Origin of the sequence: Robiginitalea sp. SC105, assembly GCF_014243345.1 — a bacterium.
In the GTDB taxonomy this organism is placed as follows: domain Bacteria; phylum Bacteroidota; class Bacteroidia; order Flavobacteriales; family Flavobacteriaceae; genus Robiginitalea.
In genome coordinates this window covers 400,104-456,121 of sequence record NZ_JACLZF010000002.1, presented here as the reverse complement: position 1 = coordinate 456,121, position 56,018 = coordinate 400,104, and the positions used below count along the sequence as shown (strand labels likewise).

Sequence of the window (56,018 nt, the reverse complement as noted above, 5' to 3'; positions counted from 1 at the left end):
GTTGCTGCTTCTCAAATATTTCCTCAAAAACTAGGGCAGACCCCTGCAGGATTGATAAAAATAACGCCCGGACCGATCAAATACCGGAATTGCTGCGTATCATATAAGAAAAAACGTACTTTTGCGTTATACTTTTTAGTAGCATCCGACCAATGACCGTTTTTCTTGTTATTTTCTCAGTTTTGCTGGTAATCAATGCCTTGCTGTTGATCTTCAGTTCTTCTGTGGCTGTCTGGAACCGGAACCGTTCAACATCCGGGCAGCGCCTTGCAGCCCCCTTCAAGATTTATCCGCTCAAATCTGCGGACGGCGAACTCCGCAAGGCCGTTTAATCCGAAGATTTAGTAGCTTTAGGCCCTGGACAGGGCCTGACATCCCTCTCCCGTATCTTAACTGATCGGGTTTTTTTATGAAACACTTGCTCCTGGTATTTTTGGGTGGTGGCCTTGGAAGCGGCCTCAGGTTCCTCATGGGCAGGTACCTGAATCCGATGATTTCGGGATTTTACCTGGGCACCTTCCTGGCCAATATTCTCGGCTGCCTCCTAATCGGCATCGTCCTGGGTGCTTCCCTGCGCAACCAGTTTGTCAACCCGGTCCAGAGTGCTTTACTCGCCTCGGGCTTCTGCGGGGGGTTCACCACCTTTTCTTCTTTCAGCCTGGAACAGTTCGGCATGCTCCGGGACGGAAACTTCCTCCCTTTTATTTTCTATACCCTGGGCAGCCTGCTGGCAGGGTTGCTGGCCGTTGCCCTGGGATTCTGGATTTCCCGCTGGTTCTGAATTTCCCCTGGTTCCGAATTTCCCGCTGGTTCTGAATTTCTCCCTGTTTCCAAATTTTACTCTGGTTCTGATCCCCGTCATTTACAATTGTAACTTTTCTTTCGGTTTTTGACTGAAAACCAACAATTTCCTGGTGTATAAGGTAGAATCAACCCGAAAAAGCGCCATTTCCTGTTTTTACCGTCCCTTTTATCGACGATATACCAAAAAAATCTTGTTTAAAAAGACACACCCTAAATTTTAGGGGGGTCATTTTATGATAAACATAAAAATACCCGCTAACACCCCTTTCAAACAAAGGGTGTGTCCATTTTAATATATATTTGGCCCGATCAACAAAAACATATACCCATGAAAAAAGTGGAAGCAATTATTCGAAAATCCAAATTTGATGAGGTCAAAAAAGCCCTCCATCAGATTGAGGTGAATTTCTTCAGTTATTGGGATGTTACCGGTGTTGGCAATGAAAAGCAGGGCCATGTTTACCGGGGCATTTCGTACAGCACGTCAGATATCCAGCGCAGGTATCTGGTCATCGTGGTGTCGGACGATTTCCTGGAGCGTACAGTAAATACGCTCCTCGATACGGCGTACACCGGAAATGTCGGAGACGGTAAAATTTTCGTCTCGGACGTGGTGGAAGCCTACCGGATCAGAACCAAGGAAAGCGGCCACGCCGGCATCAACTAATCTAACTAACTCAACGAAATTTATTATGGATACTGGATTATTTACAGCAAACAACATCTGGATGATGGTGTGCACCGCCCTGGTGTTCTTCATGCATACCGGATTTGCCTTTCTCGAGATTGGCCTGACACGGCAGAAAAATACCATCAACATTCTGTTCAAGAACATTTTTATTATAACCGTTGGGCTGCTGATGTATTATATCGGCGGGTTCAACCTGATGTACCCGGGGGAATTTAACGGGTACCTCGGCTTCGCGGGCTTTGGCCTGGGGACTGACGCGGCCGGCCTGACGCCGGAATACGCAGACGGTGGCTATACCTACTGGACGGATTTCCTCTTCCAGGGGATGTTTGCCGCTACGGCAGCTACCATTGTATCAGGGGCTGTCGCTGAACGCGTCAAGATAGGCCCCTTTATGGTCTTTACCATTATTTACGTAGGCCTGGTCTACCCGATTGTCGGTTCCTGGCAATGGGGAGGCGGCTTCCTGTCCACCCTGGGTGGGGACGATGCGGGCTTTTATGACTTTGCCGGTTCTACCCTGGTCCACTCTGTTGGCGGCTGGGGAGCGCTGATCGCCATCTGGTTGCTGGGCTCCCGGATTGGCAAATTCGGTGAGGACGGGAAACCCAAGGCAATCCCGGGACACAATATCCCCCTGGCAACAGCCGGGGTGCTGATCCTGTGGCTTGGATGGTTTGGTTTTAACGGGGGTTCCGTACTCTCCGGGGACCCGGCACTGACCTCCCTGGTGCTGGTGACCACATCCCTGGCAGCCGCCGCCGGCGGGGTAAGCGCCTTCGTGGTATCGACCCTGGCATATAAGAATTACGACCTGACCATGTTCCTGAACGGAATCCTCGGGGGGCTTGTGGGAATCACCGCTGGCGCAGACCTGATGTCACCCAATGAGGCGGTGGTAATCGGCCTGATTGCGGGAGCCATTATCGTAGGGGGCGTGGCCTTTATCGACCGGATCCGCCTCGACGACCCGGTAGGTGCCGTCACCGTCCACCTCATTTGTGGTATCTGGGGGACCCTCGCCGTCGGAATCTTCGGCGACAAAGCAGGGGTTGACCAGTTCCTGTACCAGCTGACTGGTGTTGGTGCCGCAGGGATCTTCTGTATCATTTCTGCAGCCATCATCATCCTGGCCCTCAAGAAAACCGTGGGGATCCGCGTATCGAAAGAGGAAGAACTGGAAGGTCTCGATATCCACGAACACGGAATGGATGCCTATTCCGATTTCCGACTCAATCAACACTAATACCTGAAAATGAAAACGGAGCGTTTGGCAGAACGCTCCGTTTATAACCCATTTCCATTGCAATTGTAAACGAACAATTTAAATCGCTCCCGACCGGGGAGTCCAATCTCTAACAATATGAAACAGATTAAAAATTCAAGATACATAAAATTCCTGCTTTTTGCAGCCGTCCTGATGACCGCTTCCCAACTGAGCGCCCAGGATGATGAGGCCACCAGCTGGACTGACGGGTTCACCCTCAGCGGTTCCGTGGATGCCTATTACCGGGCCAACCTCACTGGCCTGAACAAAGTCATGCTTGATGAGTCCGGCGATGTGTTCGCCTTCCCGTCCGCCCCCGGGAGTTCCTTTGCGAACGATACGGGCTTTGCCATCGGTATGGCCAATGCCATCCTTTCCTATGAACACGGAGATGTCGGTGCGGTAGCCGACCTGGTTTTCGGCCCTCGCGGGGAGGATGCAGTATTTAATTCGTTCGGGTCCCCGGCCATCGTCAACCAGTTGTACGTGTACTGGAATGTTTCCGAGACCGTCACCCTGACCTTTGGTAACTTCAACACCTTTTTGGGCTATGAAGTGATCTCACCGGTTGCCAATTTCAATTACAGCACCTCCTACATGTTTTCCTACGGGCCGTTCAGCCATACGGGTTTGAAAGCGGACTTTGCACTGAGCGATGACCTGTCCCTGATGCTGGCCGTCCTGAACCCGACCGACTGGACGGAGTTCGACCCATTCGGCTCACCTTCGTTCGGCGCACAGCTCGGCTATAAGGGACAATACCTGAACCTGTTGTACGGGAAGCAGGGATTCACCGAATTCTACAACACGGGAACCGGGGAGTTTGTCGACACGGACCTCAAAGCGCTTTTCCAGATCGACTATACCGGCGGGTTTGACGTGACTGAAGAATTCTTCCTGGGTATCAATGCCACGTACCAGGATACGGATGGTACCGGGTTCTACGGCGTGGCCCTGTACCCGCAGTACAAGACCTCGGAGAATTTTACCGTCGGCCTGAGGGGAGAGTATTTTTCAGAAATGGAAAACTACGGCGCCATCGGGGCCGTTGCCCCGGACGCCAACGTACTGGCCCTGACCCTGACCGGAAGCGCCACGATTGGCGACCACCTGATTGTCAAGCCGGAGATCCGCTTTGACAAAGCATCGGAAGACAGTGTGTATTTTGTGGATAGCGACCTGGAGATCGGCGATAGCCTGGCTTCCTTTGTCCTGGCAGCCATCTACTCCTTCTAAAGACTTTTTACGCCGCCCATTTGTTTAGTTTGGTTAATGATGAGGACCCCTGGCCTACCCGCCGGGGGTTCTCTATTTGCGATAGGCCTTCACCCCGGCCCGGACCGGGATGTCAAGGTTGTTTACCGATGGCACGAGGGGGCATGAATACTTGGGGTTATACGCGCAATACGGATTGTAGGCAGTATTGAAATCGAGGAGAATGGAATCGCCCCGGGGGATCCTGAGATCCATATAGCGACCTCCTTCATAGGTTTCCTCCCCATTGGTGGCGTCGGTGAAAGGGAGGAAGAGGTAATCTTCGAACCCTTCCTCCATAAGTAGTTCCGGGCTCTGGTAAACTTCAAGGGTATACGTGTTGCCCATCAGTTCGAATTGCAGGTTGCCGTATTTGCGTTCCGTGCTCATCCGCTCCGTTGTGGTGGGCATTTCAAACGGCAGGGCCTCCGGGGTCCGGACCAACCGGGCCATTACCTGATAAGCGGTGTCCGGTTCAAAAAAAGCGAGGCCGGCGAAACTCTGAATAAGGTTCCTGGGCAGCGGGCTCTGCTCCGGGTCGCGGAATTCCGTGTTGAGTTCGTCCTGGAATTTCAGGATAGCGCCCAGTCCGCCGGGGGGTACCTCAGAAACCTCCGCGGCCGCGGTTTCCGGTTCTTCGTGGTAGCGTTTTCCATCCCTGCAGGAAGACAATCCGCCGGTGATCAGGAAACCGGCAAGCGCGATGCCAGGGAGGGCCTTGATGGGATTGACCATAGAAATATCAGTTGTGTATGGTAGTTAGTTTAAAATTAACCTTTTCAACCCGCAGGAGGCTGTCCCGGCCGATACAAAACTGAAAAACACCATCAAAAAGCCAGTTGCCGGGATCATTCGGGGATCTCATACCTGGCGCTGTCCAGGTATTTCTCCACCAGCGCATTGAATTCCGGGCCAATGCGGAGCAGGGCGGTGTGCTCCAGCGAATAGAGCCTGTCCTTGTCGGAATAACCGGTTTTCAGCAATTCCTCCAGGTAAAACAGGGCCGTCCCAAAGTCGCTGTACTTGGAGGCCAGGGAGATCACTGTCAGATAGTTTTCCGGGGCTTCCGGTTTAATAATCGTTTTCAGCATATGCAGGAATACCAGGGCATCCTCGTCGGGTTTGTCAGATGAACGGGCCGTAAGGATATAGTCATCCGCAAGTGCCTCAAGATACCCCTCAAGACGGAGGCCCATTAGTTTTTCTTCCGGATTTTGGCTCTTCTTGAACCCCTCGATGGTTTCCATCTGAAACTTCCACCAACCCAGGTTTTCGAGATTGAAGGTAAGCACATCGTCCTCCAGATAATAGGAATAATCCTCGCGCAGGATATCTTCCTTTAACTCAAACTTGGCCGCTTCCCTTTTGTGGGCCCTGTATGTTGCGGACCTGCGCAGGTCCCGACGGGCCTCCTCAAGTTGCTCCATATCCGTGAGCCCACCCAGGAGGTCGATGGCCAGTTCGAGCTCGTTGTAGGCCTCCAGCACCTCGCCCCGACGCCACAACAGGTCGGAATGGTCCAGAAAAGCCTTCCGGGTGCGCTCGATCAGCAAGGTGTCCCTGGGTATCTTCGCAGATTTCATGGCCTGGATGGTGAGGGTTGCAATACTTAGATCCAGGAGGGTTTCATCAGGCAGCCCGCCATTGCCATTGTAATAAAAGATATGATTGACGAGCTTCTTGTTGTTGAACAGCTCCCGTGCCCACCGCATATTCTGATAATAAAAATTTGACCTGCTCAACAGGGCCACATAGTGATAGGGTGCGCGGGAACTGACCAGGTCCATATTCGGGGGGCCGGTAGCCACTGAAAGCACACCCGATATGGCCTTGACCATATTGGGCATCAATCCCGCAAACTGCCCCCCGTCCCCGATTCCGGCGGCGTAGAGCCTGTCCATGTCCAGCGGGAGGATGGTGCCCAGGAAATCCAGGCTTTTGGCAAATTTCAGGACCCCGCCGGTGAGTTGCGTGCTGTCCACCAGGCTCGTGGTGGTTGCCACAATATATCCATTGGCTTCAGCTGCACCCAGGAAAAAGCGGAGGGCCCGGGTAGCATCGCCTGTAAAATCACAGACAAAAAGTACGGGCCATTTCCGGCCGGGATCAAAATCCTTGGGCAGGTAAAAACTGAGGTCCCTGCCAATACTATCCGACAAAGGGAGGTTTTCGTTGATCAACCCTTTTTTCAGGTGAATGACCTGTGCGTGCGCCTGGAAGGCAAACAGAAGTGCAAGAACCGGGAAAAAAAATATTTTCATACTGCTACTCCATCAAAAATCCCGCCAAATCGGTAGCGGATCCCGCCGGAAGGAGCCAAATGCCGCTGGGTATTTTAAAGATAAACAAATATCCGATTCCTCAACTAGGGCGGGGGCAAGTCCGTTATCCGGCGGATCGGGGCATTGGAAATCACCTCCGAAAGGATGATATGCGTTCGCGTTTCTCCGTATTGGATCAACTGGTCAATGAACCGCTCCAGGTGGAACTGGTCGCGGAAGACCACCTCCATGATAATATTTTCATTTCCGGTGATCCGGTAACAATTGATCACTTCGTCCAGGCTGCGTACCCGTTCCAGAAAGGGTTTGAGTTTCCCCATAAAGGCCCGGAGTGTTATGATGGCCTTCAGCTGGTAACCTACCCGGGTGTGGGAGACCCCGGTCCAGTACCCTTCGATCACGCCAAGGTCTTCCAGGCGCTTGACCCGCTCCGCGACGGCGGGCGGGGTGAGCCCGATGGACCGGCCCAGGGCGGACAGGGAAATACGCGCGTTTTGCTGCAATGCGGAGAGGATACTCCAATGCAACTTATCTAGCTTAATATTCAAGGCTAATTAATTTAAATACCTTATTAATTAAGGAAATATACATCTTTTCCTTTAATTCTTTAATTAAATCGAGTGGATATCGGGAGTATCTTTAACAAAAACTGAAAGAGAAAATGTCCTACGAGCGGATAAAAAATTTACCCGTCTACCGCCAGGCCCTGTCCCTCCGGACCATGAGCCGGGAAATTGCCTCCTATGTCACCCAGAACAAGGACTTGCTGACCCTGGGGCATTCCAACAGCCTGAGGGACCACATTGCGGATTCGCTGCTCACGGATGCCATCCTCATCCCCCAGCACATCGCCCGGGCCGAGAACTCCCCTTCCCTGGCCATCCGCCAGAGAAGCATCCATTTTATCAATGTGATGACCCGCAACCTCTACAGCTATTGCCGTGGGTTGGAAAAAGACGGGGTACGGGAACGGGAATACCTGGACCTGATGCGACGGGAAGTAAAGCATTTCCGGCAGTCGTTCAAAAAATGGCGCAAGGGGATTTCCTGAGCGGGCCTCCTTACATATTCCTGCGATACTGACCCCCAACCTCGAATAGGGCCCTGGTGATTTCGCCCAGGGAGCAGTATTTGCAAACCTCCATTAATTCCGAAAAAAGATTTTCGTTGCGCACCGCGGCCTCCTTGAGGCGGGCCAGCCCTTTTGCGGCCATATCCCGGTGCTGTTTATGGACGCGTTCCAGGGTTTCGATCTGCGCCTTCTTCTCCGCATCGGTGGCCCGGATGACCTCCCTGGGAAGGATGGTGGGCGACCCCTTGGAACTCAGGAAGGTGTTGACCCCGATTATCGGGTACTCCCCATTGTGCTTCAGCGTTTCATAGTGCAGGCTTTCCTCCTGGATGCGCGAGCGCTGATACATGGTTTCCATGGCCCCCAGTACGCCTCCCCGCTCCGTAATGCGGTCGAACTCCATCAACACAGCTTCCTCCACCAGGTCGGTGAGTTCCTCGATGATAAAGCTACCCTGCAGGGGATTCTCGTTCTTTGCCAGTCCCAATTCCTTGTTGATGATCAGCTGGATGGCCATGGCCCTGCGGACGGATTCTTCCGTTGGGGTGGTAATGGCCTCGTCATACGCGTTGGTGTGCAGGGAATTGCAATTGTCGTAAATGGCATAAAGGGCCTGCAGGGTGGTGCGGATGTCGTTGAAGTCGATTTCCTGGGCATGCAGGCTCCGTCCGGAGGTCTGGATATGGTATTTGAGCATCTGTGCCCTTGGGCCTGCCCCGTATTTTTCGCGCATGGCCTTGGCCCAGATCCTGCGGGCCACCCGTCCGATCACCGCGTATTCCGGGTCAATCCCGTTGGAGAAAAAGAAGGACAGGTTGGGGCCGAATGCATCGATGTCCATCCCCCGGCTCAGGTAATATTCCACATAGGTAAAGCCGTTGGCCAGGGTAAAGGCCAGTTGGGTAATCGGATTGGCACCCGCCTCCGCGATGTGGTAGCCGGAAATGGATACCGAATAGAAGTTCCGGACGCCATTCGTTATAAAGTATTCCTGCACATCCCCCATTAGCCGCAAGGCAAACTCGGTTGAAAAAATACAGGTATTCTGGGCCTGGTCTTCCTTGAGGATGTCCGCCTGGACCGTACCCCTGACGGAACGAAGTGTCTCCGACCGGATCCTGTTGTACACCTCAGCAGGCAGCACATCGGCTCCCGTCAGGCCCAGCAGGCGGAGCCCCAGGCCATTATTGCCTTCGGGCAACTCCCCCCGGTAGGTGGGTTGCGCCACCCCTTTTTCCTTAAAATAGGCCGCGATCCTTGCCCCGGTTTCCTGTTCCAGGCCATTTTCGGCAATGTACTTCTCGCAATTCTGGTCAATGGCCGCATTCAGGAAGAACGCAAGCAACATGGGGGCCGGGCCATTGATGGTCATGCTCACCGAGGTCATCGGGTCGCTCAGGTCGAAACCGCTGTAGAGTTTCTTGGCGTCGTCCAGGCAGCAGACCGAGACACCTGCATTGCCTATTTTCCCGTAGATATCCGGCCGGTGCCCCGGGTCGTTCCCGTAGAGGGTCACCGAATCAAAGGCCGTGGACAACCGTTTGGCAGGCATGTCCATACTGACGTAGTGGAAGCGGCGGTTGGTCCGTTCCGGGCCGCCTTCCCCGGCAAACATCCGGGTGGGGTCCTCCCCTTGCCGCTTAAAGGGGTACAGCCCGGCCGTATAGGGAAATGACCCCGGAACATTTTCCCGGAGCAACCAGCGCAACAGGTCCCCCCAACTGCGGTAGGAAGGCAGGGCAACTTTTGGTATCTGCTGGTGGGAAAGGGATTCCGTGTGAGTCTCCATACGGACTTCCTTCCCCCGGACCTTAAACCGGAATTCCGGTTCCCGGTAGCGCGCCCTCAGGTCAGGCCAATGCAGCAATAAGTCCCAGTAATGGGGGTTCAGGTCTTTCCGGATCCCTTCAAAGGCCTCCTGCAGCCCCTGCAACAACTCCCGTTGATCCCCGGTTCCCTTTTTCGAAGCGGATTCCCCTTTCTCGCGGTCCGGGACCTGCAGACCATCCGGTCCCAGCAGCGGCCGCTCCCCGTTTTCCAATAGGACCCCCGCCAGGGTACATACAGACACATACAGGCCGTAGAGTTTTTCGGCCACGACAGCCTGCTCGGAAACCATGGATTCGTACCCCCGGTTGGCCTCCGCAATCTCGGACAGGTAGCGCGTCCGGGCCGGCGGGATGATAAAGATCTTTTCGGGTTCTTCCTGTACTGGCGCATGGGTACCTGCCGCCCACGCGGCACCGGCATTCCCAAGCCGCTGCATGACGGCGGCATACAGGCGGTTCATCCCCGGGTCATTGAACTGGGAGGCAATGGTGCCGTATACCGGGAGGTCCGATTCCCCCGGTTCCCAGATGCCGTGGTTGCGCTTGTACTGTTTTTTGACATCCCTGAGCGCATCCTGGGCCCCGCGCTTGTCGAATTTGTTGATGGCCACCAGGTCCGCAAAGTCGAGCATGTCGATTTTCTCCAGCTGGGTGGCTGCCCCGAATTCCGGGGTCATCACGTAGAGGGACACGTCGGAATGCTCCAGGATCTCGGTGTCGGACTGGCCAATCCCCGAAGTTTCCAGGATCACCAGGTCAAACCCCGCCGCGCGCAATACATCCACCCCTTCCCGCACATGCCTGGACAATGCCAGGTTCGACTGACGGGTGGCGAGGGACCGCATATAGACATTCGGGTGGTGGATGGCATTCATCCGGATCCGGTCGCCGAGCAGGGCACCCCCTGTTTTTCGCTTCGAAGGGTCCACCGACAGGATCCCGATGGTGCGTTCCGGGTACTCGGCCAGGAACCTGCGCACGAGTTCATCCACCAGGCTGCTCTTGCCCGAACCGCCGGTCCCGGTGATCCCCAGGACGGGCGCGGGCTTGTCCGGCTTTGGCATTTTCTCCTGGAGCGACTCAAAGGCTTCGGGCCGGTTTTCCGCCAGGCTGATGAGCCGTGCAATGGTCTGGGGGTCCCGCGAGGCCAGCGCTTTCTCCAGCGGCTGTCCTTCGGGGAGCGGCAGCTCCGCCACCGAATAGTCCGCGGCCTCCACCAAATCGTTGATCATCCCCTGCAGGCCCATCTCGCGGCCGTCGTCCGGCGAATAGATCCGCGTAATGCCGTAGTCCATCAACTCCCGGATTTCCTCCGGCAGGATCACGCCCCCTCCCCCGCCGAATATCCGGATGTGGCCCGCACCCTTTTCCTGTAACAGGTCGTGCATATAACGGAAATACTCGTTGTGCCCTCCCTGGTAGGAGGTCATTGCAATGGCATTGGCATCTTCCTGTATCGCGCAGTCCACTACCTCGGCAACGCTGCGGTCATGCCCCAGGTGGATCACCTCCACGCCCGTGGCCTGGATAATCCTGCGCATGATATTGATCGCCGCGTCATGCCCGTCAAACAACGAGGCTGCGGTAACGATCCGGATTTTATGTGCGGGTTTATAGGGTTTTGAGGCTTCCATATAATTTTTGGTGCTTTTCCAACATAAATTGCCGAATTGCCAGCCAAAGGTGCTTTGGACTTCGGATTTTACAAAAATAAGAAGGGAATTCCCAACTCTCTTAACAATCTTTTATTTTTACCCAAATTCCATCTGCATGACGGCAACCGTCCTCATCCATTGCCCGGATCAACCGGGGATCATCCACAGTGTGACCGGCTTTCTCCAGCAACGCGGGGGCAATGTGGTCTACCTGGACCAGCATGTGGAGATGGAGGCCGGGGTCTTTTTCATGCGGCTGCAGGCCGAATTTACCGGGAACACCTGGCAGGAGGAGGCTTTCCGCAGGGAGTTCAGCGCAGGACCCGCGGCAACCTACCGGATGAAGTGGAACCTCTATATGGAAGACCGGAGCAAAATGGCGGTCTTCGTGTCCAAATACAACCACTGCCTCTACGACCTGCTCAGCCGCTATGAAGCCGGGGAACTCAATGCCACCATCCCTTTTATCCTGAGCAACCACCCGGACTGCGAACCAATCGCCCGCCAGTTCGGCATCCCTTTCCACCATATCCCCGTCCATGCCGGGAAAAAGGCGGAAGCAGAGGCAAAACAGCTGGAATTGCTCAGGGAGCACCAGGTGGACTGCATTGTCCTGGCCCGGTATATGCAGATCGTCGGGGAAGACCTTATCGAGGCCTACCCAAATCGGATCATCAACATCCACCATTCCTTCCTGCCGGCCTTTGCGGGGGCCCGGCCGTATCACGCCGCCTTCAGGAGGGGGGTTAAAATCATCGGGGCAACCAGTCATTACGTGACCGAAGAACTGGATGAGGGACCCATCATCGCCCAGGACGTGACCCCTGTCTCCCATATGCATACCGTTTCCGATTTCATCGCCAAGGGGCGGGACCTGGAAAAAATCGTCCTGGCCCGGGCCGTACAACTCCACCTTCACCGCAAAACCCTTGTTTACAACAACAAGACGGTCATTTTTGCCTGAAAGCCCTGCCGGCACAAATCCCGCGATACCGCTGCATCCCCAAAATACAATGGCAGAATGTTCGTTATACCCATACGACCAATTCCAGATTCCATGCACAGAAGGCTCTTTTCCATCCTGATCTGCCTGACGATAGTTTCCTGCGGGGAACTCCAGCAGGTCATTGACCAATTCCCCGAGGGGGGCGGGGTAACCGAGGCCGAAATCGCACAGGGACTCCGGCAGGCGCTTAACCAGGGGATTGAAAAACAGGTGGCGAAGCTGGCTGCCGAGAACGGCTTTTATGGTGATGAGCAGGTCCGCATCCTCCTGCCGGAGCAATTGCAGAAAGTGGATCGCACCCTGAGGAACATCGGGTTGGACCAGCTGGCCGACGAGGGACTGCTGCTGCTGAACCGGGCTGCCGAGGATGCCGTAGGCCGGGCTACCCCCATATTTGTCGACGCGGTCTCCGGGATCACCTTCGCCCATGCGCGGGACATCCTGCTGGGAAATGATAATGCCGCAACAAGCTACCTGAAGGGCCGGACGGAAATCCCGTTGTACGATGCCTTCAGGCCGGTGATTAAAGGTTCTTTTGAGCGCGTGGGTGCCGACCGCGTCTGGGGAGAACTCATTAGCCGGTACAACCGTATCCCCCTGGTGCAGCCGGTCAACCCGGACCTGGCAGACTATGTGACCCGGGAAGCGCTGCAGGGGGTTTATGAAGTGATTGCCCGGGAAGAACTCGAGATCCGAACCCGGATATCCTCCCGCTCCACCCTGCTGATGAAAAAAGTGTTTGCCCTGCAGGACGGTTTCAGTTCCGGACCATAGCTTTGTTTCCCGACAAATTCAGCCCATGTCCCCCGTTTATATGCTGAAGGAAAAAATTTTAACGAACTGTATACTAAATCCTTGGAAGCCCCCGTTAAAATATTAAGAAGCATGAGTAATCAATTCCCTTCAACCGGCCTCAACCGGGCATGGGCATCTGAAAAAAGCTTATTGCGACCGCATTATTTGAGTTAGTATTTTTGAGTTAGTTAGTTTAGGAAACCCCGGAGTCAGATAGCTCCGGGGTTTTTTAATGCTGATTGGGGCCGGTTATTCCCCGGCCGGTTACTGCTTCCTCCGGTACACCCCGTCAAACAGCGTCTGCACCGTTTTCCCATCCTGCAACACCTCCCAATGCTGCCGGACCGTCCCGTCCTCCCGGGGCGTCCAGGTGATCCGGTGGACGCGCTCGTTGCCAGCGGTATCCCGGAAAGGTTCAGAGGACATCACCATCCGGCCCCCTTCGGGCCCGCCGCTTAGTTTCAGTGCCGAACCGGTATTATCCACCCACAATTGTTCCCACACCCCCATCCTGGCATTGTAAAAATTCAGGCTGGTCCCCGTATTCGCACCCCCGGCACCTACCCAGTGTTCCTGCAGCACACAACCCCCTTGGATCCGTTCAATGCGGTTGGTGCCTGCCGGCGAACCGGTTGGTCCGGTTACCTCCCAATCCCCGATCCAGAAATCAAAGGCGCGATGCAGGTCGGTACAGCAATTGCAGTTGTCGGTGGCAGCCTGGGTATCCTGGGCGCGAACCCACTGGAGCGTGAAGAAGGTTAGCAGGAAAGTCGAAAACAGGATGGCGGGGCGATTCAAGGCAGTGTGATTCATGACAGGTGTTTGATACCCAAGATAACCATCCTGCTTCTGAAATCGGTTAACCCCGACCGGCAATCCCCCCACCCTGTATCCGGCGGGCACCATTCAGGGCGCCGGCCGTCACCTTGCCGGGTGCCGGATTGCCAATTTTCACGGACGGAGGCCCGGAATGTGAAATTATCCGCATCCTTGTGTTAAAAAATAGACAAATGACCTGATTAATAGTTAAATACCCGCCATCTCCGAAATCCGAAACGGGCTTTTCAACGTATATTTGAAAGAAACTGATGGCTATGGAAAAGCAACATTGTAAAGTAGGGGCCATAACCCCACTGACGGAAGGGCAACAGGCCGTTCGCCTGCTGGAATACCAGTATGGGAATTTCATCCGCAAGGCGGGCGAGGTGGCGCAGTCCGATGCGAACCTGCGGGAATTCTTTGAGTTGAAAGCACGGAAAATCCAGCGCCTTCTCCAGAGCCTGGTCTGATCAGGTTCCCGAAAGGATGTCGGACATCTCTTTTTGGATGGCTGCTGCCGCCTCGGCAGCGCGGTCTGCAAAGTCGGCACCCCTGCCCGCATAGATAATCCCGCGGGACGAATTGACCAGCAACCCCACGCCGTCGGTCATCCCATATCTGCAAACTTCCCTCAGGCTTCCCCCCTGCGCCCCGATCCCGGGTATCAATAAAAAGCTTTCCGGGACTATTTTCCTTATCTCCGCCAGGTATTCCGCCTTGGTGGCCCCCACGACATACATTAAGCGTTCTGCCCCGGCGTATTCCCGGCTTTTGGCCAGTACCGTCTCGAAAAGGGGCCCGGACCCGGACGCACCCGTCTGAAAGTCGAAAGCCCCGGGGTTGGAAGTTAGCGCGAGCAGGATGACGAATTTGCCATCGAAGGCCAGGAACGGCTCCACCGAATCCCGGCCCATATAGGGCGCCACGGTCAGCGCATCAAAATCCATGGTATCGAAAAAGGCCCTGGCATAACGGGTGGAGGTGTTTCCGATATCCCCCCTTTTTGCATCGGCAATGGTAAAGTGGTCCGGGCAGGTTTCGTTGAGGTAGGCGATGGTGCGTTCCAGGGACTTCCAGCCTGCAGCACCATAGGCCTCATAAAAGGCGGTATTGGGCTTATAGGCGACGCACAGGTGGCGCGTGGCATCGATAATCGCCTTGTTGAAGGCAAAAATGGGGTCTTCCTCCTCCAGGAGGTGGGCCGGGACCTTCTCCAGGTCGGTATCCAGGCCAACACACAGGAAGGAACGCTTCTTTCGGATCTGCTGTTCGAGTTGTTCGCTAGTCATCGGCCTATAGGATCTCGGAAGCTTCCCGGAGCTTCTCGGTATTTTCCACCAGCATCAGTTCGTCAATGATTTTCTGGATATCCCCGTTGATGATGTTCTGCAGGTCGTAAAGCGTCAGGCCGATGCGGTGATCCGTCACCCGGCCCTGGGGATAGTTGTAGGTGCGGATCTTGGCGGACCGGTCCCCGCTGCTCACCTGGGAGTTCCGCTTGGCCGCGTCTTCCTCCTGCCTCTTGGCGAGTTCCATGTCGTACAGGCGCGAACGCAATACCTTGAACGCCTTGTCCTTGTTCTTATGCTGGGATTTCTCGTCCTGGCACTGGGCCACGATCCCGGTGGGCACGTGGGTCAGGCGGACTGCGGAATAAGTGGTGTTCACCGACTGCCCTCCGGGCCCGGAGGAGCAGAAATAATCGATGCGGACATCCTTGGGGTCGATCTGCACATCAAAATCCTCGGCTTCCGGCAGGACCATGACCGTGGCGGCGCTGGTGTGGACCCGCCCCTGGGTTTCCGTTTGGGGCACGCGCTGTACGCGGTGCACCCCCGCCTCGAATTTCAGGGTGCCGTACACGTCCTCCCCGCTTACTTCAAAGTGGATTTCCTTAAAGCCCCCGCTGGTCCCCTCGCTCAGGTCGATAACATTCGTCTTCCAACCTCGGGATTCGCAATATTTGGTATACATGCGGAACAGGTCCCCGGCAAAAATGCTCGCCTCGTCTCCTCCGGTACCAGCCCGGATTTCCATCACCACGTCCTTGGCGTCTTCCGGGTCCCTGGGGATAAGCATCAGCTTGATCTCCTCCTCCAGTGGGGGGACGGCCTGCCGGGCCTCCTCCAGCTGGAGCTTGGCCATTTCGGTCATCTCCGGGTCGCTGCCGTCGGCCAGGATTTCCTCGGCCTCGGCGATCCGGTTCTGCAACTGGACGTAGCGCTCCCGCAGGTCCATCATATCCCGCAGGTCCTTGTATTCCTTGTTGAGCTGGACGTACCGCTTCTGGTCGGCGATGATATCGGGCTGGATGATCAGGTCCGAGACCTCGTCAAAGCGCTGTTTGACAATGTTGAGCTTATCGAGCATATCAGTGATGAAATTCCCTGCGAAGTTACGATTTTTAAGCGGATCCACAGCCCGTGCCAGGCCTGATCCTGCGCCGGACCCCGCCCTTATTCCCGGTCCAGTTCCAGGCCGCTGGTCCAATACATGATGCCGTCGGAATCCACGATGATGGCCTCCGTATCGCCCAGGTATTCGATGAGCCGGATCCCCCTTTCGGGGCCGAGCACACAGAGGGCGGTAGCCAGTGCATCGCTGAGTTCCGCCGTCCGGGCCAGGACAGTGACCTCCTGTATGCCGGGAACCGGGAAACCGGTGGCGGGATCCAGGATATGCCCGTAGGACGTTTCACCCCTGCGGACAAACTGGGAATTCGCACGGACGATGGAAACCGAGGATTCGATCAGGGGGATCCATTTGAGTACCTGACCAATATTGAGGGGGTCCGAGATGCCGAGCAGCCATTTGTCGCCGGTTACGCGGGTCCCCCAGGCCGTGATATCCCCCCCGGCATTGATAGTCCCTCCCGGGACCTGTTTGTCGAGCATCCGGTCCTTGGCCCGGTCCACGGCATAACCCCGGCCAATCCCGCCGAGGCTGATCCGCATCCCCTTTTTGGGGAGGAAGGCGGTCTGCGCCTCCCGGTCCAGGACCAGCTGGCGATACCCGACCAGCGGCAAAACCGCTGCCACATCTTCCCGGTCCGGAATCTGCGCCATGGAGCCATCGATCCGCCATAGCGTGTCCAGGGCAGCGTAGGTAATATCGAAAGCGCCCGAGGTCAATTCTGAAATCTGCACCGCCCGCGACAACAGGGAAAACAGTTCCCTGCTGATCGGAACCGGCCGGATACCGGCCTGGGCATTGATGGCCGAGGTTTCGGAATCGGGGTCCCAGGAAGATATGCGCTTTTCAACCGCACGTATCTCGGCGAGGGCTTCCTCGATATGGATAAATCCGATCTCCTCATTTTCGGCAGTTACTGTAACGGTTACCTGGGTGCCCATCAGGCGTTCCACGCGGCGCACTGTGACCAAAGATTCCTGTTGTCCCCGTACACAGGGGGATGCCAGCAAGCACAGCAACAGGACGAGGATTTTCACATAATTGCAGTAAGGGGGACCGCAAGGGTCCCGGTGTTTGCCCCGGAGGGTCCCCGGGGAGGTTTCCAATGGCCGGCAGCCCCTATTCAAAAATCCGGAGCAGGTCTCCGTTGAGCTCCGTCTGGAAGATTTTGAGGGGGTTGGTGGTAATGTTGTTGATCGGGGTACCGTCCTGGGCAAACTGGGAGCCGTGGGTACTGCACTGGAAGATACCCCCCTGGCTCGCTACAAAACTCACTTCCGGCGTCTGCTGGTGGCTGCAAACCCGGCTGGCGGCGACAAATACCCCCGACAGGTTCCTGGCGATCACCACAAAATCGCGGACGATAAAATCCCCGTTGTTGGCCAGGGCATCCCCGTCCGGGCCGCTCAGGTCAATGGTAAAGTCCACCCCGGTGGGTATGGGCTCGGTTTGCAGATCAGGACCCTTTGTACAACCCTGGACGCAGGGGAAGACCACCGCAAAGGCAGCTCCGGCACCGAGGGTGCGTAAAAACTCTTTTCTTTCCATGCAATTTGATATTAGGCGAATGCCCCTTTAACCAGAACGGCGAGATCCGGGAAATCGTATGCCTAATATTCAAAGAGCCCCTTCTCGCTGCGGATGGTCAGTTTCCGTCCGCTGTGGCGGGTCACCCGCCCGACGATCCTGCCTTCGATGCCAAAGGAGGCGGCGATGTCAATCAGGTCCTGGGCATGTGACTCCTCCAGGTAAAATTCCAGCCGGTGGCCGCAGTTGAAAACCTGGTACATTTCCTTCCAGTCCGTGCCGGATTCCCGCTGGATAAGGTCGAAGAGGGGCGGGACCGGGAAAAGGTTGTCCTTGACCACATGGAGGTCGTCCACAAAGTGCAGTATTTTCGTCTGGGCGCCCCCGCTGCAGTGGACCATGCCGTGGATTTGCTCCGGGCCGTATTTTTTGAGGATTCGGGCCACTACGGGCGCATACGTACGCGTCGGGGACAAAACCAGTTTCCCGGCATCCAGGGGGACGCCGTCCACGGCATCCTGCAACCCGACGCTGCCACTGTAAACCAGGGATTCCGGCACCTCCGGGTCATAGCTTTCGGGGAAGTCGGATGCGAGCTGGTGGTGGAACACGTCATGGCGGGCCGAGGTGAGGCCGTTGCTGCCCATGCCCCCGTTATAGGAGGTTTCGTAACTGGCCTGCCCAAAGGATGCCAGTCCCACGATAACGTCCCCCGGGCGGATGTGGGCATTGTCGATGACCCGGTCCCGGCGGATGCGGGCAGTGACCGTGGAATCTACGATAATGGTGCGCACCAGGTCCCCGACATCGGCTGTTTCCCCCCCGGTACTGTGGATATGGACATCCCATTTTGCCAGGTCGGCAATCAGCTCTTCCGTACCCTGGATAATGGCGGCAATCACCTCTCCGGGGATTTTGTTCTTGTTCCGGCCAATGGTCGAACTCAAAAGGATGGAGTCCGTGATCCCGACACAGAGCAGGTCGTCCAGGTTCATGACCAGGGCATCCTGTGCAATCCCCTTCCAGACAGAGAGGTCCCCGGTGCGTTTCCAGTACATATAGGCCAGGGAGGATTTGGTCCCTGCCCCGTCGGCGTGCATCACGGTGCAGTATGCCGGATCGCCCCCCAGGTAATCCGGCACCACCTTGCAAAAGGCCTTCGGAAACAATCCCTTGTCTACCCCGGCTATCGCTTTGTGGACGTCGTCCTTGGTGGCTGATACCCCGCGCTGGCTGTAGCGCTCCGATGCATTGGACCCCATGATGTGGTTTTTGGTTGGCACAAAAATACGAGAATCCGGCGGAACCGGACATGCAGGCGGCGGTAGCCTGCCGAAAACCCGGCTATTTTATAAACAGCAGGTCCCTGTACTTGGCCAGGGGCCATTCCTTGTCAGAAACCAGGCGTTCCAAGCGGTCGCAATGGTCCCGGATCTGGTCAAAAAACGGAAGGACGGATTCGCAGTAGGCTTTGGCCTTTTTATCGATTTCCCGCAGCCCGTTTGCGCGCTTGCGGGCCTCGTTCATCGCATCCGTCTTTTTGCGGACCGCCTGCAGGTGTTCCGCCAGTTGCTCCAGGATGCCGAGCTGGGCTTCCCCCATGGTTTTGTGGGCCGCCCCATAGACATCTTTCAGGCCCGCGATGTTCTGCAACAGGCTGTTCTGGTAGGAAATGGTGGCCGGGATGATCTTGTTGTAGACCAGTTCGCTCAGCACCCTTCCCTCTATCTGGGTCTGCAGGATATAGGTTTCCAGTTCCACTTCCTTCCGGGCGCGAATTTCCTTTTCGGTCATGACCCCGGTAGCGCTGAAGAGCTCCAGCGTCTCGGGGGCAGTGAGGATGTTCAGGGCCGCGGGCGTGGTGCGGTTGTTGCTCAGTTTGCGGCGCTCGGCCTCCTGCTGCCACTGGTCGCTGTAGCCGTCCCCGTCAAACCGGATGCGGCGGCTGCTCTTGATATATTCCCTCAGGACGTTGAAAATCGCCTCGTCCTTCTTGAGTTTCTTTTTGGCGATCAGCTTGTCCACTTCCGTCTTGAATTCACGGAGTTGATGGGCCACAATGGTGTTGAGCACCGTCATGGGCTTGGCGCAATTCATCTTTGCCCCTACCCCCCGCATCTCGAACTTGTTTCCGGTAAAAGCGAAGGGGGACGTCCGGTTGCGGTCCGTGTTGTCCAACAGGATTTCAGGGATTTTGCCGACCACGTTCAATTTTAATTCGGTTTTCTCCTCGGGGGAAAGCTTCCCTTTGGAAACCCCTTCGAGTTCGTCCAGCACATCGGTGAGCTGTTTGCCGACGAATATCGAAATAATGGCAGGCGGGGCCTCATTGGCGCCCAGGCGGTGGTCGTTGCTGGCCGAGGCAATCGAAGCCCGGAGCAATTCCTCGTACCGGTCCACGGCCTTGATAGTATTGACAAAAAAGGTCAGGAACTGCAGGTTTTTCATTGGGGTGGACCCGGGGCTCAGCAGGTTGGTGCCCGTATCCGTGCTGAGGGACCAGTTGTTGTGTTTCCCGGACCCGTTGATCCCGGCGAACGGCTTCTCGTGGAACAGGACACGCAGGCCGTGGCGCACCGCCACCTTGTCCATGATGTCCATCAGCAGGAGGTTATGGTCCACGGCCAGGTTGGCCTCTTCAAAAACCGGTGCCAGTTCGTACTGGTTGGGTGCCACCTCGTTGTGACGGGTTTTTACCGGGATCCCCAACAGCATGCATTCGGATTCCAGGTCCCGCATAAAGCGGAAGGCCCGTGCCGGGATAACGCCGAAATAATGGTCGTCCAGTTGCTGGCCCTTGGCGGCGGCCTGCCCCACCAGGGTGCGGCCCGTCAGGAGCAGGTCCGGCCGGGTCCGGGCGAGTTCCGCATCGATCAGGAAATATTCCTGTTCCCATCCCAGGGTGGCATTCACCTTGGTGACGTTTTTGTCAAAATAGCGGGCCACCCCGGTGGCTGCCTGGTCCACGGCATGCAGGGCCCGCAGGAGCGGGGCCTTGTTGTCCAGGGCCTCCCCGGTATAGGAGACAAAAATCGTGGGGATACAAAGCGTGTTGCCATAAATAAAAGCCGGGGAGGTCGGGTCCCAGGCGGTATACCCCCGGGCTTCGAACGTATTGCGGATCCCGCCGCTGGGGAAACTGGACGCATCCGGTTCCTGCTGGACCAGCTGCCCGCCGCCGAATTTTTCGATGGCCCGGCCGTCCGGGAGCAGGTCAAAAAAGGCATCGTGCTTTTCCGCAGTGGCACCGGTCAGGGGCTGGAACCAATGGGTATAGTGGGTCGCTCCCGCGGAGATCGCCCAGGCCTTCATGGCCTCCGCCACCTGGTCTGCGATTTTGCGGTCGATCTTGGATCCGGTGAAGATGGCGCCCTTCACGCTGGCAAAGGCGTCCCGAGTCAGGTACTGCAGCATCCGGTCTTCGTTAAAGACGTGGCGGGCGAAGGATTCGGAACGTCGGATAGTATTGTTTGGATGCTGGAAACCAGTTTGTTGTGAATCCGTATGTGATTGGTTCATAGGTGTTTGAATTCTGAATGGCCGTTAAAATTACACATTTCGTATAATTTTCCGGATAAATTATTTTTTTTTCAATATCCCCCCGTAAAATGGGGGGTGTTAATAATTATGGCCCTATTATTAATAAAATACCCCCCTCAAATTGCACATGAGCAATGAATTATTATATTTTTGACGGTCAAAAAAATTATCATTAAAACCATTTTGAACCATGAGCAAAGCAAAATTAGAGTATATCTGGCTTGACGGATACACCCCCACAGCCAACCTCAGAAGTAAGACAAAGATTGAGCCTGACTTCAGCGGAAAGCTGGAGGACTGTCCGCTTTGGAATTTTGATGGAAGTTCAACACAACAGGCCGAAGGCGGTTCTTCGGACTGCCTGCTGAAACCGGTCGCCATCTACCCCGACCCGGCACGCAAAAACGGTTATCTTGTCATGTCTGAAGTCATGAATCCGGACGGTACGCCTCATCCTTCCAACTTCCGTGCAACGATCGATTCCGATGCCGACGACGATTTCTGGTTCGGCTTCGAACAGGAGTACTTTATCATGGATACCCATACCGACCTGCCGCTCGGGTTTCCTCCCGGCGGATACCCCGGACCCCAGGGGCTTTACTACTGCTCCGTGGGCGGGAAAAACACCCACGGCCGCGAACTGGTGGAGCGCCACGCGGACTATTGCCTGGAAGCCGGACTGAACTTCGAGGGGATCAACCAGGAAGTTGCCTGCGGACAATGGGAATTCCAGATTTTTGCCAAGGGCGCCAAAAACGCCGGGGACCAGATCTGGGTAGCGCGCTACCTGCTGGATCGCCTGACAGAAGATTACGGCTGGTACATTGAATACCACCCGAAACCGGTCAAAGGGGACTGGAACGGAAGCGGCATGCACGCCAACTTCTCAAATACGCTGCTGCGTACGGCAGGCTCCAAGGAGATCTATGAAAAAGTGTGCGAGGCGTTCCGCCCGGTTACCAAGGAACACATAGCAGTGTACGGAGCCTACAACGATGAGCGCCTTACCGGAAAGCACGAAACCGCATCCATCCATGACTTCAGCTATGGCGTATCGGATCGCGGGGCATCTATCCGCATCCCGATCATGACCGTGGAGAAAGGTTGGAAAGGCTGGCTGGAAGACCGTCGCCCGGCATCCAACGGTGACCCCTATAAGATTGCCGCCCGTATCATCAAGACTGTTGAAGGCGTCAAAATCTGACAACAGCAATCAATAAATAAGTATGTTCAACAATCCCGGCCAATGGCCGGGATTGTTTGTTTAATGGAGGCTGAACCAGAGATAGGCCCCGTAAACGGCCAGCAGGACCAGCCCGTCCTTCCAGCCCAGGCGGAGCCCCTTCGGGAAAAATACCAGCGGCAGGATCAGGAAGCTGATGCCCAGCATCCAGAAAATATCTCGGGTGAGCAGGTACTGGTCCATTACGCGGATGGGGGCAAGAATAGCCGTCAGGCCCAGGACGGCGAGGAGGTTGAAGATGTTGGACCCGATCAGGTTCCCGACCGACAGCGACTTTTCCTTTTTGACCATGGCTATCACCGAGGCGGCCAGCTCCGGGATACTGGTTCCGATGGCGACCACCGTGATGGCGATAACCCGTTCACTGACGCCCAGGTCCGAGGCCAGGCTGGTAGCTCCCCATACCAGGAACTCGGCGCCACCCCACAGCGCCGCCCCGCCCCCCAGCAGGAAAAAAGCCAGTTTATAGGCCGGCATTTCCGGGGCCTGCACCGGGAGTTCCTCCACGACGGCCTGTTTCTGAAACCGGAGCAGGTAGATGAGGAAAAGGAACAAAACGACTACCATGATGATCCCCTCCGTCTGGCTGAGCACGTCGTCTGTGCGCAGGAATACATAAAAAAGCAGGGAGGCCACCATCATGACCGGCCAGTCCGTAACATAAAAGCTACGCTTCACATCGATATGGCCAATCAGCAGGGTGATCGCAAGCACCAGCCCGAGGTTTGCGGTGTTGGACCCCACCACATTGCCCAGGGCCAGGTCCGGGTGGCCCTCAAGGGCCGCCCGGACACTCACGATGAGTTCCGGTGCGGAGGTGGCAAAGGAGACCACCGTCATCCCGATGATGATCCTGGGGATGGCAAGCCTCAGGGAGAGCTCCACTGCCCCCCTCAGGAGCCAGCTTCCACCCGCAATCAGTAAGGTAAGCCCAAGAAGGACCTGCAAGGCATCGCCCAATAAATCCATAGCGGCAAATATACTATTACTTCGCAGCAGAATACCGCGAATCGAAAAATCTAACGGGGCGATGTTTGGTTTATTTTAACTATTTTTTTAGTTGCGTAACTATTTTTTTAGTTATGTTTGCGTATCAATCATCAAAAAACGAACAGTCTTTAAACTTCAATCAATCCTTCCCCGTCGCTGATCCACCCCATCTGCACGGAAGGACAAACCCAAAAAACATGCAACATCTCACGAACAAGGAAGAAGAGGTCATGCAGCTCCTGTGGAAGCTGGAAAAGGCCTTTGTAAAAGAACTGCTCGATGCCTTCCCGGGTCCTAGGAAACCACATTACAACACCCTCTCCACCATGGTCCGGAACCTGGAGGAAAAGGGGTATGTGGCACACGAAGCCTTCGGGAACACCCACCGGTACTATCCGGTGGTCAGCAGGGAAGCGTACCGGCGCAAGTTTATCGGGGAAACGGTGGCCGGTTACTTTGACCACAATTACAAGAGCCTGGTCTCCTACTTTGCCCGTGAAGAAAAAATATCCGCCGACGAGTTGCGGGAGATCATCGATCTGATCGAAAAAAAGAAATCATAAATGGAAGCATTCGGTATCTACATCCTCAAGGCTTCGGCCATCCTCGCCCTCTTCCTGGGGGCCTACCACCTGTTGCTCAAAAGGGAAACCCTCTTTGCAGTCAACCGCCTGTTCCTGGCCAGCGGCCTGGTGGCCGCACTGGTCCTGCCCCTGGTCCGCCTGACGCGCACCGTGCAGGTTTCCATGGTACAAACCGCCCCCGGGGTGCCCGTCTCGATCCTGTCACCGGGGGAGACGGCAACCGGCTTCCCCTGGGAAACCCTGCTGCTGGCAGCCTATGCCCTGGGCGTGCTGGTCAGCCTCGTACTGGTTATCCGCCAGCTGTGGCGGCTGCTGGGACTGATCCGCCATGCCGACCCGGTGAGGCGGGATGGGTTCTGCTATATCCCCACCCCCCATACCCGGGCCCCGTTTTCCTTTTTCCGGTACATCTTCTATAATCCGGCCCAGCACGGGCAGGAGGAACTGGAGCTGATCCTGGAACACGAAAGGGCGCACGGGCAGGAGTTACACACCCTGGACATCCTCCTGGGCCGCCTGGTGGCGGCCGTGCTCTGGATCAACCCGCTCAGCCGCTGGTACCAGCGGAGCATGGAACAAAACCTGGAATACCTGGCCGATGCCCGTGCCGTCCAGCGGATCCACAACCTGAAAGACTATCAATACACGCTGCTCAAGGTATCCGGGAACACCCCGGTTGCCGGGCTGGTAAACGCTTTTTACAGTTCACTCATCAAAAAACGAATCCATATGTTACACCAGAATCAATCAAAAACGATCCACATCCTGAAACACCTGCTGATCCTTCCCGTCCTGGGCCTTTTCCTCATGGCCTTCAACACCGAAACGCGCTATATGTTTGAAGAAAGCCCGGCCGACCTGATCTTCCCGGCCGACGATAAAACCGTGGAGCTGACCATTGACAAGGACACTTCCGACGAAGAACTGGCGAAGATCAAATCGGACCTGGCCGGGGACGCCATCGATTTCTCCTACACCGTGGTCCGCAACGACAAGCGGGAAATCATCGATTTGGAAATCAGTATGAGCGGGACCAACAGCGAGGGCAAATCCTTCAGCGGCTCCTTCCATACCGAAACCGACAGCCCGATCGAACCGGTTCTGATCCGCTTCGACGACACCAACAACAGCGTCTCCTTCGGGAATGCCAAATCCCTGCATTCCGGAGGGGCCTATAGCTATACCATTAAGAAAATGGGGGCCGGCGAGCGCGACGCCAACAGGACCCAAACCGTTGAAATCCGGCGGGTAGGCGACGAAGACAACCATATTTTCTGGAAATCCGACGGCGATGCAGAGGCCCAGACCATTGAAGTCAAAGAAATCAATGGCAAGCAGGTCGTCATTGTGGACGGGGAGGTAACGGAAGAAGTCGAGGTCGGGAAATTACACGAATCCGGCGATGGCAAACACAAAGTGAAAATCCATACCCTGAGAAAGTCCGATGCCGGGGATAACATCGTGATCATCCGGGACTCGGACGACGATGCCGATATCGAGGTGATCAGCGGGGAAGATGGCGAAGGCTTCTTCTTCATCGACTCCGGCGATGGGGAAGAACCCCTCTACTACATCGACGGGAAAAAGGCTTCCGCCAAGGAAGTAAAGAAGCTGGACCCGAAGAAAATCGACAAGATGGAAGTCCTCAAAGGCGACAAAGCGACTAAGGAATACGGAAAGAAAGCCAAAGACGGCGTGGTGAAGATCACCACGAAGGACTAAGGCCCCAAAGCACTCCCTAACCAACTCTTCTTTTTGGAACCGGCCCGGGTTTCGGGCCGGTTTTTTTCAAAGCAAAAAGACGGTTTGGTAAAAATCTGCCGGAAATACGCCCATTTTTGCCTTGAAATCCGGAATTCGGGCCAAACAGCCCCTACAAATGTTACATTTGATCCCTTATCGCAAATTTAGTATTTCAATATGAAACTTTTATCAAGAGATATAGATTACATATTGACTACAGATCCCTTTAATTGATTTCGATATCGCATTCAATTTCATTAATTTCCGTCCATTCTTTTGGCGGATTGCCACCGGGGCTGCTATATTCACGCCTCAAACAAATCACAGACCCTTTAAAACAACAAAATACAGGACCATGATTGCATTAGCCAAATACCTTCTCTTTATTATGATCTCCCTAATATCGATCTTTATCTGAGCGGCTGCATCATAGACCGGCATAACGCAGGCTGCCCCGACCGGGCAGCCTTTTTTGTTGCGGTAATTCCTATATTAGGGGTATGCAAAAAGCCTTCTTCCGCCTCCTGGCCCGGCTCAATAAGTGGCTCCTGCCCTCCATGGGCAAAAAGCACCTGGACCTGGCCAAAGCCTCCAAATGGCAGCTGGCCCTGATCGGCTGGCGGTATTACGTCACCATCCGGGCGCTGGACTGAAGCGCTTCGCCCCCCATTTCAATACGTGATCAGGCTTTTCATGGGAAATCCGTTGAGCCGTTCCCGGCCCCGGAGGAAACCGAGTTCTATGAGGAAATTACACTGAACCACCTCCCCGCCCAGGTCGGTTACCAGGTCGCAGATGGCCCGAGCGGTACCCCCTGTGGCCAGCACATCGTCGTGCACCAGGATACGGTCGCCCGGGGATATGCTTTCCGCATGCAGTTCCAGGGCATCCGTCCCGTATTCCAGGTCGTATTCCTTCCGCCGGATCCGGTGCGGCAGCTTCCCGGGCTTGCGCGCAGGGATAAAACCGGCCCCGAGCCGCTGCGCCAGCAGGGGCGCAAAGAAGAATCCCCGGCTCTCGATCCCCACCACCTTGTCTACCTGCAGCCCATCGGCAAACGCCAGCAGGGCAGCCGCCGTTTCCCGGAACGCCTCCGGGTTTTCCAGCAAGGGGGTAATGTCCCTGAATACCACCCCCGGCTTCGGGAAATCGGGGATGTCCCGGATGTAGTCCTTAAAATTCATGTATTTAGGGGTTCGGTTATTTTGCGCTAAATGTAAAAAGAAATATATTTGCATCCCTTTTTACGGGAAATCCCAAGGCCACGTGGCGCAACTGAATAGCGCATCTGATTACGGCTCAGAAGGTTCCAGGTTTGAATCCTGGCGTGGTCACTTAATAATCAAAGGCTTAGCTGATATATTTCAGTTGAGCCTTTTTTCATTTGCCCATTATTTGCCCGATTTGAAGTGAAATATTGGGTTTGCTTCATAGGTTTAATTCTTAGCGGGGCTACAGATGAGCACGGATAAGGCTCCTAGTTTGGGGCCTTTTTATTCTCTACGGACAATCAACGGACAGGGTGAAAGAGCAGGAATTGAACCCAATGTTAATCTTAGTTCTATTTTTGAACATTTAACTCATTTTCTAATCGCCTAACTAAATCAACAACACTATTTTCTGTCTCTTGATGAATCTCTCTTAGAAGATCACTATGCCCTTTAAGACCTGCCCACAAAGTGAGCAATTCCGTGTCCTGTTTTAGACCCTCAAAGTCCTTGATGTTTAATACTAATCCCGAGTTGGCAAATAGGCTAAGGTGATCGCGACTATTGTCTAAAGATGTGGGTATGTCCTGATGTTCAACGGCTGTGTAACCCAGATATTTTCGTGTTAATGGGGTCAAAATATTTTGATTGAAATCTATTCCCTCATTTTCCCATGTAAACAAATATTTGTAACCATACTCGTATAAGTTGGTAATAGCCAGTTTCAATGAGTCATTTGTAATTGATTCTATACCCTCCGACTTAATCATCTCATATCCACTTATATTTGGATTAAAATGCGGATAAACTTTAGTATAGTGCAAGAAAAATGCCAGTGAGTCCTGATAAACAATATCATTCGCGGCACATTCTAAAAGTACCTCACAAGCTATTTTTCTATTCTTTAAATGAATAAGGTTCTTTTCAAAATCGTCAAGGTCATTTGTGAGATTTTCATAAACAACCCCCAATAATTCTAATTCTATTTGTCTCAATTTTCTCTCTTCATTCCAATTATCAACCTGCAACGCAATCAATATCCCAACCACCACCAGCAGAATTTCCCCAACCGCATACAGCAGGTACTTGCTGAATTTGTTATCATTCAGGAGGCGTTGGCGGAGCTGGCGGAAAAAGCGGAGCATAGTTGAGGCTGGTTACCTCATCAAATTACGAAAATTGTTGTTCCCGGGCTTTCTTGATTGAGAACCAGGGACAGGATTCCGATTACGGTTTGCCTATTTAGGCTATATCTGAACACACTCGGGCCTCAGCAATGTATTGATGGAGATTGGCGCCTTTTGGTCGATACGGGAGCCGAATCTAAACAGTAAAACCTTATAAACATCATTTTAAACACCCTTTACACATCTTTTCTTACCATTTACGAAGTTATGTATCAAATATTGAAATAGGTTACTTATATTAAATTGCCCCTCCCCTTTCTTACTCTTTATTATATGTGGCCTGAACCTTTCCGGCTGTCAACTAACAGGCATGAAAACACATTGAAAGACTGTTACTTAAATAATCAGTTATGAGTAAGCACTCCTGGGTTCTATTGATCGTATTGTTTGTTTTGCCTTTTGTCTATTCAGGTTGCTCAAGTGATTCTTCAGCGGATACTGATTCCACAATAACAGAACCACCACCCCCTCCGCCCCCGCCACCAACCGGAGGTATAGATCCGGTAACTGATATCGATGGAAACGTATACCCCACCGTGAAGATCGGCGATCAGATTTGGATGGCAAAAGACCTTGAGGCAAACAGATTCCGGGATGGAACTGATATTCCAGTATTGAGTGGAGATGATTGGAGTAATGCGACAACGCCTGCCCGCAACTCGAATTTATACAATGGATATGCCATTGTGAAAGGGGACCTTTGTCCCGATGGATGGCACTTGCCCACTACTGCTGAGTGGATCACTCTAGTTGAAACTGTCGGGGGAGAAGAAGTTGCGGGGGGGAAACTGAAAGCAACCGGAACTACGGTATGGACTGAACCGAATGCAGGGGCAACAGACGAATATGGATTTAAAGCCCTTCCCGGAGGTATTATCTATATAGATGGCTCCTTCAGAAATCAAGGTTCAATCGGATACTGGTGGACTGCATTTGAAGGAGATCCAGACCAGGAATTAGACGGTCGAGTTCAGGGATTGGGTGGTGTATCTATGACCTATGATAGTGAAGAAATGCAGGTGATTGACGACCCGGAAGGTGAAGGTGTATTGATAAAACTTGGTCAGGCCTGTCGTTGTGTGAAGGATTAGGATTCATTTTCTCGATAAGAGCGGAACATCTATTCATTTTAACGTGCACGCTCCAACCTTTTTAGCCATTATCTCTTTGGGTGGACCTCAGCTACCTTAACATGGAGATCGTCTCTAATTGGACGATACGTATCCCCTCTCGATCGATTTATGAACTTGCTTTTTTGTTACCTACTAAGGGAGAGGTAGAAAATGACAAACCTTAACCGTCACCTTACAAGTGTTTGTGATTACTGGATCATCATTCTAACTGAATGGTAATTTCCGTAACAGTATTCCTAGGAGTGAAAAATTCTCCGGCATCCTGAGTTTTAATTAGTTTGTCGTCCCAATCCAAATAGAGTATTTCCAACTGTATTGAAAGGTCACCAATTCCTCCTCGAGTTACGATAGTGTCATTATCTACAATAATGTCGTTGTAAACGATGGGACCATATGTATCTGTAATATTCCCGCTATCGGTAGGAACACGTTTCTCAAAACAATACTGCTTATTATGTTCTTCATAACATCCTTGTAAAATAATACGATTTGTATTAGGGTTTTCGGTATTAGCAAGTAGTATTATTGCCATACCTGCTACCGGAAGTAGCTCAATTTCCGTTTCCCTGCCTTCGTAGATTTCATAATAACTGTGAGAAGTAAAAGCAAAATTGAGCGGTTCGTGCGGCGAATAATTGATTGATTGACCAAGCATATGGCTATCAGTAATATTGTTTTCCTTTTTCCTTATGAATCGATAATAACCACTAATCCAAGTGCCAATATACCAGCCATCTTCATATAAATGAGTCTGCAGAGAAACCGAACCATTGTTATCTGTATATAGTTTAAAATGCGGTTCTAGAGGATGATATCCAAGACCAGAACCAAAGGGTAGTGTCTCTAATCCATTAAGTAAAACCAAAGCCCCTTCTATTGGCTCTCCGGTAACAAAATCCGTGACTTTAAACTCCCGGTAATTCAAGTCATCTTCCTTTGAACATCCTTGCATAATTAGGGCTGATGCTACAAAAAAAAGTATCTGAAGTTTTAAATTAGAGTTCATCTGTCCAGGATTCTTCTTGATTCAAGAATCAATGTAGCACTTACCCAGGATCAGGTGTCCGAAAACTTGCTTTCCTCAAAATACCGGACACCTAAAAGAAGTCCCCTGCCTATCTTTCTCTTATCTAAAATAAGCAGCATGAAACCAATATCGATGAACCTCAGAATTTGTGCCCTCCTGATGACCGCCCTGATCCTGTTCCAAAGTTGTGTGGTATATCACAAAACCCCCGTGTCATTTGACGATGCTGTCCAGGCTAACACTAAAAGCAAAGTCGTTACTTCCGATGGAGAGACAGCGGTATACAATCATATCCTATTGGAGGACAGCCAGTATTTTGGCGTAAACAGAAAAAACGGAGTGCATCTAAAAACACGTATTGAAAACGATCGGAACCTGGAGGTTTACCTAAAGAATAAATCTAAATCCAACTGGGCAACCCTGGGTTTGATAGTTGCCCCCCCTGCTGTTGGCTTTTTGCTTTTTGGTATATTGATCCCTACCGGAACCTTTCTCGCCGGTGGTGGGTATTGAGGCTATATCGGATTGGGTGTTTTTCGTCTATCGAGCATCATGGCTTGCCCATTCAGGCATATTTTAAGTCGGAGTGGACCTCAGCTACTTTTCAGGAAAGATCGCTGCTAAATGGCCTATACGTAACTGCCAAAAAGGCCGTGGCATAGTTTCTGGCCTCTGCCGACAGTGGATCGGCCGCAACTAACAATGACCCAAGTTATTGGTCGACTCTAATTCATTTTCCGTCATCCAAAATCATCCATCTGTCTATCATTATTAAAGAGTGCTGATTTCCTGCCGAAATTCACAGTAAAATCCTGAGATGAAAACCAAGTACTTATTACTTGTCCCGGTCCTGGGCCTTTTCTTGGGGTGTAGCTCTGACAACGACGCCATATCCGACATCCCGGACCCGCAGGGCAAGCCACAGACGGAAACTCCAGACGACACAGAGGGCGACATCCCAAACCCAATTTATCTGGACGCCAACGGCATTACAATCAAAGCTCACGAATGGGCCAAGGTGGGCCAGAAGGGCAAGCTGAATGGTAAGCTATATACTATCGTGGATAATGCGGCATTTCGTGATTTCTTTTCAGTTGGAGTCCGCACGGATCCCTATTTACTCTGTACAACGCGGGCAACGGATATGAGTGCTTTGGATAATACGGACTTAAGCCCGTTCCTGATCTGGAACGGTTTAACGGTCGATTTCGAGTATCAGGGTGACTTTGGCTCCTGGGATGTGAGCAATGTGACGGACATGAGTTACCTATTTGCAGGGACATCATTCAATGAACCGCTGGATGCCTGGGACGTCAGCAAGGTAACGGATATGAGCTTTATGTTCTACTTTGCCAGTTTCAATCGGGACATCAGTCATTGGGACGTGGGCCAGGTTGCCAATATGTCTGGAATGTTTGCCGGGTCTTCATTCAACCAACCGATCGAAATGTGGGATGTGGGCCAGGTTACCGATATGTCCCAAATGTTTGCCTATTCCAATTTCAACCAACCACTCGGCTATTGGAACATAAGCATGGTTAAAACCATGGCTTCCATGTTTCAGGGCTCATGTGATTCCGGGTATATGGATTGTGAATGGGGGTCGGGGGCAACGCCATTTAACCAGGACATCTCGGCCTGGGATGTATCCACCGTACGGGATATGAGTTTAATGTTCGCCTATTCCAATTTCAACCAGGACCTGGGTGGTTGGGATGTATCCACCGTGAGAGATATGAGTTTTATGTTCGCCAACTCCAAATTTAACCAGGACTTAAGTGGCTGGGATTTAACCGGCGTCTTTAATTGCAGTGGATTTGCAGACAGGACCTGGTATTGGATCCTGCCAAAGCCCGTGCTTGTGAATTGCGATTTGAACTAGTTCCCGGGTATAGCCCATCCAATTACTTGTGCTGCTATAAAATTTACTTGAAAATCAACTTATTAATGAATGGATTATGAAAAGCTTTCAGAAAATAGTCCGGCATATCCTGATTTTATCCCTGTTGAGCGCCTGCTCCAGTGACAATGATGCCCTATCCGATATCCCAGTGCCGCAGGGCGGGCCGATAACAGAAAACCCGGACAATACCGGGGAACCTGGCGACCCGGACAGCGATTCACCAAACCCAATTTATCTGGATGCCAACGGCGTAACCATTAAAGCCCATGAATGGGCTGAGGTGGGCCAGCAGGGTATCATCGATGGCAAAACCTATACGATTGTAGGTAACGGAGCCATCCAGGAAATGCTGGGCTGGGGCGGAATCCCGGAGGGGATTTGTACATCACGGGTAACGGATATGAGCCGCTTATTTACAAATATGGACTTCAACGAGGACATAAGTTCCTGGGATGTCAGCAATGTGACTGACATGAGCTCCATGTTTGCGCGGTCCACCTTCAACCAACCCCTGTATCATTGGGATGTAAGCAGCGTCATAAAAATGCCGTCTATGTTTGCGCGGACTTCGTTTAACCAACCCCTGGATTCCTGGGATATTGGTAATGTTTTGTATACAAGTTATATGTTCTATAAATCCGACTTCAACCAGGATATCAGGTCCTGGGACGTCAGTAGTGTTACGGATATGTCGCTGATGTTTGCCGGATCCCAATTCAACCAGGACCTGAGCAATTGGGATCTGTCGGGTGTTTTGATTTGCAAAAGTTTTGCGGACGATACCCCGCAGTGGACCTTGCCAAAACCGGAGTTTGCCCATTGTGATATAAATTGATTCCGCGACGCCCCCCAGGTCCGGGGCAATGGAAGTTGTTAATCGATTTGAGCCCTTTTTTTGATTTGGGGGATTAGGGACCTCAACCCTGCCTGTGCCCAGAATCCTATGGCACATTTTCCCATATTTACCACTTCCAAACCCGGAACAAGCCTTGCAAATGATGTAACCCATAGGAACAGGAACAGGAATGTAATATCCGGATCACGGTCTGTCCATATAGCCATTATCTATCTTAGAGAGGACCTCAGCCACCTTTTAGGGGAGATCGTTGCTAAGTGGTCGGTACGGTTACATAATTACAGCCCTTCCCGTTACTTTAAATTCAATGAGTTTTAAATTAGGCATCCTTCCAATAACCCCTCGCCAACAGAAAATTTTATACCACTGTATATCAGCTATGTAACTTATTTTTTATTACCTTAAAACTGCACCAGTTCTCGCCGTATTAATCGTTAAGCGTTCCCCCTGGAATTGTTGATTGCTTTAATAACGGACCTTTAAAATCTTTTGTGAAGTTGATATTCGCCTTAGCCCAAAAGGTGCAGGTAAATAGCAGAAAACATATATAGATATGAAAGTTCTATTAAGTATACTACTCATTCTTTGTTTTGCTCAATGTACTATTAGAGATTCGGGCAAAGTGAAGTCATTCGATGACGTCGATATTTATTATAAAATTAAAGGGCACGGAGATTTAAACCTGATTTTTATTCCCGGATGGAGTCAAACGAGTGAAAGTTGGGATAATCAATATGCGTATTTCTCCGAAAAGTACAAAGTCATCACTCTGGACTTGCCGGGTTTTGGTCAATCGGGCAAAAATAGAGAGCAATGGACAATGGAAAACTACGGTCTGGATGTAATTACACTGATTAAGAAACTAGACCTTGAGAATGTCGTACTGATTGGGCACTCCATGGGTGGAGTAGTTGCCTTATCAGCAGCCTCACGGGAAATGAGCACAATTAAAGGATTAGTGCTTGTTGATATCGTGAATGACACTGAAAATTATAGAACTGATAGTTGGGTCGAAAATTTGATCGCCTCATGGAAAGTTAAAATAAGGAAGGGCAACTTAGCCGATTTGAATGGTTTTTTTCTTAAGCCTGAACTGGCTCAGCGATATAGTGAAATGCTGCCAGAGGAAATACCTGTTTTTTGGTGGGATATGCTTAGAAACCTTTTCACATGGAGGAATGATGAAATGAAACCGGCATTGAATAGAGTCAAATGCCCTATCATATTGATTAATAGTGATAGTGAAATTACGGATGTTGAATCTATAGGGAAATATGCAGATGACCTCTATGTCCATATCATTCCGGAAACATCACATTCCCTATTTTGGGATAAGCCAAATATGTTCAATGAGGTCTTGCTGAAAGTTGTGGAATCTAAATTCCAATCAGATTAATAAAGTTTCTAATGCTTCCGATATAAAATAATTAACAATGAACCCTTTTATTTTTAAGCAATTAAGAAGGCCCATTTTTAGCGTGCTCTTATTACTGGTTTGTTCTTACACGGCCCTTTCACAAACATTAAAACCTAAATGGGAATTTAACGTCGTTAATGATGTTAAGCATGAATTGGAAAAATATCGTGAAGCTATGCTAACTCGCAATTACAAGGCAATGATTGGGTTTTGGAGTAATTCCGGCGATTTTGTTATGGGTAGCGATGGACAAATTATTGGGGGGTATGAAGACTGGATTGCAATAACAACAGGTCATTACCAAAACACAAAAAGGGTTGAGCAGTGGGACTGGGAAAATGTACATATACTCCCGCTATCAGAATTAGCCGCGACTGTGACTTTAGAATTTGAGTTTAAAATGGTCGATTTAAACAATGAAATCTACCATGCAATAGGATCCTGGACCTACGTTTTCAGGAAAGAAGATATGAATTGGAAGGTTATACATTCTAACGGTCATCACATTAAACTATAAAGCCTTTAAACCCATATCTCGATCAAAGCAACCTCAGCTTCCTTTTGTAGGAGATCGTTGTTAATTGGTCTATACGGGTTCCTAAATATAGAACCTGGGCGTCTATCCTTGAAAGCAATGAATGCCCTACAGGATGAAACGAATGCCAACTCGCTTTTTATTGTTACCTACTAAGGGAGAGGATAACAGCTATAATCCCTTTGGTAAATAGTTTAGCATTTTTGGGTCGGTAGACAAGGTTACCGTAGCTATACGCTTTACGAATTTTCCAATTCCGACTCAATGATCACCAGCAAATCCTGGATGGCCACTTTAAGGGAAAGGGCCTGGATTTCTACAAGCCAATTGTATTTGTTAATTTAGGGTCTTTAGAAAATACCGGAACTCCTGATTTGCCCCCATAACCGAGGGGGGAAATTGCGCGCCGACACCATATCACAACTTGATATAAGTAGCAAATTCGCACTTGTCATATATAGATTCATTCCGCACAAAAATTTATGGTTATTTACAGATTCAAATTATCTTTTTTCGTACTTTAAACATGGGTTTAAAGTCAGTTAACGGGCTGCTTTTAAGCCTGTTCAGTTCGATTATATCTGTCAGCTGAAAATGAAAAGGCTTCTAAAGTCTCCTTTCACCTTCATTGCAGTTACATTGCTGTTGGCCTCGTGCAACAATGACTGTGATTGCACTAGGATTGTACAATATTTTGATTCTTCCGGAATACGGGTAAATCAGGAAATTCAGGAAATTAGGGATGACTGCGCCAAACAGGAAAATTACACAGAAGAAGACGGCGAAGGCAATAAATCGGTTACCATAATTTGTGAACCTTGGTAACTAATCCTTGCAGTTCTTGCAATACGGTCTGCCCATTTAGCCATTATCTCGATGAGTGTAAACCTTCCCAATTTCATCTTTTGAAATCACCATTTGATTTAGCATTAAAATGATCTGAACAAATGAAACCTCTTATCTCGCTTCTTGCGGCTTATGCAATTTTATTTAGCGCGTGTAGCAATAATAATCAACCTTTTCCTGAGCAAATCGAAATTGAAAAGGAAAAGATTAAGCAGGCGGATATCACCTGGGGCAACGCCGCCAAATCCAAAAATTTGCAGGAATTCCTGTCCCTGTATACGGATAATCAAATTCCTGTGACAATGCCCCCGAATAATCCATCCATCAAGGGAAAAGAAAATATCCGGAATTTCTATCAACCCATGTTCAGCATGGAAAACCTAACAGTTGAATTTTATCCCGAAACCATTGAAATATCGAAATCCGGTGATCTGGGTTACGTCATTGGAGTGTATCAAACAAAAATCCAGGATTCTACTGGAAATATTATAAATGAAGATAAGGGCAAGTATATCAATATATGGAAGAAGCAAAATGACGGGTCCTGGAAATGCCCGGCAGATATTTTCAATTCAGATCTTTCTGAATAAAGATTAGATATGATTGCCCCGGAAATATACTTGTCAATTCCATTATTTAGGACATCGAAACAAGTTGTCCTATTCGTTTTAGCTGCGGCTTTTTTTTCGGGTTGCTCAAACCCAAAAGAGGTAAACACAGATACTTCCAGGGATTTAGAGACAATCGATTTGATAAGAGAAAGGCATGTTTTAGGTGTAAATACAACGGATGTTGAAATGGTCCTGAAAGATTTTAGTTCTGATATCATTTATCTGGGACCCGGACTTCGACCAATTGAAGGAAAGGAAGCCTTAAGAGAGTTTATCGCCCCGTTATATGAAATAATATTGCCAAGGATAGAAATGACACCCAGGGATATAAATATTAAAGACGATGTGGCTATTGAGTGGGGCCTGATAAATGGTACAATGGGTCAAGTGGGAAGTGATTCAACACAAAACATCCATTTCAAGTATATTTTTGTTTACGAACGTTCCTCAGGTGGCGAATGGCTGATTACCCGGGACATCTACAATGAGATCGCAGATTAAGTTATCTCTGAAAACATCGCTCTTTTAGTTTTGAACCACGCAAACGACCATCTTGTTTTTATTCTTACCTACTAAGGGAGAGGTATATTAGAAGTTTCCCTTGTGGCAATAGGAGTTTGGCGCAAGAAGCGGAGCATAGATCTGCAATAAGTTATTGAGAAAAGACGAGATTTTGATTGATCCGCTTTTGCATTTTTACCACTGAATCGATAAAAATATTGCTGTAGTACAACAAATCACCTGTATAGGCAAGTTCTGCATTTACAGCAGCCTCAAACCCCGGATGGTCCATTAGCCTGTTGTAGCCTTCGGTTATATGATGTATATCAGTTATTTCATGTCGGGTACGCCATTCATTTAGCAATGTTCCGGAGAAAACTTCATAGACAAGTTGTTTGTATAGGCCAACTGGTTTAACCAAAATTCGGGACATTAGCTCGTATTCGGCATAATAATTAGAAAGGGCAGTACGCAGTTTCAAATCCCTAATGAGTGTGAGTCGACCCGATCCGGAGAGTTCATCGAAGGTCGCAGAACGGACCGTGGGCAACGATACGAATCTGGAGGCGATTAATCCTTCCAGCCATTCTTCCGGTGTAACACTATTAAATTCTAATGGTTCCGCGACCTGCAATGAAGTCAGAAATTCTTTCTTGCTGTTGAATATTTTTTGAAGTTTGAGAAAACCGGACAGATCCCCACTTAGGTCCGCCTGAAGCCGTTCCAGATAGACCTGTTCAAGTGTCCGGTCTTGCCATTTTTGATTCCAATTATTCACCTGTAACGCAATCAATATCCCGATCACCACCAGCAAGATCTCTCCTACCGCATACAGCAGGTACTTGCTGAATTTGCTATCAGTAAGGAGGCGTTGACGGAGCCGGCGGAAGAAGCGGAGCATGGACCCAAGGTTGGTTACCTCATCAAATTACGAAAATTGTTGTTCTCCGGCTTAATAGGAAGGGAGCCACGGACGAGATTCGGATCACAGTCTGCCCGTTTTGGCTTTATCTCTGTGAGAGTGGACCTCAGCTACTTTTCCAGGGAGATCGTCGCTAATTTGTCGATACGTATCCCCTCTCGATCGATTTCTGAACTTGCTTTTTATTGTTACCTACTTAAAGGAGAGGTACTATAAAGATAACACCAGTGATTAAAGGGATATGAAGGATATAACGGAAGAAGCGTAGCATCGGTTAATTGTTCTTGGCAGCTTAAAAAGTAATCGGGAACAAGGAAAGGGCTTTTCCATGATTAAAATTTAATATTTAATCTAACTCAGCGTTGATCTGATCAATTAATAATTCCGTTTCCTTTTTAAGATCGTCAGTTATCATGACGAGATCCTTTTTCCAAATGATTCTATCCTCGAGGAAATCAATATAATCTCTATTCTCAAATCTCATAGCTAAATCATGGTACTTTCTGCTTAAGGGTTGGACCCTTGTGTTGTAAAGTGACAAGCCAACATCCTTCACCAAATCGATATATTGACCATACTGGACTTCATGAAGATCAACGATTTTTAAACGCAATGAGTCCGAAGATATAATATCCAACCCGGTTGCTTTCATCGTTTGATACGAAGAGGTTACCAGGTTAGCCTGTTCAAGCCAACTTATGCCTCTAAAATAGCTGCCCAGGGAGTCATGATATTTCAGGCCGTTTCTGTTGTACTCAATCAGTTTTGACATATTGTGGATCAATTCTTTTTGAGCACTTGAAAAGGATTCAAATTGACGCAAATTCCTTTTTAGATTATGGTTCAATTCAGTTATATACTTAATTTCCCTCTGTTTGGTAATCCGTTTCTCATTCCAGTTGTCGATCTGTAATGCTATCAGAATACCTATAACTACAAGAAGGATCTCCCCAATTGCATATAGCAGGTATTTGCTGAACTGGTTTTCAGTTAGAAGTTTTTGGCGTAGGGTGCGGAAGAAGCGGAGCATGGTTGAGGTCGGTTACCTCATCAAATTACGAAAAAGCAATCATTGGCGGGAAAGCTGTAGTTAAACTTGAAATGAATATATGGTTCCTGTTCAGAACACATCTTTAAAATCAGGCCTAATATTTATAATAGTATGCCTTTGACGTTTGTATTGACTGTGCTAATCGCTTAAACGATCAACTTCACCTTGTATGAGCCGGATTAAATTCAAGATGTTGGATTCTTCATCTACCAGCAGGCCCTGGGTTATTCTTTGAGCTATATAGATATCTGCAACCAATCCGGGTAATTCTTCTGACTCGAGGAGGTCTGTCGTAAACCTTTCCTTATTCGTCTTTAATGCGAAATCACCAGAAATTCCATTGTCGAAATACGCATTAAACCATGACTTGCTAACAAATGATGAATCCAATGGAATGCTCCACATTTCATTTATGCGTATTCTGTCTTCAGCGTTTAGGATGTTACGTACCATAGCCCTGTATTTAAACACCCACGGCTCCCACTCCAAATTGTTTTTCAATCTAAAATTTTTATACTCCTGAAATCCAGCTAAAGCCTGTTTGAGAGAATCACTTTCAATCAAGGTCAACCTCCCCGTGTTCTCTAATTCTGAATAAACGGGGATTTCCAGTGAATAAGGATTAATACCAGCTGTAAATTCAATTGAAACTGCTAGTTTGAAGGTATCTAATGGCGTTAAGTTTCCATTTATAAAATCCAACTGATATTTGTTCAAGGCTACTATTTCATCCTGCATGAGTTTAGTATATCTCACAGTTTCCAGGAGATTCTCACAATCTGATTTCAGACGCGACAAATAGGTGATATAAAGTGACTCCTCTTTTTTAGCCTCATTCCAATTATCAACCTGTAAAGCAATCAGGATACCAAACACAACCAGCAAAATCTCCCCCACCGCATACAGCAGGTATTTGCTGAACTTATTATCAGTTAGAAGTCGTCGACGGAGCTGGCGGAAGAAACGAAGCATGGTCGAGGTTGGTTACCTCATCAAATTACAAAAAAGGAAGGATTATTATTCTTTCGAATTGATTTATAATTTGTTACCTTATTAAGATCAGTGACAGATGGGATAAATCCAATTTACATTTTTCGGCAGGTAAAGTCGGGTTTATATAAACCGTTTGTCAATTACTTTCTGAAAGTTCAGGCATGAATCATCTGGCAGGAACACCGACCGATCCGGGACGGAGAATAGAATCTGTTGACATTGTGCGTGGATTTGCGCTTTTCGGCGTCCTGCTGGTAAATATGTATAACTTTGGCGCCACCTTCCCAGTTTGGACCGCTCCCCAGGACGAGCTTGCATTGGCCCTAACCCGGATTTTTTTTGAGTATAAATCCTTCCGGCTGTTTTCATTCCTTTTTGGGTTTGGCATTGCCTTACAAATAGCCAAATCATATAAAACGGGAGGGGTGAATTACGCATTTTACTTGCGCAGATTGTTCGCTTTGTTTTTGATTGGCATGTTAAACTGCTTGTTATATGATGGAGATGTCTTAATGCTTTATGCTGAATTTGGAATTGTTCTTTTACTTTTTCGTAAAGTACCCGGATACTTTTTACTACTTGGGTGGCTGATATTCAACCTGCATTTTCCTATTCAGCGCGCCCTAAATTACACCCATGAGCCCTCCCCGGAAAAACTTCCCGCCGAAGCAATTATTCAACGGTCCCAGGAACAGATTCGGGAATTACGGCAATCACACCCCTACAGCGTGGGGTCGATAAGCGAGGTAATGGCGTTTAACGCTAAATCTATCCCTCCAAACCCAGTCGATAATACATCGTTTTTCGGCATGTGTCTTCTGGGTATCTATGCTGCCAGAAAAAGATACTTCCACGATGCGACAATCCACAGGCCGATAATAAAGGGAGTATTCATCTGGGGGGTTATTTTAGGGTTGATAGGAATGGGAATCATCCAATATTTGAGGCACTCTGTTGGATACTCTCCCGAAGCAATAGGTGGAGGCACCTGGCTTCAAAATTTAGTAGGTGATCTCTGTACGGTATTCGGATCGACAGCACTGAGTATGGGATATGCAGCCGGTCTTGTTTTACTGAGTCAAAGTGCCCGCTTCAAACGCTATCTTACACCATTGGCCAATGTTGGTCGATATGCCTTGACCACGTATATACTCCAGACCATCATGTTCTCCACACTATTCTATGGGTATGGTTTTGATCAAGGTCTGCGTATTGGGCCCTTTATTGTTTCAATGTATGCCCTTATATTCTTTGCCATTCAGGTTGTTGCCTGCAATTTGTGGGCACGCTATTTTAAATTCGGACCCTTGGAATGGATCTGGCGTTCTATTTCCTACTGGAAAAGAATTACAATCCTAAAAGCAAATCCGGAGCATTAAATTTCGGGACAGGATTCGCTTCACGGTCTACCCATTTCGCCATTATCTCTCATGCAGTGAACCTGAGCTACCTTTTGGAGGAGATCGTGGCTAATTGGTCAATACGTATCCCCTCTCGATCTATTTCTGAACTTGACTTTTTTTGTCACCTACTAAGGGAGAGGAATACCTAGGAGAACTTAAGCTGAAACTAAAGGGCATTCACGATAATCCAATGAATCCGTTGCTTTTCAGTGAGAACGCAGTGATGAACTCCAAAAGGCCTGATTTGCAGATTTTTAATATCTTTAATTGGCTGACTAGCAAACAATTCGATGGAAACAAATGTACTGCTCAAATGGGTTCTTGTTAACGCCGCTGGCTTTGGGCTTGGCTTTGTCCTTTGGCTTCAGCTTGATTTTACCCTAAAATACGGATTTGATTTTGAGAAGCATTGGGCACCTGAACAGACCTGGGATTTTACGGTATGGATGTATATTCGTAGGCTCATTGTTTCTATAGTTTTTGGAGCCTTTATTGGGTATTTGCAGTCAATTGTTTTAAAATCAATTAATATTAATAATAGATTAGGACCTTTTTCTTGGGTATTAGTTACGGCCATTGGCATTGGACTAATGGTCATTATAATAGATTGGCCTTTACGATTAATGGGCTATGGTAACCTGCCCGGACCGCTCGATCCCATTATTGTAACCGTAGGCAGTGGCACTTTTGCAGGAATAGCTCAATATTTCTTTTTAACTAAAAAAGGAATTAAGACTAATAGATGGCTTTTATTATGGATCATTGGGCTCTTTTTAAGTCTGATACCTACGGCACTCTTCTTTATGTTCATAGGGGACAAGTTAGACCTTAGTTGGCCGATGGAGATTTTTATTAGTGGCTTTATAGTTGGGGGCGTGGCTGCTTGGGTTAGCGGGAAGGCTTTTCTTACCGTGCTTTCAAGAACAAAACTTCCCTGATTAATGGCAAAACGATAATATCAGAGTGGCTTCATCTATTCGTTTTAGCGTGCACGGTCTGCCCATTTAAGTATTATCTCTCTTAGGGTGGACCTCAGCTACTTTTCAGGAAATATCGTCGCTAATTGGTCCCTATGGTAACCTAATCATTTTTGTCTAAATTATTTTCAAGATCGCCTTTGTCAAAAACATTCTTCATCATAAATCCGTAAAATGTAGGATCGAATAGGGATTCTCGTTCTTGCCATGAAGCTCGATATAAAGGCATCATGTCATAGGTGATTTTTTGGAATGGCAGAGAATGCAGAAATTCCGATCGGGGCAGTTCCTTATATCCCCACTCAACTGTTGTTTGAACTCGTGTCCAAAATGCCATTACTTGCCAACGTTCAGCTTGGGTTAATTCTTTTCCACTCTGATCCTTTGCCATAGCCTCGGTAAGTGAAATATTCTCTGCCGGAATCCTAAAAGTATCAGCAAGACTTGAAAAATAGGTAGCCCTTGCCTGGGCAGCCAGATTCTTAGTATTCTGTCTCAGTTCCATTGCAAGAAAAATTATCCCGATTAGTACTCCTAAATTGGCTATTAAAGAAGCCCATTGGTTTATAGTTCCTACATCCATAGTATTGCCCTCCAATTGTTTATATATGAACAATATATCGATTTTAAGAAAGCCAATATTGATATTTGGGTATCACAAATCAAATTCTACAAAATAGAAAAATGGTCTGCCCATTAACCCATGATCTCAGCCGTAGTGGACCTAAGCTACCTTTTGGGGGAGATCGTTGCTTGTTGGTCGACACGGCAACTTAAAAATAGAACCTGGGGCCATTCTTCTCCATGCCATATTTCTTGGTTGCCTTAAACTCCAGGTAAATGATCTCGCCTTCTTCTAAGTGTCAAAATTTAGACAATCTGGAATGGTACAGGTTAATTCTTCCATGTCTCCATGTAATCTACCCATGTATTGCTCCATACTGAGACCGTGTCCCGATTCAAACATTCTCGGCTAACAATCCAACTTGTGTAATAAAGTGTAGTGTCTGCTTCTTGAATCACTGTAGGTCGTGATTCCAATATCTCTATCCGCTCTTGGCCATCTACTTCATAAATCAACTCAAAGGTTACCTTATCTTCAGATTCCTCGATTAAATACCATTCACCTGTCCTGCTATGGGTGTCAAAAAAAATATTTTTCTGCCATGTGCTATATAATTCCCCATGGACAAATTCTAAATCTACAGTAAACTGATTATTACTATAGAACTTAACGTTTGGCCCTTGATAATAAACAGGATTGCGGTACATCATTTCTGTTGTTTCACAATAGAAGTCCTGTTCGGCCCATAACTTAAAAGTGAAGTAATCCCAATCAGATCCCTGCCAATCAAAACTACCATATTCCCAATCAGAACTGCCAAGCCCTTCCCAAAGCCCATCCGAATCAAAACTGCCGAAACCACCTAGTGAAGGAATCTCAACATCATCCCAAACCCCAATCTTATTGCAGGAAGAAAAGGTCAACAGTAGAAATAGAACAAAAAAAAGTCGGTAAGTCCACATCCTTTAAAATTTAAAATTAGATCCCTATAGGATTATAAAATCAATTTAGCTATTACCCTGGATCGGTTGTCCGAAAACTTGTGATAAGCAAAATACCGGACATGCTTATGTGGTCCACTACCTATCTTAGTTTAAGATAAATCCAGAGGCATGAAACCATTATCAAAGACCCTGATAATTTGTTTACTATTGATGACCTCCCTGATCCTGTTCCAGAGCTGTGTGGCTTACCAAAGGAACCCGACGACCCTGGAGATAGCAGAGCAGGAGCATATCCAGACGAAAATCACCAACTCCAATGGGGAATCCGCCGAGTACAAATACATCACCTATGAGGATGGACAATTTTATGGTGTGACTAAGAAATCCGGAAAACTGATCAAAAGCCTATTGCGTACTGAAGATATCAGAACGGTTAAGCTAAAAGACAAAATTGGCTCAACCATGCTGTGGATTGGAATACCTTTGGTCTTTGTATTGGTTGTAGGTGGTGTGGCTGCGATTGGTATTGTTTCAATCTGGTAGAATTTAACTGGATTCTAAAGTAATTAGAGAATTACGGATTGATGTAATGAGATAACCGGGTAGGTAATTCAGATACATAAAGGTATCGGGTTTGGTGTTTTTTGTTAATATAAGCATCACAGTCTGCCCATTTAGGCATATTCTCAGACCTAGTGGATCTAAGTTACCATTCACGGAGATTAATTATGGCACAGGCAAAGATGTGAGCAAGGAAACCATTGAGGATGCACAAGAGCCTTTGATCATCAGGTGGTATGGGGACGGATACATTGAGGTTCCGGTAAAGATGGAATTGTGACTTCTCCTCAATTCGGAGTGTAGCAAATTGAGCAGAAAGCTTTCTTGATTGCCGAAGTGAAGGCGAAACAAGGCGCAAACCACAGGTTTGGAGCTTTCGATGCAGACTATGGGATAGTCAGGAAAACCAAGCGCAGCGAAGGTAATCCTGGCGTGGTCACATGTTAGTCAAAGGCTTAGCTGATGTATTTCAGTTGAGCCTTTTTTAATTTGCCCAAAATTTGCCCGATTTGAAGTGAAATATTGGGTTATTTAATTGGTTTGGTTCCTAGCGGGGCTACGAATAGAACCAGCAACACAGTTTTTTAGGTCATTTGTGCATAGCCGTAAGGAATCCTGGGCCAGTTTGCCTATCCTTGTGACTTCAACCAACATCTTCCCAAAAATCCCAATTATATGAAAAAACTATTGGTCATCCTATCCTTCGCCCTGACTTCCAATTGCCTGGCACAAACCGACCCTGTTATAGCACCCGAAACGACTCAGACCGTTCAGGTCCGGGACAGTCTGGAACAATCCCTGGTAGTCCTAACCGAACGCTTGGAGGATTTAGGTCAGGAAATGACGCGTTTGCTTAGGTCTTCCTCTTCGGAAAACCCCATTGTCAAAAACCTGGAGAACGAATATCTGGTATTGCTTGAAAAGCGGGAGCAGCTGGTGATTCAATTGGCAGCACTAGAAAACTAAGCGGTTCCTGACGAGGGTACGAAAAAACAACAGGCCAATTTTCGATTTTCGCCGTACTGTCTCAAATAAGGTCTTATTGATTAAATAAACAGAAACTTTGTAATATCAATTTCGATAATTCATTGGCGAATAGTATCTGTGTTCTCAATTTTTAGTGTTTTTAAAGAATCCAAGGCATTTTTATAGTCAGATACCATCTTAGCTAAAGGTAGTGTTCTAATGTGTGATACATAGTCTTTAAATTCAATGGATTGGATTTGAGGAAAATAACCATTATCCCAGGCTATATAGATATCCGGAAAAAGAAATAAAAGCTGAACACGTTCTATGAGTCCCTGAGATGGGCCAGCCTGAATGTATTCCGCTTCCAGGCCACTCATAATTTCAGTTGTATATCTACCATATATTGCGGCCTCTTCATAAGTAAGATTATAACGGTTCATTAAATTTGCTTCTCCCGGCTCTGGACCATCGACTTGCTTAATCTTAGCAAGTATTGATGGAATAAGGGGTGAATTTATATAGGGTTGATTTAGTCTCTGAGATCTGTCTTTTATGGATTGAGATTCAATGGCTTTCGTGTTTTTTTGTACCTCTAAGGAAAGGTACACCACTGAGATTACAACTGCAATGTTTGCAACAAGCTCTACCCATTGAACTAATTTTTTAAGTTTCATATTTCAAGCGATCAGATTATTTATTAAAACCGAATGTGCTGCCTCCTCCCCATATATTTTTTGCCGTTACGCTCTTTTTGGGATTCTTCCAATTTGTCTAACCTGTAAAGGGATAATGATCCCAAACACCACCAGTAAAATCTCCCCAACCGCATACAGCAGGTATTTGCTGAATTGATTGTCGGCTATTAGACGTTGTCGGAGCTGGCGGAAGAAGCGGATCATGGCTTATTCAGTTTGTCCAGATAAGTGTTCAGAGATGCGACCAGCGTCTCGTTTTGCCGAAGCAGGTTGTTAAGCCATTGCAGCGCATCCTGTGTACTGAGAAAAAGTTCAACAACCACCTGATCGAATGCCCCTGATCGCAAAGTTTTAAGTAATTGTTCAGAATCTAAAAGTTGGGAAGGATCAAAGTCCTGATTATCCGGACTTGACCGAAACACAGCCTCCAGGTTTAATAGGTCGTATTCTTTGTTAAAATCACGGGCCTCTGTTACAATACCATTACTGATGTCAACATATTTGGCAGCCTTCTGATAATCGCTTAAATACCGGTTCAGTTGATTTCTTATCTCCAGATCGGAGATGAGTTGGGGCGAATTCCTGTGATTATCCCAGGTTTGGCTTACCAGGTCGATATATTCCAGATACTCGGAGGTGAAGATCTCCCCATCATCGCCTGAAGAATCCGCACGGGTCGCATCGTACAACTGAAGGTGGATATTTTGTTTGAATAGCGCCTGTTGAATCAGCTGATTTAAAGTAACTCCGTCGTCGGTCAGGTCCTGGATAATATTTTTCACTAGTATTTCTTCCCTTAGCCTATCCTCTCGCTTATTATTCCAATTATCTACCTGCAACGCAATCAAAATCCCGATCACCACCAAGAGAATCTCTCCAACCGCATACAGCAGGTACTTACTGAATTTATTGTCAGTCAGGAGTCGCTGGCGTATTTGACGGAAGAAGCGAAACATGGTTGAGGTTGGTTACCTCTTCAAATTACAAAAATTGTTGTTCTCCGGCTTAATGAATTGAGAACCAGGGACAGGATTCGGATTACGGTCTGCCCATTCAGGCAATATCTGAACACACTGGGGCCTCAGCAACATATTGATGGAGATAGGCGCTTATTGGTCGGATACCGGAGTTCTGTGGTATACCGCCCCTATCGCCGGTCCGAGCACAAAACCCGTAGTATATAGCACGCCGGCAGCCAGAGGGATGGCCACCACATTATAAGCAGGAAATCCTGCTTCCTCCTAATCCCAAATCCCCAAATCCTAAAATTTTATGCCGTATCTTCAAGTGGAAATAATTACTTTGACATGATCCGCCTTCCCGTTATACCCATCGCCGCCTTGTTCACCCTTTCCCTGCTGGCCTGCAACGGTGGGGAGCGTACTTCCAAAAATAATGATTCGGCTACCGCGGCAGAAGAAACTGACCGCACCGATCCCGCCTGGGAATTCGTTGAAAGTACGGACGGCAGCAAACCCGTTGCTCGCCACGAGGCCGCCTTTGTAGGCGTTGGCGACAAATTCTATCTCCTTGGCGGCCGTGGCATCCGTCCGGTAAGCATTTACGACACACAAACCGGCATCTGGTCCGAGGGACCGGAACCCCCCATTGAAATGCACCATTTCCAACCGGTTGTGGTGGGCAGCAAGGTCTATATCCTGGGAGCCTTAACCGGTGGCTATCCGGCGGAATACCCGGTGGACCATATCTATGTTTACGATACGGAAAGCAATACCTGGACCAGGGGGGATGCCATCCCGGAAAACCGCCAAAGGGGATCCACGGGCAATGTCCTGTCCGGGGACAAAATATACATGCTGTGCGGGATCAAAAACGGACATATCGGCGACCACAAAAATTGGGCGGACAGCTATGACCTGAAAACCGGGGAATGGGAAGTACTGGCGGATGCGCCGCGGACACGGGACCATTTTCAGGCCGCCATGCACAAGGGCAGGATCTATGCCCTGGCCGGCCGCAATACCGGGTCGGCGGATACGCCGTTCGGCGGTACGGTGGCCGAAGTGGACGTTTATGACATAGCTTCGGATACCTGGTCCACGGTAGCGAAACCGATCCCTACTGAACGGGCTGGAACGTTCTCCACTGTCTTCGACGGGCATGTGCTGGTCGCAGGCGGAGAATCAACTTTGCAGGAAAAGGCCCATGCCGAGGTTGAAGGCCTCAACCCGGAAACCGGGGAATGGCGAAGTTACCCAAGCTTCAACCAGGGACGGCATGGGACCGGCCTGGTCGTTTACGGAGGAGCCGTGTATACGGCTTCGGGTTGCGGCAACCGGGGTGGGACCCCGGAATTGACCACGATGGAAAGGTTGGTCATTAATTAGATACTTGGGCCGGGACAGCGGCTTGCGTTGCACTTCCCCATCTTAGTGGGGGCAGTGGCTGGCACTGATAAACCCCGGGCCTTCCACCGTTGATAATTCACCGGTAGTTTAGCCGGTAGGCGTCGCACATCTTCCGGATAAATCCCAGCCCTTCCTCGGCCATCTCCCAGACCGGCGAAAAATTGCGCCAGACATTAATCGAATTCGCAAAATCCGGGTCATTCCTGGTGAAGGCCTCAATGGTCAGCCATCCGGTATAGCGATTCTCCGATAACGACCGGAAGGTTTCCTCCCAGGGGACATGTCCGTACCCCGGGGTTCCGCGGTCATTCTCGCTGATATGGACGTGCCTGAGGACAGGTGAGACGGCGGCAATTGCAGTTGCGAATTTCTTCTCTTCCATATTTGCATGGTGCGTGTCAAACATAGCCTGCACGCTGGGATGGGAAACCCGGTTCACCAGAAAAGTGAGTTGATCCATAGTGTTGCACAAATAACACTCAAAGCGGTTCAGGGCTTCAAGGGCAAGGGTTATACCGGCCTGTGCGGCATGGTCCCCAGCCTTCTGGAGTACCCCGGCGCTCCAGCCGTACTCCTGATCGGTGGGCGGGGCGCCGGTAAAGTGCGCAAAAGCAGAATGGAAAGGGCCGCAGATCACGCGGGCATCCATGCTGGCGGCCCTGTCAATGGCCCACCTGATTTCATCGAGCGCCTTTTCCCTGACGGCCGCGGATGGGCTAACCGGGTTGGTATCCGGACCGACGGCCAGCACGCAATTCACCCCGAGGCCCAGGCTCCGCGCGCGTTCACCAAAACGATTGTAAGCGGCAGCCTCCCTCGCTCCCATGGCGCATTCCACGCCGTGGAATCCCAGGCCCGCCAACCGTTCGATGATGGGGTCCAAATCTTCCGAAACCGTGGCCGACCAGGCGAGCAGGTTGAACCCGATTTTTACATCCGTCGGCTCCGAATAAGCAACCGGATTCGACCCCATACCGGCCAATAGGGAACCGGTAATCGGGAGCGTCCCTGTCAGGGCCAGGTCCTTTATAAACTTCCTCCTGTTACTTCCCATAATATATTGCGTTTACGATGTTATGGCGTCATGTTTCCGATCAAAGGTTTGAGGGTCCCGTCGAGATATTTCCCGGCTTCAAGGGTCAAACCATCCGGATCCGATATCGCCCGGTCGCACTCGTCCTCCATCACAATCCATCCGGTGTACCCTGTGGCCTTCAAATACCCGGTTATGGCCGCAAAATCGATCACCCCGGTACCGGTGCGAGCCCAGCGTCCATCCGCATGGATATCCTTATAGTGCACCAGGTTGACCAGGGACCGGTAAGCAGACAGAATTTGCACGGGGTCCATCCCGCCTTTGGCAATATGGCCGACGTCCGGACAATAGCCTACAGGCCCGGCGTGGAGCCCCTCCATCAAGACGGCATAGTCCTCCGCCGTGCGGAATACGGATCCCGCCGGGGAATTCGGATGGAAGGAGCAGGCGATGCCCCGGGCTGAGGCACGGGCGCCGATAGCGTTCAGGCAGCTGAGCACATTTGACTGCCGCGCCACTAAATCCTGCCGGTCCTTTCCCGGCATTTGAACCAGAAGGTACAGGGTATCCGGGAAGTGCGCTAAAAAGTCCATCCATTTTCCGGCCCGATGTGCTTCCCCGGCTGATTCCTTCGGGTTCCTCCAGTCTTCCACATGGCATAGGGCGGCGAGTTCCAGGCCGCAGGCATCCAGTGCTTCCCGCATCCGTACCGGGTCTTCCAGGGGTCCAAAAAAACTGGTCTCCGGTTCGATCCCGCTAAAACCCGCTTTGGATATGACGCGCAGGATATGATCCAGCTTTCCTTTGTACTGTTCACCGGGCATCTGCCAGGTATACGTCTCGCATGCTATTTTTATAGGGTACATGCCCTTGCTCTTTTGGTTGTTTCTTTCTGCCGGGGATCTCAGGTATCTTTAAAGAATGCCAAGGTTAACTCATTAAACCGTTCGAGGTCCTCCCAATGATGCACATGGCTCCCATCGGGAAAACGTTCCAATTGGGAGCCCCGGATTTTATGGTGGAGCTCCTCCGAATACGCCGGAGGGGTGAAGATATCCCTTTCTCCCACTGTAATCAGGGTAGGCACGGTAATTTCACGGAGCCGGGCGGTGGTATCGTGCTGTATACAGGCATCGAGCTGGCCCTCAAAGCCTTTCCGGGACTGCGGGTGACGGGCTTTGGCAGCGGCGGACTGCGCCGCCCGGAGCCGCTCCCGGCCCGACTCATAGTACGGCGGAGCGTAGATCCACAATTGCAACAGTTCCATAAACGTATCGGGTGGGCAGACCGGACGGATCTTTTTCAGATTTTCATAGACCGTCTGCGTATAGCGGTTGAATTTGGGCCAGGTACTGATCAGGGCCAGGCTATGGACCTTACCGGGATATAAAATCGCAAGTTGCTGTGCAATGGCCCCACCCATGGAGATGCCCGCGACCCGCGCCCTTTGGATGCCCTCCTGCTCCATGACTGCCACGGCATCCCCGGCCATAATGGCGGTGGAATACGGGCCTTCGGGCTGATCCGACTGCCCGACTCCCCTGTTGTCGATCAGCACGCACGTAAATTGATCCTGATAGCGCGCAACATGGGATTCCCAGGCGTTCCCGTCGGCGCCAAACCCCATCAGCAGCACCAGGGGTTCCCCCCTACCCCGGATTTGGTAGGCGATCCGGACCCCGTTGTTATCCGCGTAGTTCATGAAAGTTGTTTTAAAATGCCCTCCACAAAGGGGATGGCGCGCCTTGCGTCGCGTTCGGTCGTAGGGCAGAAACAAAAGTCAAAGCACCACCATTCCAACTTTTCAACATCGCCGCGCATGGCGGCCAGAACCTTTTCAAATTCGATCTTCCCGGTTCCGAAAGGGGCATGGGTACTGGTTTCCTCACCGTGCAGGGTCCCGTCGCTATCGATCAGGTGGAAGTGCCCGATATTTCCTGATAGCCTGTCGTACAGTTCCAGCATCCCCCCATCGAGGATTTCCCTTTTGCCCGGGTGACGGGCTCCGGTTTCCGAACACATGTACGCATGGCTCGTATCGAACAATACCTTGAAATTCGGATGGTCCACTCGCTCCACCAAGGCGACGATCTCGCTCGGCCTGTTCAACCAGAAACCCGGCTCGAATTCCCACACCAGGAGTACACCCCCCGAGGCGCACAGATCGGCAGCCGCCCGCCAGGTCGTTGCCAATCGTTCAAACCTTCTCTTGTATTCATTGGCCTCCAACGTCTCCGGCGGGCTTATGGAGTCCACACGGACCACGCCGATTTCCAGGCTGTTGCAAAAAGCTACGGATTTCGCAAGGGCCTTCAGGTAGTCGGACGGGGCCACCCGTGCCGGCGGGACCTCGCGAAAATCGGGGGCATATCCGGAAATACCCAGGCCATGCGCGGCAACAATTGACCTGAGTTGACGCCGCTTCTGGTCCGTATCATAGACATCCGGGTGGGGATGCGGATGGAATCCATTGATCTCGACCCCATCATAACCGGCCCGGGCCGCATATGCTAAAAACGCTTCGAAAGACCATGGGTCCTTCTCAAAGGGGCCAAAAGAAAAGGCCCAGCTGCCAAGTGAAAATTTCGGTCGTCTCATGGCAGGCATACCCGGATACCACGCTTGCGCGTCAGACAAATAGACCGGATGATTTTTTCTGGATGGGATTGCATCCTCTTAAGATACAAAAAGCAATGAAAAAGTCCGGGCCGGCACCAATTGCCGACGAAATGGGGGCATACCGCATGCACACAAATAACTTGGTGCCCTTTATGAAGATCGAACTAATGTAAACGACGTAATCCAACTGATTTAAACGATGCAATCCAACGAAAAAGGCATTTCAAGAAGGATCACAAATCGTCAACAAATCACTATCTTCAATAACACATTAAACAACCAACTATACGTTAATCATGGAAACAACCAACCAAAAATCACTTTATGAGCGACTCGGCGGGGCCAGTGGCATTGAAGCCCTCGTTGATGACATTATTGAACTCCATATGACCAACCCGGTTGTGAAAGCCCGGTTTTTACCCCTGAAGGATGACCCGAATCATTTTGCGGAAGTTAGGCAACACCTGATCAACTTCCTGGCGTCCGGTAGCGGAGGGCCTGAAGAATATACCGGAATGGATATGCCCACTGCGCACAGGGGCATGAATATAAGTGTTAGTGAATACTATAATGTGGTGGATGATATCATGTCTGCACTCGACAAGCACCATATTGACGAACAATCAAAAAAAGACGTTCTCTATATTGCTTATTCGCTCAAAGACACCATGATAGGGCTTTAAATTGCACTGCTCTTAATTTGCAATGCACGGGATCAAACCAACTTTTTTGTACCCATTTTATCCGCCGGAAAATGATAAAGAGCTGGCAGGCAAACCATTGGGTGAATTTGATTAATCGAAGGGGCTACCAACCTTAACCCATGCTCCGCTTCTTCCACCGGTTCCGATTTACTTTATCAGTGAACTGAGTGTTGTTGTTTTAAAAGGGCGAGTATTAGTTGAGAATAAAACCATGTACATGAAAATTATTTCGACAACATGGTATATACTAAAACTAATTGCATTCTGCATTCTTGGGGTATTCTTCTTTGTGCTGGCAGCATTTATCCGATTGTTTGACCTTTGGAAAGCGATACGCATTTTCAAAAGTTACCTCCACCTTTACTTCAGATTCTTTGGACTGAAGATACATTTTGAATTTGAAGACAGCAGTATAAAAACTAATGGAAATATGGTGTTTGTACTTCTGAATCAAAGCAGTTTTTTGGACTCACTGATTGTGCCTACCCTACCTGTCCATAAACTGAGAGGCATAATCAATATTGAATTTGCTCTTTACCCCGTATTAGGCTGGTTTTTGGCTCTTGCCAACTTTGTGATTATCCGGCAATGGTCTACGCAAGCAAAAAACACGCTGAACCGAGCCAACACATTTTTACAAAAGGGGGGCAATATGGTTATTTCCATAGAGGGTAAGCGATCCAGGGACGGGAAGCTCAATGTATATAAAAAAGGCCCTGTCGTGATGGCGATAAAGAGTCAGTCCGACATAGTTCCATTTATCATAGAGGGCACCTACCAATCCTTGCCCTACAAGTCAGTTTATACCAAGCCCGCCGAAATCAAGGTGAGGGTACTCAGGACAATCCCAACGATTGGACTCACATATGAGCAAAGAGACGAATTAGTAGATCGGCTCAGGTTCACAGCACAGGCAAATAGTTTGGAGTGGTAGTTAACAAATATACCCATATTGATTCTCTCTCCCTTAGAAGGCACCAATAATCAGCGAGTTAGGTTTGGATTTCAATTAAATAGGTTTCCATCACCTGCATGGATAAAACCTAATCTAATTGTTTTCATACACCCTGTGATCCGGATCTGGATCAGTTGTAAGGCTATCATTGTAAAAAGTTTCAAATTTCGTTTCAGGAATTGGTGGATCCGAGTCAAAATCATCGGAAGAGGAGCAAAAAGAAAAAAGAACGAGTAAAGCGGCGTCAAAAATCAAGGCTATCGTATACAGTGGGTATTTGCTGATTCGGTGTTCAGTGTGATGCGTATGGGGTTTATGGGTCCGAATCGTAATGTCTAATTGTGCTGCCCACGATTCCTAAATAATTCAGCTCCGGTTTCGGGAAGAAACCATTTATTTTTGGTTTTCGATTATGCCTAGAATATCTATCAAAATTGTCCGTGCCTTTTCCAAATCCTTTTCGTGCCGAACCAAGCGATATAACATATCGTCCACGATACTTTCATATTCAATTTGCGCAAACACCTCCAGCTTGTTGTTGGGAAGGCGGCTTGGATATTTCCATTCAAGGGGACCGTACATATCTATGTCTTTCAAAGGGTAAAGGGGAGTCAGAAAGGGCAAAATATCCACTTCCAATTTTTGATCTATCCCGGAATAGGATTCATCTGCCTGGCTTAATATCCGGGACCAATCATAAAGTAGATTCTTAAGGCTTTCATTGGTGATCAACTGCAGCCTGCCGGATTGAAGTAAGTCTGTAAGGGCGTTCTGGGCAGGAATAAAACGCTGAAATTCAACAGATAAATACATTACGCTGTCAATATTGATTAAATTCAGCTCATCCACTGGTTTACCGAAGAATCCCATAAGTTGAACATTAGCCTCTTTGGTCGTATTCAATCCCTCAAGAACGCCATCCAACTCCAATAAGTTCACCTGAAATTCCTCCTTCAGATTCTTAATTATTCCAAGTTCTGTGCGCCGGTCCTTTTGTTCTTCGTTCCAATTATCAATTTGAAGTGCCAACAGGATTCCAATAACCACTAGTAAGATCTCGCCAAGCGCATACAGCAAATATTTGCTGAACCGGTTCTCGGTGAGGAGTTGTTGACGAAGTTGGCGGAAAAAGCGAAGCATAGGTTCAGGTTGGTTACTTCATCAAATTACGAAAAAGAGGCATTTTATAAGTAAGGTTACCTGTTGTAAGCTGAAATAAATGTTTTTGGAAATGCACCTGCTTTAAATGATAATGCCGGAAGTACTCGCTTCGCTCATAATCCTGTGAAGCTCCGTAGTCTAAATGAAAAAGCCCGCTAAACCCGGAACCTTGAATAGGTCGCGCATTTTGCTAATAAACTATTTTGGTCTGCAAGAGCATTTCAACCCCCATATGATGCCGGTCATTTCCCCGCTTCACATTTCAAAATACCTTGTGGCGTACATCCCATAAAGTATAAGTAAGGAAATCATTTGGAGTTAAAAACTATGCGCTATGAAAAAATTAGGCAATATCCTGTTCCGGTTTTTTATCATCACTATTCTAATCGGCTTTACGAGCTGTAATAAGGATGATGACGGCGATAACGGCAACTTGAGTACGAAGGAATTGTTAGTCGGTACTTGGTCCGTTACGAGCTTTGACTTTAATATTTTGGTAGGGTCTCAATCACTCGTTGAATATCTGGTCGAGGTGGAAGGGATTTCTGCTTCTGAAGCAGAAGTTCAATATGAAATTTTTGAAGCCTTGTTAGAATCGGATGTATCAGGCACAATTACCTTTAAATCCGATAACACATATGTGTCAAATTTTGGTGATAGGTCCACAAGCGGCACCTGGAGCCTAAGTGCGGATGAAAAGACATTAACGCTAATCGAAGGCACTGATAGCACCGTCATGACCATCAATTCCATTTCAAATACTACCTGGAGTGCAACGATCTCCGAGAGCAGCCCGGAGGACCTGGATGATGATCCTCAAACGCCCGATGTAGTACTTTCTGTGGAAATAATTCTAACTCTAACTAAATAGGACATTCCTGAACATAAACCCCCGGCAATTCAACAATATTGCTGTATGCGGTAAGGGAAATGGACCTGCTGCCTAAAACTTAGAGCAAAAAGGCCTGATAAGCTTGGTTGTAAATATTTACGTCTTCTGCTGTCTGAATAAAATAGCAATTACAATAAATCCAACCCCTGTGAGGCCGGGAGGCAGGGCATCCAAACGAACGGAGAGGTAAATCATGGCCAGGGCCACCACAACCAGTACAATCAGAAGCAAATTTCTCATATCGTGCTTTTTAGAAGCCATAATGGGGCGGTTATAGCCGGGAGGGAAAACCCCCTATTTCATTCAAAATACCACTTTCCGCATTAAATAGCCAAAAAGGGATATCCAAGGGCAAGATGTCGATAGGAGTCTCTTGACTCCAAATAAGGTAATAACCCTTCTTTTTCGTAATTTGTTAAAACAACCAACCTCAACCATGTTCCGCTTCTTCCGCCAAATCCGTCA

At 49.5% G+C, this 56,018-nt stretch carries 59 protein-coding genes and 1 tRNA gene (2 of these 60 cut by a window edge); 31 read left to right on the top strand and 29 right to left on the bottom strand.

The window, feature by feature from the left end; genetic code table 11:
• The 5 genes from H7F20_RS11165 to H7F20_RS11145 form a co-directional block, all read left to right on the top strand.
• Positions 1-34: the 3' end of a hypothetical protein gene (locus tag H7F20_RS11165; protein WP_185786262.1), read on the top strand. It extends 155 nt beyond the left edge of the window; only the last 34 of its 189 coding nucleotides appear in the window; its start codon lies off the left edge, out of view; its stop codon occupies positions 32-34.
• A 375-nt stretch (positions 35-409) separates the two neighbouring features.
• Positions 410-781 carry a fluoride efflux transporter CrcB gene (gene crcB, locus H7F20_RS11160; RefSeq protein WP_185786261.1) on the top strand — a complete coding sequence of 124 codons (372 nt, stop codon included), beginning with the start codon at positions 410-412 and terminating at the stop codon, positions 779-781.
• 351 nt (positions 782-1,132) lie between these two features.
• Positions 1,133-1,471 carry a P-II family nitrogen regulator gene (locus tag H7F20_RS11155; RefSeq protein WP_185786260.1) on the top strand — a complete coding sequence of 113 codons (339 nt, stop codon included), beginning with the start codon at positions 1,133-1,135 and terminating at the stop codon, positions 1,469-1,471.
• A gap of 25 nt (positions 1,472-1,496) precedes the next feature.
• Entirely contained in the window at positions 1,497-2,741 is a 1,245-nt protein-coding gene (locus tag H7F20_RS11150) for an ammonium transporter (protein WP_185786259.1), read from the top strand.
• Between the two features lie 117 nt (positions 2,742-2,858).
• A complete protein-coding gene (locus H7F20_RS11145; protein ID WP_185786258.1) occupies positions 2,859-3,998 on the top strand; it encodes a porin in 1,140 nt (379 codons plus the stop codon).
• Between the two features lie 72 nt (positions 3,999-4,070).
• On the opposite strand, the gene H7F20_RS11140 is transcribed toward H7F20_RS11145, so the two are convergent.
• The 3 genes from H7F20_RS11140 to H7F20_RS11130 form a co-directional block, all read right to left on the bottom strand.
• Entirely contained in the window at positions 4,071-4,751 is a 681-nt protein-coding gene (locus H7F20_RS11140) for a DUF1684 domain-containing protein (RefSeq protein ID WP_185786257.1), read from the bottom strand.
• 113 nt (positions 4,752-4,864) lie between these two features.
• Positions 4,865-6,277 carry an alpha/beta hydrolase gene (locus H7F20_RS11135; protein ID WP_185786256.1) on the bottom strand — a complete coding sequence of 471 codons (1,413 nt, stop codon included), beginning with the start codon at positions 6,275-6,277 and terminating at the stop codon, positions 4,865-4,867.
• A gap of 104 nt (positions 6,278-6,381) precedes the next feature.
• On the bottom strand, positions 6,382-6,846 hold the full coding sequence (locus H7F20_RS11130) for an Lrp/AsnC family transcriptional regulator (RefSeq protein ID WP_185786255.1): 465 nt from the start codon (positions 6,844-6,846) through the stop codon (positions 6,382-6,384).
• A 113-nt stretch (positions 6,847-6,959) separates the two neighbouring features.
• On the opposite strand from H7F20_RS11130, the gene H7F20_RS11125 reads away from it, so the two are divergent.
• Positions 6,960-7,349: a hypothetical protein gene (locus H7F20_RS11125; RefSeq protein WP_185786254.1), complete on the top strand. Its 390-nt coding sequence runs from the start codon at positions 6,960-6,962 to the stop codon at positions 7,347-7,349.
• A gap of 10 nt (positions 7,350-7,359) precedes the next feature.
• Here H7F20_RS11125 and H7F20_RS11120 read toward each other — a convergent pair whose 3' ends face one another.
• Positions 7,360-10,833, bottom strand: coding sequence for a methylmalonyl-CoA mutase family protein (locus H7F20_RS11120; protein WP_185786253.1), 3,474 nt, complete (start codon positions 10,831-10,833; stop codon positions 7,360-7,362).
• 136 nt (positions 10,834-10,969) lie between these two features.
• On the opposite strand from H7F20_RS11120, the gene purU reads away from it, so the two are divergent.
• Positions 10,970-11,818, top strand: coding sequence for a formyltetrahydrofolate deformylase (gene purU / locus H7F20_RS11115; protein WP_185786252.1), 849 nt, complete (start codon positions 10,970-10,972; stop codon positions 11,816-11,818).
• Between the two features lie 93 nt (positions 11,819-11,911).
• Complete coding sequence (locus H7F20_RS11110) at positions 11,912-12,634, top strand: DUF4197 domain-containing protein (RefSeq protein WP_185786251.1); 723 nt, start codon at positions 11,912-11,914, stop codon at positions 12,632-12,634.
• 285 nt (positions 12,635-12,919) lie between these two features.
• Here the strand turns inward: H7F20_RS11110 and H7F20_RS11105 are convergent, their stop codons facing one another.
• Complete coding sequence (locus tag H7F20_RS11105) at positions 12,920-13,468, bottom strand: hypothetical protein (protein ID WP_255444067.1); 549 nt, start codon at positions 13,466-13,468, stop codon at positions 12,920-12,922.
• 281 nt (positions 13,469-13,749) lie between these two features.
• Here H7F20_RS11105 and H7F20_RS11100 point away from each other — a divergent pair, with 281 nt between their 5' ends.
• Positions 13,750-13,944 carry a hypothetical protein gene (locus H7F20_RS11100; RefSeq protein ID WP_185786250.1) on the top strand — a complete coding sequence of 65 codons (195 nt, stop codon included), beginning with the start codon at positions 13,750-13,752 and terminating at the stop codon, positions 13,942-13,944.
• Here H7F20_RS11100 and pyrF read toward each other — a convergent pair whose 3' ends face one another.
• The 6 genes from pyrF to H7F20_RS11070 form a co-directional block, all read right to left on the bottom strand.
• Positions 13,945-14,763 (bottom strand): orotidine-5'-phosphate decarboxylase, encoded by an 819-nt coding sequence (pyrF, locus tag H7F20_RS11095; RefSeq protein WP_185786249.1) that lies wholly within the window; start codon positions 14,761-14,763, stop codon positions 13,945-13,947.
• Positions 14,764-14,767: 4 nt separating this feature from the next.
• Entirely contained in the window at positions 14,768-15,844 is a 1,077-nt protein-coding gene (gene prfA / locus H7F20_RS11090) for a peptide chain release factor 1 (RefSeq protein WP_185786248.1), read from the bottom strand.
• A gap of 86 nt (positions 15,845-15,930) precedes the next feature.
• Positions 15,931-16,923 carry an FAD:protein FMN transferase gene (locus tag H7F20_RS11085; protein WP_370588505.1) on the bottom strand — a complete coding sequence of 331 codons (993 nt, stop codon included), beginning with the start codon at positions 16,921-16,923 and terminating at the stop codon, positions 15,931-15,933.
• An 82-nt stretch (positions 16,924-17,005) separates the two neighbouring features.
• Positions 17,006-17,434, bottom strand: a complete 429-nt coding sequence (locus H7F20_RS11080) for a ubiquinol-cytochrome c reductase iron-sulfur subunit (protein WP_185786247.1) — start codon at positions 17,432-17,434, stop codon at positions 17,006-17,008.
• Positions 17,435-17,496: 62 nt separating this feature from the next.
• Positions 17,497-18,675, bottom strand: coding sequence for an AIR synthase related protein (locus H7F20_RS11075; protein ID WP_185786246.1), 1,179 nt, complete (start codon positions 18,673-18,675; stop codon positions 17,497-17,499).
• Positions 18,676-18,757: 82 nt separating this feature from the next.
• Positions 18,758-20,932 carry a glutamine synthetase III gene (locus tag H7F20_RS11070; protein WP_185786245.1) on the bottom strand — a complete coding sequence of 725 codons (2,175 nt, stop codon included), beginning with the start codon at positions 20,930-20,932 and terminating at the stop codon, positions 18,758-18,760.
• A gap of 211 nt (positions 20,933-21,143) precedes the next feature.
• Here H7F20_RS11070 and H7F20_RS11065 point away from each other — a divergent pair, with 211 nt between their 5' ends.
• A complete protein-coding gene (locus H7F20_RS11065; RefSeq protein WP_185786244.1) occupies positions 21,144-22,157 on the top strand; it encodes a glutamine synthetase beta-grasp domain-containing protein in 1,014 nt (337 codons plus the stop codon).
• 60 nt (positions 22,158-22,217) lie between these two features.
• On the opposite strand, the gene H7F20_RS11060 is transcribed toward H7F20_RS11065, so the two are convergent.
• Entirely contained in the window at positions 22,218-23,165 is a 948-nt protein-coding gene (locus tag H7F20_RS11060; RefSeq protein ID WP_185786243.1) for a calcium/sodium antiporter, read from the bottom strand.
• A gap of 218 nt (positions 23,166-23,383) precedes the next feature.
• Between H7F20_RS11060 and H7F20_RS11055 the strand changes: the two genes are divergently transcribed.
• From H7F20_RS11055 to H7F20_RS11045, 3 genes are all read left to right on the top strand, one after another.
• Positions 23,384-23,749: a BlaI/MecI/CopY family transcriptional regulator gene (locus tag H7F20_RS11055; protein WP_185786242.1), complete on the top strand. Its 366-nt coding sequence runs from the start codon at positions 23,384-23,386 to the stop codon at positions 23,747-23,749.
• Complete coding sequence (locus H7F20_RS11050) at positions 23,750-25,492, top strand: M56 family metallopeptidase (RefSeq protein WP_185786241.1); 1,743 nt, start codon at positions 23,750-23,752, stop codon at positions 25,490-25,492.
• A gap of 521 nt (positions 25,493-26,013) precedes the next feature.
• Positions 26,014-26,166, top strand: a complete 153-nt coding sequence (locus H7F20_RS11045; RefSeq protein WP_185786240.1) for an SsrA-binding protein — start codon at positions 26,014-26,016, stop codon at positions 26,164-26,166.
• A gap of 18 nt (positions 26,167-26,184) precedes the next feature.
• Here H7F20_RS11045 and H7F20_RS11040 read toward each other — a convergent pair whose 3' ends face one another.
• The gene (locus tag H7F20_RS11040) at positions 26,185-26,697 is read right to left on the bottom strand and encodes an adenine phosphoribosyltransferase (protein ID WP_185786239.1); all 513 of its coding nucleotides are present in this window, start codon (positions 26,695-26,697) and stop codon (positions 26,185-26,187) included.
• A gap of 76 nt (positions 26,698-26,773) precedes the next feature.
• Between H7F20_RS11040 and H7F20_RS11035 the strand changes: the two genes are divergently transcribed.
• A tRNA-Arg gene (locus H7F20_RS11035) sits at positions 26,774-26,847 on the top strand.
• A gap of 227 nt (positions 26,848-27,074) precedes the next feature.
• Here the strand turns inward: H7F20_RS11035 and H7F20_RS11030 are convergent.
• The gene (locus tag H7F20_RS11030; protein ID WP_185786238.1) at positions 27,075-27,866 is read right to left on the bottom strand and encodes a DUF6090 family protein; all 792 of its coding nucleotides are present in this window, start codon (positions 27,864-27,866) and stop codon (positions 27,075-27,077) included.
• A gap of 392 nt (positions 27,867-28,258) precedes the next feature.
• Between H7F20_RS11030 and H7F20_RS11025 the strand changes: the two genes are divergently transcribed.
• Positions 28,259-28,999: a fibrobacter succinogenes major paralogous domain-containing protein gene (locus H7F20_RS11025; protein ID WP_185786237.1), complete on the top strand. Its 741-nt coding sequence runs from the start codon at positions 28,259-28,261 to the stop codon at positions 28,997-28,999.
• A gap of 241 nt (positions 29,000-29,240) precedes the next feature.
• Here H7F20_RS11025 and H7F20_RS11020 read toward each other — a convergent pair whose 3' ends face one another.
• Positions 29,241-30,047, bottom strand: coding sequence for a hypothetical protein (locus tag H7F20_RS11020; protein ID WP_185786236.1), 807 nt, complete (start codon positions 30,045-30,047; stop codon positions 29,241-29,243).
• A gap of 138 nt (positions 30,048-30,185) precedes the next feature.
• Between H7F20_RS11020 and H7F20_RS11015 the strand changes: the two genes are divergently transcribed.
• From H7F20_RS11015 to H7F20_RS10985, 7 genes are all read left to right on the top strand, one after another.
• Positions 30,186-30,581, top strand: a complete 396-nt coding sequence (locus tag H7F20_RS11015) for a hypothetical protein (RefSeq protein WP_185786235.1) — start codon at positions 30,186-30,188, stop codon at positions 30,579-30,581.
• A 304-nt stretch (positions 30,582-30,885) separates the two neighbouring features.
• On the top strand, positions 30,886-31,950 hold the full coding sequence (locus H7F20_RS11010) for a BspA family leucine-rich repeat surface protein (protein WP_185786234.1): 1,065 nt from the start codon (positions 30,886-30,888) through the stop codon (positions 31,948-31,950).
• A gap of 76 nt (positions 31,951-32,026) precedes the next feature.
• Positions 32,027-32,806 carry a BspA family leucine-rich repeat surface protein gene (locus H7F20_RS11005; protein ID WP_185786233.1) on the top strand — a complete coding sequence of 260 codons (780 nt, stop codon included), beginning with the start codon at positions 32,027-32,029 and terminating at the stop codon, positions 32,804-32,806.
• Positions 32,807-33,380: 574 nt separating this feature from the next.
• A complete protein-coding gene (locus H7F20_RS11000) occupies positions 33,381-34,223 on the top strand; it encodes an alpha/beta fold hydrolase (protein WP_185786232.1) in 843 nt (280 codons plus the stop codon).
• Positions 34,224-34,260: 37 nt separating this feature from the next.
• Positions 34,261-34,761 carry a nuclear transport factor 2 family protein gene (locus tag H7F20_RS10995; RefSeq protein WP_185786231.1) on the top strand — a complete coding sequence of 167 codons (501 nt, stop codon included), beginning with the start codon at positions 34,261-34,263 and terminating at the stop codon, positions 34,759-34,761.
• A 965-nt stretch (positions 34,762-35,726) separates the two neighbouring features.
• Positions 35,727-36,215 (top strand): DUF4440 domain-containing protein, encoded by a 489-nt coding sequence (locus H7F20_RS10990; protein ID WP_185786230.1) that lies wholly within the window; start codon positions 35,727-35,729, stop codon positions 36,213-36,215.
• Positions 36,216-36,224: 9 nt separating this feature from the next.
• Positions 36,225-36,737 carry a nuclear transport factor 2 family protein gene (locus tag H7F20_RS10985; RefSeq protein ID WP_185786229.1) on the top strand — a complete coding sequence of 171 codons (513 nt, stop codon included), beginning with the start codon at positions 36,225-36,227 and terminating at the stop codon, positions 36,735-36,737.
• Between the two features lie 151 nt (positions 36,738-36,888).
• Here H7F20_RS10985 and H7F20_RS10980 read toward each other — a convergent pair whose 3' ends face one another.
• From H7F20_RS10980 to H7F20_RS10970, 3 genes are all read right to left on the bottom strand, one after another.
• The gene (locus tag H7F20_RS10980; protein ID WP_185786228.1) at positions 36,889-37,638 is read right to left on the bottom strand and encodes a DUF6090 family protein; all 750 of its coding nucleotides are present in this window, start codon (positions 37,636-37,638) and stop codon (positions 36,889-36,891) included.
• A gap of 367 nt (positions 37,639-38,005) precedes the next feature.
• On the bottom strand, positions 38,006-38,689 hold the full coding sequence (locus tag H7F20_RS10975) for a DUF6090 family protein (protein WP_185786227.1): 684 nt from the start codon (positions 38,687-38,689) through the stop codon (positions 38,006-38,008).
• A 159-nt stretch (positions 38,690-38,848) separates the two neighbouring features.
• The gene (locus tag H7F20_RS10970; RefSeq protein WP_185786226.1) at positions 38,849-39,682 is read right to left on the bottom strand and encodes a DUF6090 family protein; all 834 of its coding nucleotides are present in this window, start codon (positions 39,680-39,682) and stop codon (positions 38,849-38,851) included.
• Positions 39,683-39,864: 182 nt separating this feature from the next.
• On the opposite strand from H7F20_RS10970, the gene H7F20_RS10965 reads away from it, so the two are divergent.
• Together H7F20_RS10965 and H7F20_RS10960 are read left to right on the top strand one after the other, a co-directional pair.
• The gene (locus H7F20_RS10965) at positions 39,865-41,082 is read left to right on the top strand and encodes a DUF418 domain-containing protein (RefSeq protein WP_185786225.1); all 1,218 of its coding nucleotides are present in this window, start codon (positions 39,865-39,867) and stop codon (positions 41,080-41,082) included.
• A 314-nt stretch (positions 41,083-41,396) separates the two neighbouring features.
• Positions 41,397-42,044 (top strand): hypothetical protein, encoded by a 648-nt coding sequence (locus H7F20_RS10960; protein WP_185786224.1) that lies wholly within the window; start codon positions 41,397-41,399, stop codon positions 42,042-42,044.
• Between the two features lie 142 nt (positions 42,045-42,186).
• Here H7F20_RS10960 and H7F20_RS10955 read toward each other — a convergent pair whose 3' ends face one another.
• Together H7F20_RS10955 and H7F20_RS10950 are read right to left on the bottom strand one after the other, a co-directional pair.
• A complete protein-coding gene (locus H7F20_RS10955; protein ID WP_185786223.1) occupies positions 42,187-42,666 on the bottom strand; it encodes a hypothetical protein in 480 nt (159 codons plus the stop codon).
• 311 nt (positions 42,667-42,977) lie between these two features.
• A complete protein-coding gene (locus H7F20_RS10950; RefSeq protein WP_185786222.1) occupies positions 42,978-43,610 on the bottom strand; it encodes a hypothetical protein in 633 nt (210 codons plus the stop codon).
• 150 nt (positions 43,611-43,760) lie between these two features.
• Here H7F20_RS10950 and H7F20_RS10945 point away from each other — a divergent pair, with 150 nt between their 5' ends.
• Together H7F20_RS10945 and H7F20_RS10940 are read left to right on the top strand one after the other, a co-directional pair.
• A complete protein-coding gene (locus H7F20_RS10945; RefSeq protein WP_185786221.1) occupies positions 43,761-44,135 on the top strand; it encodes a hypothetical protein in 375 nt (124 codons plus the stop codon).
• A gap of 693 nt (positions 44,136-44,828) precedes the next feature.
• Positions 44,829-45,119 carry a hypothetical protein gene (locus tag H7F20_RS10940; protein ID WP_185786220.1) on the top strand — a complete coding sequence of 97 codons (291 nt, stop codon included), beginning with the start codon at positions 44,829-44,831 and terminating at the stop codon, positions 45,117-45,119.
• A 119-nt stretch (positions 45,120-45,238) separates the two neighbouring features.
• Here H7F20_RS10940 and H7F20_RS10935 read toward each other — a convergent pair whose 3' ends face one another.
• From H7F20_RS10935 to H7F20_RS10925, 3 genes are all read right to left on the bottom strand, one after another.
• Positions 45,239-45,796 carry a hypothetical protein gene (locus tag H7F20_RS10935; RefSeq protein ID WP_185786219.1) on the bottom strand — a complete coding sequence of 186 codons (558 nt, stop codon included), beginning with the start codon at positions 45,794-45,796 and terminating at the stop codon, positions 45,239-45,241.
• A 66-nt stretch (positions 45,797-45,862) separates the two neighbouring features.
• On the bottom strand, positions 45,863-46,021 hold the full coding sequence (locus H7F20_RS10930) for a hypothetical protein (RefSeq protein ID WP_185786218.1): 159 nt from the start codon (positions 46,019-46,021) through the stop codon (positions 45,863-45,865).
• On the bottom strand, positions 46,018-46,773 hold the full coding sequence (locus tag H7F20_RS10925; protein WP_185786217.1) for a DUF6090 family protein: 756 nt from the start codon (positions 46,771-46,773) through the stop codon (positions 46,018-46,020). Before H7F20_RS10925 ends, H7F20_RS10930 begins: the two co-directional genes overlap by 4 nt.
• A gap of 351 nt (positions 46,774-47,124) precedes the next feature.
• Between H7F20_RS10925 and H7F20_RS10920 the strand changes: the two genes are divergently transcribed.
• Positions 47,125-48,165 (top strand): kelch repeat-containing protein, encoded by a 1,041-nt coding sequence (locus tag H7F20_RS10920; protein ID WP_185786216.1) that lies wholly within the window; start codon positions 47,125-47,127, stop codon positions 48,163-48,165.
• Between the two features lie 97 nt (positions 48,166-48,262).
• Here the strand turns inward: H7F20_RS10920 and H7F20_RS10915 are convergent, their stop codons facing one another.
• The 4 genes from H7F20_RS10915 to H7F20_RS10900 form a co-directional block, all read right to left on the bottom strand.
• Positions 48,263-49,240, bottom strand: coding sequence for a sugar phosphate isomerase/epimerase (locus H7F20_RS10915; RefSeq protein ID WP_255444066.1), 978 nt, complete (start codon positions 49,238-49,240; stop codon positions 48,263-48,265).
• A gap of 20 nt (positions 49,241-49,260) precedes the next feature.
• Positions 49,261-50,046, bottom strand: coding sequence for a sugar phosphate isomerase/epimerase family protein (locus H7F20_RS10910; RefSeq protein WP_370588524.1), 786 nt, complete (start codon positions 50,044-50,046; stop codon positions 49,261-49,263).
• A gap of 80 nt (positions 50,047-50,126) precedes the next feature.
• Complete coding sequence (locus tag H7F20_RS10905) at positions 50,127-50,924, bottom strand: alpha/beta fold hydrolase (protein WP_185786214.1); 798 nt, start codon at positions 50,922-50,924, stop codon at positions 50,127-50,129.
• A complete protein-coding gene (locus H7F20_RS10900) occupies positions 50,921-51,820 on the bottom strand; it encodes a sugar phosphate isomerase/epimerase (RefSeq protein WP_185786213.1) in 900 nt (299 codons plus the stop codon). The genes H7F20_RS10905 and H7F20_RS10900 overlap by 4 nt, the downstream gene beginning before the upstream one ends.
• 317 nt (positions 51,821-52,137) lie before the next feature.
• Between H7F20_RS10900 and H7F20_RS10895 the strand changes: the two genes are divergently transcribed.
• Together H7F20_RS10895 and H7F20_RS10890 are read left to right on the top strand one after the other, a co-directional pair.
• Complete coding sequence (locus tag H7F20_RS10895; RefSeq protein ID WP_185786212.1) at positions 52,138-52,524, top strand: group 1 truncated hemoglobin; 387 nt, start codon at positions 52,138-52,140, stop codon at positions 52,522-52,524.
• Positions 52,525-52,762: 238 nt separating this feature from the next.
• Positions 52,763-53,479 carry a 1-acyl-sn-glycerol-3-phosphate acyltransferase gene (locus H7F20_RS10890; RefSeq protein ID WP_185786211.1) on the top strand — a complete coding sequence of 239 codons (717 nt, stop codon included), beginning with the start codon at positions 52,763-52,765 and terminating at the stop codon, positions 53,477-53,479.
• Between the two features lie 414 nt (positions 53,480-53,893).
• On the opposite strand, the gene H7F20_RS10885 is transcribed toward H7F20_RS10890, so the two are convergent.
• Complete coding sequence (locus H7F20_RS10885; RefSeq protein ID WP_185786210.1) at positions 53,894-54,640, bottom strand: DUF6090 family protein; 747 nt, start codon at positions 54,638-54,640, stop codon at positions 53,894-53,896.
• 355 nt (positions 54,641-54,995) lie between these two features.
• Between H7F20_RS10885 and H7F20_RS10880 the strand changes: the two genes are divergently transcribed.
• The gene (locus H7F20_RS10880; protein ID WP_185786209.1) at positions 54,996-55,532 is read left to right on the top strand and encodes a lipocalin-like domain-containing protein; all 537 of its coding nucleotides are present in this window, start codon (positions 54,996-54,998) and stop codon (positions 55,530-55,532) included.
• Positions 55,533-55,649: 117 nt separating this feature from the next.
• Here H7F20_RS10880 and H7F20_RS10875 read toward each other — a convergent pair whose 3' ends face one another.
• On the bottom strand, positions 55,650-55,793 hold the full coding sequence (locus H7F20_RS10875; RefSeq protein WP_185786208.1) for a hypothetical protein: 144 nt from the start codon (positions 55,791-55,793) through the stop codon (positions 55,650-55,652).
• Between the two features lie 196 nt (positions 55,794-55,989).
• Here H7F20_RS10875 and H7F20_RS10870 point away from each other — a divergent pair, with 196 nt between their 5' ends.
• Positions 55,990-56,018, top strand: the start of a protein-coding gene (locus H7F20_RS10870; RefSeq protein WP_185786207.1) for a DUF6090 family protein. Its footprint extends 715 nt past the window's final position; only the first 29 of its 744 coding nucleotides appear in the window; the start codon lies at positions 55,990-55,992; its stop codon lies beyond the right edge, outside the window.

Excerpts from the sequence above, each read along its gene's own strand:
- crcB (WP_185786261.1), top strand. The coding sequence starts at position 410 with ATGAAACACTTGCTCCTGGTATTTTTGGGTGGTGGCCTTGGAAGCGGC.
- H7F20_RS11155 (WP_185786260.1), top strand. The coding sequence starts at position 1,133 with ATGAAAAAAGTGGAAGCAATTATTCGAAAATCCAAATTTGATGAGGTC.
- H7F20_RS11150 (WP_185786259.1), top strand. The coding sequence starts at position 1,497 with ATGGATACTGGATTATTTACAGCAAACAACATCTGGATGATGGTGTGC.
- H7F20_RS11145 (WP_185786258.1), top strand. The coding sequence starts at position 2,859 with ATGAAACAGATTAAAAATTCAAGATACATAAAATTCCTGCTTTTTGCA.
- H7F20_RS11140 (WP_185786257.1), bottom strand. The coding sequence starts at position 4,751 with ATGGTCAATCCCATCAAGGCCCTCCCTGGCATCGCGCTTGCCGGTTTC.
- H7F20_RS11135 (WP_185786256.1), bottom strand. The coding sequence starts at position 6,277 with ATGAAAATATTTTTTTTCCCGGTTCTTGCACTTCTGTTTGCCTTCCAG.
- H7F20_RS11125 (WP_185786254.1), top strand. The coding sequence starts at position 6,960 with ATGTCCTACGAGCGGATAAAAAATTTACCCGTCTACCGCCAGGCCCTG.
- H7F20_RS11120 (WP_185786253.1), bottom strand. The coding sequence starts at position 10,833 with ATGGAAGCCTCAAAACCCTATAAACCCGCACATAAAATCCGGATCGTT.
- purU (WP_185786252.1), top strand. The coding sequence starts at position 10,970 with ATGACGGCAACCGTCCTCATCCATTGCCCGGATCAACCGGGGATCATC.
- H7F20_RS11110 (WP_185786251.1), top strand. The coding sequence starts at position 11,912 with ATGCACAGAAGGCTCTTTTCCATCCTGATCTGCCTGACGATAGTTTCC.
- H7F20_RS11105 (WP_255444067.1), bottom strand. The coding sequence starts at position 13,468 with ATGAATCACACTGCCTTGAATCGCCCCGCCATCCTGTTTTCGACTTTC.
- H7F20_RS11100 (WP_185786250.1), top strand. The coding sequence starts at position 13,750 with ATGGAAAAGCAACATTGTAAAGTAGGGGCCATAACCCCACTGACGGAA.
- pyrF (WP_185786249.1), bottom strand. The coding sequence starts at position 14,763 with ATGACTAGCGAACAACTCGAACAGCAGATCCGAAAGAAGCGTTCCTTC.
- prfA (WP_185786248.1), bottom strand. The coding sequence starts at position 15,844 with ATGCTCGATAAGCTCAACATTGTCAAACAGCGCTTTGACGAGGTCTCG.
- H7F20_RS11080 (WP_185786247.1), bottom strand. The coding sequence starts at position 17,434 with ATGGAAAGAAAAGAGTTTTTACGCACCCTCGGTGCCGGAGCTGCCTTT.
- H7F20_RS11075 (WP_185786246.1), bottom strand. The coding sequence starts at position 18,675 with ATGGGGTCCAATGCATCGGAGCGCTACAGCCAGCGCGGGGTATCAGCC.
- H7F20_RS11070 (WP_185786245.1), bottom strand. The coding sequence starts at position 20,932 with ATGAACCAATCACATACGGATTCACAACAAACTGGTTTCCAGCATCCA.
- H7F20_RS11065 (WP_185786244.1), top strand. The coding sequence starts at position 21,144 with ATGAGCAAAGCAAAATTAGAGTATATCTGGCTTGACGGATACACCCCC.
- H7F20_RS11060 (WP_185786243.1), bottom strand. The coding sequence starts at position 23,165 with ATGGATTTATTGGGCGATGCCTTGCAGGTCCTTCTTGGGCTTACCTTA.
- H7F20_RS11055 (WP_185786242.1), top strand. The coding sequence starts at position 23,384 with ATGCAACATCTCACGAACAAGGAAGAAGAGGTCATGCAGCTCCTGTGG.
- H7F20_RS11050 (WP_185786241.1), top strand. The coding sequence starts at position 23,750 with ATGGAAGCATTCGGTATCTACATCCTCAAGGCTTCGGCCATCCTCGCC.
- H7F20_RS11045 (WP_185786240.1), top strand. The coding sequence starts at position 26,014 with ATGCAAAAAGCCTTCTTCCGCCTCCTGGCCCGGCTCAATAAGTGGCTC.
- H7F20_RS11040 (WP_185786239.1), bottom strand. The coding sequence starts at position 26,697 with ATGAATTTTAAGGACTACATCCGGGACATCCCCGATTTCCCGAAGCCG.
- H7F20_RS11030 (WP_185786238.1), bottom strand. The coding sequence starts at position 27,866 with ATGCTCCGCTTTTTCCGCCAGCTCCGCCAACGCCTCCTGAATGATAAC.
- H7F20_RS11025 (WP_185786237.1), top strand. The coding sequence starts at position 28,259 with ATGAGTAAGCACTCCTGGGTTCTATTGATCGTATTGTTTGTTTTGCCT.
- H7F20_RS11020 (WP_185786236.1), bottom strand. The coding sequence starts at position 30,047 with ATGAACTCTAATTTAAAACTTCAGATACTTTTTTTTGTAGCATCAGCC.
- H7F20_RS11015 (WP_185786235.1), top strand. The coding sequence starts at position 30,186 with ATGAAACCAATATCGATGAACCTCAGAATTTGTGCCCTCCTGATGACC.
- H7F20_RS11010 (WP_185786234.1), top strand. The coding sequence starts at position 30,886 with ATGAAAACCAAGTACTTATTACTTGTCCCGGTCCTGGGCCTTTTCTTG.
- H7F20_RS11005 (WP_185786233.1), top strand. The coding sequence starts at position 32,027 with ATGAAAAGCTTTCAGAAAATAGTCCGGCATATCCTGATTTTATCCCTG.
- H7F20_RS11000 (WP_185786232.1), top strand. The coding sequence starts at position 33,381 with ATGAAAGTTCTATTAAGTATACTACTCATTCTTTGTTTTGCTCAATGT.
- H7F20_RS10995 (WP_185786231.1), top strand. The coding sequence starts at position 34,261 with ATGAACCCTTTTATTTTTAAGCAATTAAGAAGGCCCATTTTTAGCGTG.
- H7F20_RS10990 (WP_185786230.1), top strand. The coding sequence starts at position 35,727 with ATGAAACCTCTTATCTCGCTTCTTGCGGCTTATGCAATTTTATTTAGC.
- H7F20_RS10985 (WP_185786229.1), top strand. The coding sequence starts at position 36,225 with ATGATTGCCCCGGAAATATACTTGTCAATTCCATTATTTAGGACATCG.
- H7F20_RS10980 (WP_185786228.1), bottom strand. The coding sequence starts at position 37,638 with ATGCTCCGCTTCTTCCGCCGGCTCCGTCAACGCCTCCTTACTGATAGC.
- H7F20_RS10975 (WP_185786227.1), bottom strand. The coding sequence starts at position 38,689 with ATGCTCCGCTTCTTCCGCACCCTACGCCAAAAACTTCTAACTGAAAAC.
- H7F20_RS10970 (WP_185786226.1), bottom strand. The coding sequence starts at position 39,682 with ATGCTTCGTTTCTTCCGCCAGCTCCGTCGACGACTTCTAACTGATAAT.
- H7F20_RS10965 (WP_185786225.1), top strand. The coding sequence starts at position 39,865 with ATGAATCATCTGGCAGGAACACCGACCGATCCGGGACGGAGAATAGAA.
- H7F20_RS10960 (WP_185786224.1), top strand. The coding sequence starts at position 41,397 with ATGGAAACAAATGTACTGCTCAAATGGGTTCTTGTTAACGCCGCTGGC.
- H7F20_RS10955 (WP_185786223.1), bottom strand. The coding sequence starts at position 42,666 with ATGGATGTAGGAACTATAAACCAATGGGCTTCTTTAATAGCCAATTTA.
- H7F20_RS10950 (WP_185786222.1), bottom strand. The coding sequence starts at position 43,610 with ATGTGGACTTACCGACTTTTTTTTGTTCTATTTCTACTGTTGACCTTT.
- H7F20_RS10945 (WP_185786221.1), top strand. The coding sequence starts at position 43,761 with ATGAAACCATTATCAAAGACCCTGATAATTTGTTTACTATTGATGACC.
- H7F20_RS10940 (WP_185786220.1), top strand. The coding sequence starts at position 44,829 with ATGAAAAAACTATTGGTCATCCTATCCTTCGCCCTGACTTCCAATTGC.
- H7F20_RS10935 (WP_185786219.1), bottom strand. The coding sequence starts at position 45,796 with ATGAAACTTAAAAAATTAGTTCAATGGGTAGAGCTTGTTGCAAACATT.
- H7F20_RS10930 (WP_185786218.1), bottom strand. The coding sequence starts at position 46,021 with ATGATCCGCTTCTTCCGCCAGCTCCGACAACGTCTAATAGCCGACAAT.
- H7F20_RS10925 (WP_185786217.1), bottom strand. The coding sequence starts at position 46,773 with ATGTTTCGCTTCTTCCGTCAAATACGCCAGCGACTCCTGACTGACAAT.
- H7F20_RS10920 (WP_185786216.1), top strand. The coding sequence starts at position 47,125 with ATGATCCGCCTTCCCGTTATACCCATCGCCGCCTTGTTCACCCTTTCC.
- H7F20_RS10915 (WP_255444066.1), bottom strand. The coding sequence starts at position 49,240 with ATGGGAAGTAACAGGAGGAAGTTTATAAAGGACCTGGCCCTGACAGGG.
- H7F20_RS10910 (WP_370588524.1), bottom strand. The coding sequence starts at position 50,046 with ATGCCCGGTGAACAGTACAAAGGAAAGCTGGATCATATCCTGCGCGTC.
- H7F20_RS10905 (WP_185786214.1), bottom strand. The coding sequence starts at position 50,924 with ATGAACTACGCGGATAACAACGGGGTCCGGATCGCCTACCAAATCCGG.
- H7F20_RS10900 (WP_185786213.1), bottom strand. The coding sequence starts at position 51,820 with ATGAGACGACCGAAATTTTCACTTGGCAGCTGGGCCTTTTCTTTTGGC.
- H7F20_RS10895 (WP_185786212.1), top strand. The coding sequence starts at position 52,138 with ATGGAAACAACCAACCAAAAATCACTTTATGAGCGACTCGGCGGGGCC.
- H7F20_RS10890 (WP_185786211.1), top strand. The coding sequence starts at position 52,763 with ATGAAAATTATTTCGACAACATGGTATATACTAAAACTAATTGCATTC.
- H7F20_RS10885 (WP_185786210.1), bottom strand. The coding sequence starts at position 54,640 with ATGCTTCGCTTTTTCCGCCAACTTCGTCAACAACTCCTCACCGAGAAC.
- H7F20_RS10880 (WP_185786209.1), top strand. The coding sequence starts at position 54,996 with ATGAAAAAATTAGGCAATATCCTGTTCCGGTTTTTTATCATCACTATT.
- H7F20_RS10875 (WP_185786208.1), bottom strand. The coding sequence starts at position 55,793 with ATGAGAAATTTGCTTCTGATTGTACTGGTTGTGGTGGCCCTGGCCATG.